This window comes from Allobosea sp. AAP35 (assembly GCF_001295925.1).
In the GTDB taxonomy this organism is placed as follows: Bacteria; Pseudomonadota; Alphaproteobacteria; order Rhizobiales; family Beijerinckiaceae; genus Allobosea.
This window is the reverse complement of the sequence record NZ_LJHQ01000037.1, coordinates 114374-171090: the sequence shown is the minus strand read 5'-3', so window position 1 is coordinate 171090 and position 56717 is coordinate 114374. Positions and strand designations below refer to the sequence as shown.

Annotated in this window: 53 protein-coding genes and 1 pseudogene (2 of these 54 running past the window's edge); 29 read left to right on the top strand and 25 right to left on the bottom strand. The window is 66.0% G+C overall.

Annotation, left to right across the window (positions count from 1 at the left end; translation table 11 throughout):
• The 4 genes and pseudogenes from pqqB to pqqE form a co-directional block, all read left to right on the top strand.
• Positions 1–243, top strand: the end of a protein-coding gene (pqqB, locus tag IP69_RS13085; protein WP_054143253.1) for a pyrroloquinoline quinone biosynthesis protein PqqB. It extends 642 nt beyond the left edge of the window; 243 of the gene's 885 nt are visible here — the last part of the coding sequence; its start codon lies off the left edge, out of view; its stop codon occupies positions 241–243.
• Complete coding sequence (pqqC, locus tag IP69_RS13080) at positions 240–968, top strand: pyrroloquinoline-quinone synthase PqqC (protein WP_054143252.1); 729 nt, start codon at positions 240–242, stop codon at positions 966–968. Before pqqB ends, pqqC begins: the two co-directional genes overlap by 4 nt.
• On the top strand, positions 965–1240 hold the full coding sequence (gene pqqD, locus IP69_RS21880; protein ID WP_054143251.1) for a pyrroloquinoline quinone biosynthesis peptide chaperone PqqD: 276 nt from the start codon (positions 965–967) through the stop codon (positions 1238–1240). Before pqqC ends, pqqD begins: the two co-directional genes overlap by 4 nt.
• Positions 1237–2262: pseudogene (pqqE, locus tag IP69_RS13070) on the top strand (pyrroloquinoline quinone biosynthesis protein PqqE); the annotation flags it as partial. The gene pqqD and the pseudogene pqqE, both read left to right, overlap by 4 nt.
• A 197-nt stretch (positions 2263–2459) precedes the next feature.
• On the opposite strand, the gene IP69_RS13065 reads toward pqqE, so the two are convergent.
• Both IP69_RS13065 and IP69_RS13060 read right to left on the bottom strand, forming a co-directional pair.
• A complete protein-coding gene (locus IP69_RS13065; protein ID WP_054143250.1) occupies positions 2460–2756 on the bottom strand; it encodes a SemiSWEET transporter in 297 nt (98 codons plus the stop codon).
• A 9-nt stretch (positions 2757–2765) separates the two neighbouring features.
• Positions 2766–3764 (bottom strand): L,D-transpeptidase, encoded by a 999-nt coding sequence (locus IP69_RS13060; RefSeq protein WP_248306825.1) that lies wholly within the window; start codon positions 3762–3764, stop codon positions 2766–2768.
• A 162-nt stretch (positions 3765–3926) separates the two neighbouring features.
• Between IP69_RS13060 and IP69_RS13055 the strand changes: the two genes are divergently transcribed.
• Positions 3927–5099, top strand: coding sequence for a zinc-dependent alcohol dehydrogenase (locus tag IP69_RS13055; protein WP_054143248.1), 1173 nt, complete (start codon positions 3927–3929; stop codon positions 5097–5099).
• A 69-nt stretch (positions 5100–5168) separates the two neighbouring features.
• Here the strand turns inward: IP69_RS13055 and IP69_RS13050 are convergent, their stop codons facing one another.
• Positions 5169–5831, bottom strand: coding sequence for a DNA-3-methyladenine glycosylase (locus IP69_RS13050; protein WP_248306824.1), 663 nt, complete (start codon positions 5829–5831; stop codon positions 5169–5171).
• Between the two features lie 12 nt (positions 5832–5843).
• Positions 5844–6248, bottom strand: a complete 405-nt coding sequence (locus IP69_RS13045; protein ID WP_054143247.1) for an STAS/SEC14 domain-containing protein — start codon at positions 6246–6248, stop codon at positions 5844–5846.
• Between the two features lie 370 nt (positions 6249–6618).
• Here IP69_RS13045 and IP69_RS13040 point away from each other — a divergent pair, with 370 nt between their 5' ends.
• Entirely contained in the window at positions 6619–7662 is a 1044-nt protein-coding gene (locus IP69_RS13040; protein ID WP_054143246.1) for a sensor histidine kinase, read from the top strand.
• Positions 7663–7694: 32 nt separating this feature from the next.
• Here IP69_RS13040 and IP69_RS13035 read toward each other — a convergent pair whose 3' ends face one another.
• Together IP69_RS13035 and IP69_RS22385 are read right to left on the bottom strand one after the other, a co-directional pair.
• Positions 7695–9416, bottom strand: coding sequence for an FAD/NAD(P)-binding protein (locus tag IP69_RS13035; protein ID WP_054143245.1), 1722 nt, complete (start codon positions 9414–9416; stop codon positions 7695–7697).
• 127 nt (positions 9417–9543) lie between these two features.
• Positions 9544–10020, bottom strand: coding sequence for a hypothetical protein (locus tag IP69_RS22385; protein ID WP_248306823.1), 477 nt, complete (start codon positions 10018–10020; stop codon positions 9544–9546).
• Positions 10021–10114: 94 nt separating this feature from the next.
• Between IP69_RS22385 and IP69_RS13025 the strand changes: the two genes are divergently transcribed.
• The 8 genes from IP69_RS13025 (at position 10115) to IP69_RS12990 (ending at position 17560) form a co-directional block, all read left to right on the top strand.
• Positions 10115–11038: a manganese catalase family protein gene (locus tag IP69_RS13025; protein ID WP_054143243.1), complete on the top strand. Its 924-nt coding sequence runs from the start codon at positions 10115–10117 to the stop codon at positions 11036–11038.
• 82 nt (positions 11039–11120) lie between these two features.
• The gene (locus IP69_RS13020; RefSeq protein WP_054143242.1) at positions 11121–12299 is read left to right on the top strand and encodes a glycosyltransferase family 4 protein; all 1179 of its coding nucleotides are present in this window, start codon (positions 11121–11123) and stop codon (positions 12297–12299) included.
• A complete protein-coding gene (locus IP69_RS13015; protein WP_082359280.1) occupies positions 12296–13261 on the top strand; it encodes a glycosyltransferase family 2 protein in 966 nt (321 codons plus the stop codon). The genes IP69_RS13020 and IP69_RS13015 overlap by 4 nt, the downstream gene beginning before the upstream one ends.
• Before the next feature lie 50 nt (positions 13262–13311).
• Positions 13312–14310: a glycosyltransferase gene (locus tag IP69_RS13010; RefSeq protein ID WP_248306822.1), complete on the top strand. Its 999-nt coding sequence runs from the start codon at positions 13312–13314 to the stop codon at positions 14308–14310.
• Complete coding sequence (locus tag IP69_RS13005; protein ID WP_054143240.1) at positions 14307–15437, top strand: acyl-CoA dehydrogenase family protein; 1131 nt, start codon at positions 14307–14309, stop codon at positions 15435–15437. The genes IP69_RS13010 and IP69_RS13005 overlap by 4 nt, the downstream gene beginning before the upstream one ends.
• The gene (locus IP69_RS13000; protein ID WP_197279844.1) at positions 15431–16135 is read left to right on the top strand and encodes a PIG-L family deacetylase; all 705 of its coding nucleotides are present in this window, start codon (positions 15431–15433) and stop codon (positions 16133–16135) included. The genes IP69_RS13005 and IP69_RS13000 overlap by 7 nt, the downstream gene beginning before the upstream one ends.
• Positions 16128–16712, top strand: coding sequence for an SAM-dependent methyltransferase (locus IP69_RS12995; RefSeq protein WP_054143239.1), 585 nt, complete (start codon positions 16128–16130; stop codon positions 16710–16712). The genes IP69_RS13000 and IP69_RS12995 overlap by 8 nt, the downstream gene beginning before the upstream one ends.
• On the top strand, positions 16709–17560 hold the full coding sequence (locus IP69_RS12990) for a glycosyltransferase (protein ID WP_197279843.1): 852 nt from the start codon (positions 16709–16711) through the stop codon (positions 17558–17560). The genes IP69_RS12995 and IP69_RS12990 overlap by 4 nt, the downstream gene beginning before the upstream one ends.
• 15 nt (positions 17561–17575) lie before the next feature.
• Here IP69_RS12990 and IP69_RS12985 read toward each other — a convergent pair whose 3' ends face one another.
• The 4 genes from IP69_RS12985 to IP69_RS12970 form a co-directional block, all read right to left on the bottom strand.
• Positions 17576–19039: a PAS domain S-box protein gene (locus IP69_RS12985; protein ID WP_197279842.1), complete on the bottom strand. Its 1464-nt coding sequence runs from the start codon at positions 19037–19039 to the stop codon at positions 17576–17578.
• A gap of 119 nt (positions 19040–19158) precedes the next feature.
• Complete coding sequence (locus tag IP69_RS12980; RefSeq protein ID WP_054143237.1) at positions 19159–19914, bottom strand: Crp/Fnr family transcriptional regulator; 756 nt, start codon at positions 19912–19914, stop codon at positions 19159–19161.
• A 157-nt stretch (positions 19915–20071) separates the two neighbouring features.
• On the bottom strand, positions 20072–22114 hold the full coding sequence (locus IP69_RS12975; RefSeq protein WP_054143236.1) for an ATP-binding protein: 2043 nt from the start codon (positions 22112–22114) through the stop codon (positions 20072–20074).
• Positions 22098–23603, bottom strand: coding sequence for an ATPase domain-containing protein (locus tag IP69_RS12970; RefSeq protein ID WP_054143235.1), 1506 nt, complete (start codon positions 23601–23603; stop codon positions 22098–22100). Before IP69_RS12970 ends, IP69_RS12975 begins: the two co-directional genes overlap by 17 nt.
• Between IP69_RS12970 and IP69_RS22145 the strand changes: the two genes are divergently transcribed.
• Positions 23514–23726 (top strand): hypothetical protein, encoded by a 213-nt coding sequence (locus IP69_RS22145; protein ID WP_197279859.1) that lies wholly within the window; start codon positions 23514–23516, stop codon positions 23724–23726. The two genes, IP69_RS12970 and IP69_RS22145, sit on opposite strands and share 90 nt — an antisense overlap.
• Positions 23727–23798: 72 nt before the next feature.
• Here the strand turns inward: IP69_RS22145 and IP69_RS12965 are convergent, their stop codons facing one another.
• Positions 23799–24611: an exodeoxyribonuclease III gene (locus IP69_RS12965; RefSeq protein WP_054143300.1), complete on the bottom strand. Its 813-nt coding sequence runs from the start codon at positions 24609–24611 to the stop codon at positions 23799–23801.
• A gap of 137 nt (positions 24612–24748) precedes the next feature.
• Between IP69_RS12965 and IP69_RS12960 the strand changes: the two genes are divergently transcribed.
• Positions 24749–25108: a hypothetical protein gene (locus IP69_RS12960; RefSeq protein ID WP_054143234.1), complete on the top strand. Its 360-nt coding sequence runs from the start codon at positions 24749–24751 to the stop codon at positions 25106–25108.
• A 39-nt stretch (positions 25109–25147) separates the two neighbouring features.
• Here IP69_RS12960 and IP69_RS22565 read toward each other — a convergent pair whose 3' ends face one another.
• Positions 25148–25393 (bottom strand): DksA/TraR family C4-type zinc finger protein, encoded by a 246-nt coding sequence (locus tag IP69_RS22565; protein ID WP_082359278.1) that lies wholly within the window; start codon positions 25391–25393, stop codon positions 25148–25150.
• Positions 25394–25561: 168 nt separating this feature from the next.
• On the opposite strand from IP69_RS22565, the gene IP69_RS21435 reads away from it, so the two are divergent.
• Complete coding sequence (locus IP69_RS21435) at positions 25562–25792, top strand: hypothetical protein (protein WP_082359277.1); 231 nt, start codon at positions 25562–25564, stop codon at positions 25790–25792.
• A 55-nt stretch (positions 25793–25847) separates the two neighbouring features.
• Here the strand turns inward: IP69_RS21435 and IP69_RS12950 are convergent, their stop codons facing one another.
• The 3 genes from IP69_RS12950 to IP69_RS22380 all read right to left on the bottom strand — a co-directional run bounded on the left by IP69_RS12950 (position 25848) and on the right by IP69_RS22380 (position 28025).
• On the bottom strand, positions 25848–26549 hold the full coding sequence (locus IP69_RS12950; RefSeq protein WP_054143232.1) for a dienelactone hydrolase family protein: 702 nt from the start codon (positions 26547–26549) through the stop codon (positions 25848–25850).
• Between the two features lie 102 nt (positions 26550–26651).
• Positions 26652–26834: a hypothetical protein gene (locus IP69_RS12945; protein WP_054143231.1), complete on the bottom strand. Its 183-nt coding sequence runs from the start codon at positions 26832–26834 to the stop codon at positions 26652–26654.
• 93 nt (positions 26835–26927) lie between these two features.
• A complete protein-coding gene (locus IP69_RS22380; RefSeq protein WP_248306821.1) occupies positions 26928–28025 on the bottom strand; it encodes a hypothetical protein in 1098 nt (365 codons plus the stop codon).
• Here IP69_RS22380 and IP69_RS12935 point away from each other — a divergent pair.
• Positions 27997–28857 (top strand): Ku protein, encoded by an 861-nt coding sequence (locus IP69_RS12935; protein WP_054143230.1) that lies wholly within the window; start codon positions 27997–27999, stop codon positions 28855–28857. The genes IP69_RS22380 and IP69_RS12935 overlap by 29 nt on opposite strands.
• Here the strand turns inward: IP69_RS12935 and IP69_RS12930 are convergent, their stop codons facing one another.
• From IP69_RS12930 to IP69_RS21430, 3 genes are all read right to left on the bottom strand, one after another.
• A complete protein-coding gene (locus IP69_RS12930) occupies positions 28858–29646 on the bottom strand; it encodes a Ku protein (RefSeq protein WP_054143229.1) in 789 nt (262 codons plus the stop codon).
• A gap of 65 nt (positions 29647–29711) precedes the next feature.
• On the bottom strand, positions 29712–32432 hold the full coding sequence (gene ligD / locus IP69_RS12925; protein WP_054143228.1) for a DNA ligase D: 2721 nt from the start codon (positions 32430–32432) through the stop codon (positions 29712–29714).
• Positions 32433–32514: 82 nt separating this feature from the next.
• Positions 32515–33300 (bottom strand): DUF4142 domain-containing protein, encoded by a 786-nt coding sequence (locus IP69_RS21430; RefSeq protein WP_082359274.1) that lies wholly within the window; start codon positions 33298–33300, stop codon positions 32515–32517.
• 20 nt (positions 33301–33320) lie between these two features.
• On the opposite strand from IP69_RS21430, the gene IP69_RS12915 reads away from it, so the two are divergent.
• From IP69_RS12915 to glgB, 3 genes are read left to right on the top strand one after another with little or no spacing between them, the layout of a single operon-like run.
• A complete protein-coding gene (locus IP69_RS12915; RefSeq protein ID WP_248306820.1) occupies positions 33321–36551 on the top strand; it encodes a maltotransferase domain-containing protein in 3231 nt (1076 codons plus the stop codon).
• Positions 36548–39823, top strand: a complete 3276-nt coding sequence (treS, locus tag IP69_RS12910) for a maltose alpha-D-glucosyltransferase (protein ID WP_054143226.1) — start codon at positions 36548–36550, stop codon at positions 39821–39823. The genes IP69_RS12915 and treS overlap by 4 nt, the downstream gene beginning before the upstream one ends.
• On the top strand, positions 39823–42015 hold the full coding sequence (glgB, locus tag IP69_RS12905; RefSeq protein ID WP_054143225.1) for a 1,4-alpha-glucan branching protein GlgB: 2193 nt from the start codon (positions 39823–39825) through the stop codon (positions 42013–42015). Before treS ends, glgB begins: the two co-directional genes overlap by 1 nt.
• A gap of 55 nt (positions 42016–42070) precedes the next feature.
• On the opposite strand, the gene treZ is transcribed toward glgB, so the two are convergent.
• Positions 42071–43873 (bottom strand): malto-oligosyltrehalose trehalohydrolase, encoded by a 1803-nt coding sequence (treZ, locus tag IP69_RS12900; RefSeq protein ID WP_054143224.1) that lies wholly within the window; start codon positions 43871–43873, stop codon positions 42071–42073.
• Positions 43874–44062: 189 nt separating this feature from the next.
• Between treZ and IP69_RS12895 the strand changes: the two genes are divergently transcribed.
• Positions 44063–44308 carry a hypothetical protein gene (locus tag IP69_RS12895; RefSeq protein WP_156323437.1) on the top strand — a complete coding sequence of 82 codons (246 nt, stop codon included), beginning with the start codon at positions 44063–44065 and terminating at the stop codon, positions 44306–44308.
• A gap of 13 nt (positions 44309–44321) precedes the next feature.
• On the opposite strand, the gene IP69_RS12890 is transcribed toward IP69_RS12895, so the two are convergent.
• From IP69_RS12890 to IP69_RS12880, 3 genes are all read right to left on the bottom strand, one after another.
• Positions 44322–44633 (bottom strand): hypothetical protein, encoded by a 312-nt coding sequence (locus IP69_RS12890; protein ID WP_054143222.1) that lies wholly within the window; start codon positions 44631–44633, stop codon positions 44322–44324.
• A 112-nt stretch (positions 44634–44745) separates the two neighbouring features.
• A complete protein-coding gene (gene ggt, locus IP69_RS12885; RefSeq protein ID WP_054143221.1) occupies positions 44746–46353 on the bottom strand; it encodes a gamma-glutamyltransferase in 1608 nt (535 codons plus the stop codon).
• A 25-nt stretch (positions 46354–46378) separates the two neighbouring features.
• Positions 46379–47608 carry an amidohydrolase family protein gene (locus IP69_RS12880; protein ID WP_054143220.1) on the bottom strand — a complete coding sequence of 410 codons (1230 nt, stop codon included), beginning with the start codon at positions 47606–47608 and terminating at the stop codon, positions 46379–46381.
• A gap of 186 nt (positions 47609–47794) precedes the next feature.
• Here IP69_RS12880 and IP69_RS12875 point away from each other — a divergent pair, with 186 nt between their 5' ends.
• From IP69_RS12875 to IP69_RS12845, 7 genes are all read left to right on the top strand, one after another.
• Entirely contained in the window at positions 47795–48661 is an 867-nt protein-coding gene (locus IP69_RS12875) for an ABC transporter permease (protein ID WP_054143219.1), read from the top strand.
• The gene (locus IP69_RS12870; RefSeq protein ID WP_054143218.1) at positions 48661–49761 is read left to right on the top strand and encodes an ABC transporter ATP-binding protein; all 1101 of its coding nucleotides are present in this window, start codon (positions 48661–48663) and stop codon (positions 49759–49761) included. Before IP69_RS12875 ends, IP69_RS12870 begins: the two co-directional genes overlap by 1 nt.
• A 56-nt stretch (positions 49762–49817) precedes the next feature.
• Entirely contained in the window at positions 49818–50861 is a 1044-nt protein-coding gene (locus IP69_RS12865; RefSeq protein ID WP_054143217.1) for an extracellular solute-binding protein, read from the top strand.
• Between the two features lies 1 nt (position 50862).
• A complete protein-coding gene (locus IP69_RS12860) occupies positions 50863–51717 on the top strand; it encodes an ABC transporter permease (protein ID WP_054143216.1) in 855 nt (284 codons plus the stop codon).
• An 11-nt stretch (positions 51718–51728) separates the two neighbouring features.
• Entirely contained in the window at positions 51729–52448 is a 720-nt protein-coding gene (locus IP69_RS12855) for a GntR family transcriptional regulator (RefSeq protein ID WP_082359273.1), read from the top strand.
• Positions 52449–52504: 56 nt separating this feature from the next.
• Positions 52505–53716 carry a Xaa-Pro peptidase family protein gene (locus IP69_RS12850; protein WP_054143297.1) on the top strand — a complete coding sequence of 404 codons (1212 nt, stop codon included), beginning with the start codon at positions 52505–52507 and terminating at the stop codon, positions 53714–53716.
• 93 nt (positions 53717–53809) lie between these two features.
• Positions 53810–54745, top strand: coding sequence for a dihydrodipicolinate synthase family protein (locus tag IP69_RS12845; protein ID WP_054143215.1), 936 nt, complete (start codon positions 53810–53812; stop codon positions 54743–54745).
• A 45-nt stretch (positions 54746–54790) separates the two neighbouring features.
• Here IP69_RS12845 and IP69_RS12840 read toward each other — a convergent pair whose 3' ends face one another.
• The 3 genes in view from IP69_RS12840 to IP69_RS12830 are tightly spaced (at most 13 nt apart) and all read right to left on the bottom strand, a layout consistent with a single transcriptional unit that may run on beyond the window.
• Positions 54791–55699 carry a DUF6282 family protein gene (locus tag IP69_RS12840; RefSeq protein ID WP_054143214.1) on the bottom strand — a complete coding sequence of 303 codons (909 nt, stop codon included), beginning with the start codon at positions 55697–55699 and terminating at the stop codon, positions 54791–54793.
• A 13-nt stretch (positions 55700–55712) separates the two neighbouring features.
• Entirely contained in the window at positions 55713–56450 is a 738-nt protein-coding gene (locus tag IP69_RS12835; protein ID WP_054143213.1) for an amino acid ABC transporter ATP-binding protein, read from the bottom strand.
• Positions 56428–56717, bottom strand: the end of a protein-coding gene (locus tag IP69_RS12830) for an amino acid ABC transporter permease (RefSeq protein WP_082359272.1). It continues 397 nt past the right edge of the window; 290 of the gene's 687 nt are visible here — the last part of the coding sequence; the start codon falls outside the window, past its right edge — the gene reads right to left on this strand; the stop codon is at positions 56428–56430. The genes IP69_RS12835 and IP69_RS12830 overlap by 23 nt, the downstream gene beginning before the upstream one ends.

The window sequence follows — 56717 nt, the reverse complement described above, 5'->3', positions numbered from 1 at the left end:
TTTGATGACGACGAAATGCGGCGCAGCGGCCTGGGCGAAAAGACCGGCCGGCGGATGGGTCACATGCCGATGACCGGCCCGGGCGGCTCGCTTGACTGGCTTGCCAGCCTGCCCGCCTCCCGCAAGATCTACACCCATATCAACAACAGCAACCCCGTGCTGATCGAGGGCTCGCGCGAGCGCGCTCTGGTCCAGAGTGCCGGGGTCGAAATTGCCCATGACGGGCTGGAGATCGCGCTGTGACCCTGCTGTCGCCGGAAGCCCTGCTGGATGCGCTGCGCGAGGTCGGAGCCCGGCGCTATCACGACAAGCACCCATTTCATCTGCGGCTTCATGCCGGCCGCTGCAGCAGGACCGAGGTCCAGGCCTGGGCCTTGAATCGCTATGCCTATCAGGCCGCGATCCCGCGCAAGGACGCCAGCCTGATCGCGCGGCTTGACGATCCGGCGCTGCGGCGCGACTGGCGCCAGCGCCTCGTCGATCATGACGGGGGCGCCGATGGCGAGGGCGGAATCGAGCGCTGGCTGCGGCTCTGCGAGAGCCTGGGCTTCGCCCGGGCGGATGTGATCGCCTTCAAGGGCGTTCTGCCGGCGACGCGCTTTGCGGTCGGTGCCTATATCGGCTTCGTCCGAGAGCGCCCTTTGCTGGAGGCGGTGGCGTCGTCCCTGACCGAATTGTTTTCGCCACAGGTGATCAAGACGCGCGTCGCCGGGATGCTGGCGCATTACGATTTCGTCAGCGCCGAGAGCCTGAGCTATTTCACGCAGCGGCCGCAACAGGCCTCGCGCGATGTCGAAAGCGCCCTGGCCTATGTCACCGCCCACGCCGTGACGCCGGCCGACCAGCAGGCGGTGATCGCGGCACTCGAATTCAAATGCGACGTGCTCTGGGCGATGCTGGATGCGCTCGATCATGCCTATGGCGAAGGCGGCCAGACGCCGCCGGGCGCCTTCCGGGCGGCGTTATGATCACGGCGGACTCTCGCCCGAAACTCGCCAGGGGGGTTCGCCTGCAAATCGACCGGGTCCGGGGCGGGTTCAATCTGCTTGCTCCCGAACATGTGCTGCGCGTCAACGCGTCATCGGCGGCCATTCTCGAACTCTGCGACGGGCAGCGCAGCCTTGCCGATATCGTCGATGTCCTCGCGTCCCGCTACGCGGTCGATCGCGGCCGCATCGAGCGGGAGGCCAGCGCCCTGATCGACGATCTCGTGACGCGCCGCCTGGTGGAACGACCGTGACCGCGCCAGCCCCCTTCGCATTGCTGGCCGAGCTCACCCATCGCTGCCCGCTTGCCTGTCCCTATTGCTCGAACCCGCTCGAACTCGACCGCAAGGCCGACGAACTGGCGACGGCCGACTGGATTCGCGTCTTCGAACAGGCGGCGGCGCTGGGCATCCTGCAGCTGCACCTCTCCGGCGGCGAACCGGCGGCGCGACATGATCTCGTCGAACTCGTCGCAGCCGCAGCGCAGCTTGGCCTTTACACCAACCTCATCACCTCGGGCATCGGCCTCGACAAGGCGCGTCTGTCGGAACTGGCACAAGCGGGCCTCGACCATGTCCAGCTCTCCGTCCAGGATGTCGGGGCCGCAAACGCCGATCGCATTGCGGGCTTGCGCGGCTCGCACCAGCGCAAGCGCGATTTTGCCGCCTGGGTCATCGACGCCGGTCTGCCGCTCACGGTCAATGCCGTGCTGCACCGGGGCAATATCGCCAGCATGAGCGCCCTGGTCGATGAGGTGATCGCCATGGGTGCGGGGCGGGTCGAGCTTGCCCATGCGCAGTATTATGGCTGGGCTGCCCGCAACCGCGAGGCGCTGATGCCCGACCTCGCCGACGCACTGGCCGCGCGCGAACAACTCCCCGCCCTGCGCGAGCGCACCGCACGCGACATCACCATCGACTATGTCCCGCCCGATCACTTTGCCCGCTACCCGAAGCCCTGCATGAATGGCTGGGGCCGGCAATCGCTCAACGTCACGCCGCGCGGGCTGGTGCTGCCCTGCCATGCCGCGCAATCGATCCCGGGCCTGTCCTTCTGGTCCGTTCGCGAACACGCCCTCGATGAGATCTGGCACGGCTCGCCCGCCTTCGCCGCCTTTCGGGGCACCGACTGGATGGTGGAGCCCTGCCGGAGCTGCGACCGGCGCGAGATCGATTTCGGCGGCTGCCGCTGCCAGGCGATGGCGCTGACCGGCGATGCCCGCAACACCGACCCCGTCTGCGTGCTCTCACCCTTCCACGACAGGGTCGAGCAGCTGACCACGGCTCCACGGCACGACAGCTATGTCATGCGGGGACGGCCGCCCCGCACGCCGGACCGCACTTTATCCCCGCCAGAACGCGATGACGCCGATGATGTCGAGGCACAGCGCCCCGCGCCAGCCCGATAAGGCGGGATCGCCGCGTTTTTGCGCTGAGACGCTTGGGCGAGCCCAGCACGCGATCGTGCGGCCGATCAGTCCTGCGGTGTCAGCGCATCCGCTACGGCATCCTTCTTCGTTGCCGGGAGCAGCGTCATCACCAGTATGAAGGCAGCCAGGACGAAGCAGATCGCATTGGTCAGGATCAGCGGCCATTGCCCCTGCCCGATGCCATAGACGGTCCAGAGCAGGAAGCCGGTTGTCGTCAAGGCATACATCGGTGGTGACAGGGCTGTAGTGTCGCGCGTGCGGATGATCTTATAGGCCTGCGGCACGAAGCTCGTGACCGAGCAGGCTGCCGCGAGGTATCCGATCAGCGGGATGACGTCCATGGTCTCGTTTCAATCGACGAAGCGAACCGGCACGCCGACGGTCACCAGATCGGCCAGTTCCTGCGCATCCCAATTGGTCAGACGGACGCAACCATGCGAATTGGTCTTGCTGACCTTCGCCGGCTCGGGAGTGCCGTGAATGCCGAAGGTCGGCTTCGACAGCGCGATCCAGACCGTGCCGACAGGCCCGTTAGGACCGGGAGGCAGAACCAGCACTTTGGTATTTCGACCCTGCTGGAAGTTCTTCTCGGGATTGTAGGTGTAGTTCGGATTGCGCACGACGCGCTCGATGGTGAATTCGCCCGAGGGCGAAGGCGTGTCGTCGCTGCCGATCGTAGCGGGATAACTTGCGAGCACCTGACCCGCCGCTCCGAAGACCAGCACCATACCCGTGCTCTTCACGGCATCGATCCGCGCCGCAACGCCCTTTTCGGGCGTGCGCAACCCCGAGGCGACAAGGATAGGGGTCCCGGCAGTCCCAAAGCCCTCACCGGGATTGAGCGCGACGAGCAGCGCCTCGCTCATGTGAAAGCGCTCTCCCAGCATCTCCGGCGGGCTGGTATAGGACAGCCGCTTCATCTGCGCCTGCTCCGCGTAATCGCGCGGGACTTCGGCGACATAGTCATAGGCGACATCCTGCTCGGTCAGCGCATAGGTCGCGATGACGTCGACGGAGGTCTCGCCGCCGAGGCCGAGCCAGGCCAATTCGTCGAGTTCGTCGCCCGCCGGCAGCCGCTGCTGGCGCCGGAACTGAGCCACCGCCTTGCGGAAGTTCTCGCCGTCGAGACCATCGATGACACCGGGCGAGACACTGCGCCGGCTCAAGAGGACCTGCGCCTTGACGATGAAGGGATCGGGACCCTCGGCCTGTTGCCGGTTCCGGTCGGCAAAGGTCACGGCATTGATCTCGGCAGCCGTGATCGCCAGCGCCGGCAGAGCCGATCCCGCCCAGATCGCGGCGATCAGCGACAGCAGCAGGCTGGCCTTTGGTGACATCGCGATGTTCATGAATGCTCCGGCAGCCTGACGTGGTGCCCACTATACGGCCAGCCATGACAGATGTTCCCCAAGGACAGACGGTGACGGGCCAGTGCAAAAGCCCCATCCGACCGGAACGTCTGCAAGCCGGCCACGTTCACGGCTGGGGGGGCCCGTGAAGGACCCAAACATATGAAAGCTCTCTGCTGGCACGGCAAAGGCGATATCCGCTGCGACACCGTCCCCGATCCGACCATCCAGGACGCGGGCGACGTCGTCATCAAGGTGACCTCCTGCGCGATCTGCGGTTCGGACCTGCATCTCTTTGACGGCTACATGCCGACCATGGAAAGCGGCGATATCCTTGGCCACGAGACCATGGGCGAAGTCGTCGAGGTCGGCTCCGGCGTCACCAAGCTGAAGGTCGGCGATCGCGTTGTGGTGCCGTTCAACATTGCCTGCGGCGAATGCTTCTTCTGCAAGAAGTCGATGTTCTCGCTTTGCGACCGCTCCAACCCCAATGCCGAAATGGCCCGCAAGGCCATGGGCCATTCGCCATCCGGGCTGTTCGGCTATTCCCATATGCTGGGTGGCTATGCCGGCGGCCAGGCCGAGTTTTTGCGCGTGCCTTTCGCCGATGTCGGACCGATCAAGATCCCCGACGGCATTCCCGACGAGCAGGTCCTGTTTCTGTCGGACATCTTCCCAACCGGCTACATGGCAGCCGAGAACGCCGAGATCGAGCCTGGCGACACCGTCGCTGTCTGGGGCTGCGGCCCGGTCGGCCAGTTCGCGATGCAATCCGCCTGGATGCTCGGGGCCGGCCGCGTCATTGCGATCGACAATGTTCCCGAGCGGCTGCAGATGGCGGCGACCTATGGCAAGGCCGAACTCATCAACTTCGACGAGGTCGATGTCTATGACCGGTTGATGGAGATGACCAAGGGCCGCGGTCCCGATCGCTGCATCGACGCGGTCGGCGCCGAAGCCCATGCGGGTGGGTCGGTCGATGCCGTGGTCGACAAGGTCAAGGCGGCGATGTTCCTCGGCACCGACAGGCCCCATGTCCTGCGTGAGGCGATCATGTCCTGCCGCAAGGGCGGCACCCTTTCGGTGCCGGGCGTCTATGTCGGCTTTCTCGACAAGCTGCCCTTCGGCGCGCTGATGAACAAGGGCATCACCATCCGCACCGGGCAGACACACACCCACCGCTATCTCGCCCCGCTGCTCGAGAAGATCCTTGATGGCGAGATCGATCCGACCTTCGTCATCACGCATCGCGCGACGCTCGAAGAGGGGCCGGGGCTCTACGAGAAGTTCCGCGACAAGACCGATGGCTGCATCAAGGTTGTGATGACCCCGTAACCGGGTTTTTGCCCACCGCCGATCGCCACCATGTCCGCCGCCGGCCTCCAAGCCGGCGGCGTTCGGCATTCAGGGAGCAAGATCACCCGGTGGCAGTTTCACGAAGCGGCCGAACGGCCGGCTCAGACAGGGCGAGCCGGCGAGCCCGAAGCGCCATGGCACATCGACCGCGCGCGAGATGCCGATACGGGGGCCGGCCAGCACATCCTGTCTCTCGGTGGCGGCCAGCAATGCGAAAGGTGGCTGGCTCAAATCATGGCCGTCCCAGGCACCGTCGAGGCCGAGCGCGGCGCACAGCCGCCCCGGCCCCGCGCAGAGCTTCGTGTCGGGGCCGTCGCCGCGTCGCTGCCGCATCGCGATAATCCCGGTGACCGGATGCAGCGCGCGTACCAGAACCCCAGCGCCTGGGCTGACGCCGCACACGATGTTGAAGCACCAGTGCAGCCCGTAAGATCGGTAGAGATAGGCATGGCCCGGCGGGCCGAACATGCTGCGGTTGCGCGCGGTCGGCCCCCGGGCACTGTGGGACGCCGGGTCCTGGTCGTCATAAGCTTCGGTTTCGACGATGACGCCGCCGACACCTTTGAAAATCAGGCTGCATCCGATCAATTCGCGGGCGACGAGATCGGCCGGCCGCGCGAAGAAGCGACGGTCCAGGCGGTCCGCCGGCTCGGCAGCGGTCAAGACAGGCAAAGTGAAACCGTTGGAACCGGACATCTCGATCAGGAGCACGCCTTGTCCCGATTACGGCGACACCGGGTGAGGGGCCGAAATCCAGATGCGGGCCTGCGCCTCCTCCTCAAGCGAAAAGGTCTTTTCCTCCACCGGCGTCAGCGGGCTGAACAGATTGATCATCGCCTTCGCCCAGAACGGCGCCCCCACAACGCCGTAACGGCGGACATGGCGCAGCGACCGCATCTGCGCCTTCATCGCCTCCGCGTCGAAGATGGCGCCAAGCTCCGCCCCTTCGAAATGGCGCATGATGATCAGCATATCGATCGTCTCGACCGTATCGAACGCGGTCTGGACCCGGGCGGCCATCCATTCGATGTCGGCTTCCGTGATCTTGGCGACGATCTCGAAGATCAGCAGGTCGGGCCGATCACCAGGCTGCTGCTGGATCGAATGGTTCGGTGCGATATCCGTCATGATGCGCGTCTCCCTTGTCTCCCTGGCCCAAAGACGGCCGGAAGGAAAAACCCGGTGAGGTGCAAAAGGTTCGGCGCGCATGCGGTGCACGTGCCGACTTGGCAGCGGCTGCGACATGGTTCATCACAGACCGCAGCCTGTCGCCGCGGTCGCGTGAAGGAAGGCGCGGCAAGGCGTGTGGCGACCCGCGCGCCGCCGTCGGCCCTCTTCCCGGAGGACCAACCTGGCGGATGCGTTTGATCTGGCGGACTTTTGGCCGCATTCCTTTCTGGAACCAAACTGAAGCGAGCCGACTTTTGCAGATGGCGACGACGAGACGCCCGAGCTTCACATTCACAATGGCGGGCCGGTCAAGGCCGCGGAGCCCGAGATGATCGAGTGGTTGCAGTTCCTGTACGCGATCTGCACGTCCGATGCTGCTCCCGCCAACTGGCGCGAGATCACGATCCTTGCGAATCTCGGGGTCGCGATCGCCTATTTCTGGATTCCCATCGTCATGGCGGTGGTGTTCGCTCGCTGGCGCAACGAGCTGCCGTTCCGCTGGCTCTGGGCCGGCTTCGTCGTGTTCATCGTCGCCTGCGGATTGAGCCACCTCGTTCATGCCGCGCATGCGGTGACCTCAAGGTCGCCCCATAACTGGTTTGCGCTTTCGATCATGGTGGGAACGGCAGTGGTGTCGCTGATCACCGCCGCGGCCTTCACCTTCCTCCTGCCCAGGATCCTGCAGCACGCCTCGCCGGCCGACACCAAGCGGCGCCTCGAAGAGGCGGTGGAAACCGCGACCGCGGATCTGCAGCGGGCGTTGTCCTATGAGCGCGTCCTGCTGCGCGAGGTCCACCACCGGGTGAAGAACAACCTGCAGGTGACCGCCAGTCTGGTCAGCCTGCATATCCGCCGGGCCTCACCCGGTTCAGTCGCGGAGTTGCGGTCGCTGCGGGATCGTGTCGAGGCGATGGCGGCCGTGCATGCGCAGCTGCAGGATGTCGGCTCCTCGGCCTTGCGCGCCCGCCCGTTCATCGAACTGCTCATCCGCTCGCTGACGCATTCGCTCGGCCGGGACGGAATCGAGATGAAGGTCACAGGCGACGATTTCGACGTTCCGCTGGACCATGCCACATCATTTGCCCTGATCCTCCACGAGGTTCTGGCCAATGCCCTCCGCCACGGCTTTCCCAACGACCGCCCCGGGCTGATCGCCATCCATCTGGATGCAAGTGATGGCGACCGGGCGATCACCGTGTCCGACAACGGCACAGGCTTCGCCAGCGATCGGCGCAGCGGCATCGGCGACACCCTGATCCGGACATTGGCGATCCAGCTCGGTGCGCAGACGCAATGGCGCTCCGATGCCGGGACAGGCACGGTCTTCACGCTGCGCTTTGCCGAGCAGGACCTCGTCGACCGGCTCGCCTGACCGGTGGCTATACGACGATCGTCCGGGAGCGGCTATCGGCTGCCCGGCGAGGACGCGGCGTCTGAACCTGACCGCGGCGCGAGCATCACGGCGCTGTCGGCGAGGATGATGGGCTGCGTCGACGCGATGATCTCGATGAGATCGTCGAGCTGGCTCGAATCCTCGGGTTTTGGCCCTTCGAGATCGCCAATGATCGCTTCGGCGGCCGCTCGCCCCATTTCGGCTGCGCTGGTCAGCCCCTGGATGAACGGCTTCCGATCCAGCAGGAACGGCAGGCTCAGGCACCAGACCTCGCGCAGCGGATTGATACCCCGGGTCAGCCTATAATCGACGTCCACGCGAACCGCATCGCCCTCGCGCTCCTCATCGAGATCGCGATTGGCCATCAGCACCATGCGCAGCGTCGGGAACGGGAACTTGTCTTCGTCGGCGGGCGCAAGGCCGCGTGCATCGACGATGCGATCGAAAACGAGGTCGCTCTCCCCGCCGCCGATGCGGGAAAGCCCGGTGTGCTCGTCGGTCTCGACGGTGTAGCCCTCCGGCAGCTTGACCACCGTCAGCACGCCCGCGTCATGCAGGGCGATCAGCCGCTTGATCGAGAGCGGCGGCACGGCCGCGTAATTATCCGCAAAAACCCGCTTCAGACCTGCATTGAAGCGGTCGCGCTCGTCGGGCGTGAGTGCATCGAGGCACAGCGCGAAAGGCTCGTGGCTGCGCAGGATCGCATAGCGCCAGGCCACGACATGGCCCCCGCACTGATTCCGTTCGGCCTCCGCGAGATTGTGCCGCGCCCATGCAAACGGTGCATGTCGATCACGCTCGCCGAAATAGGCCGTCGCGAAGCTGTCGGCCGTCAGGCCGTCGAGGCCGATACGGGTCGCATAGTCAGGGTCGGCCTGCGCAAGCAGTCTGGCAAAACGCGCAAACACCGTTTCCAAAACGGTCCCAGGGCGGGCAGCCTGCACCAGTTCCGCCACATCGTCCTCAGTGAAGCCAGCCGCGGCCTCGGCGGGAAGCGGACAGAAGAAATCTGCCTCGGGCAGCCTGCCGCCGCGCGACATCATCGTCAGCGTGAAGGGGGGAATATCCGCATCGCGGATGTAGCGATCCTCGACGAAGCGGCCGCGTGCGGTCGCGACCGACACCGCGATATCGATTGCCGACAAGGACGAACCGAAGATGCCGATGGCATGCGCGCTATCGAGCCCGCCCGTGGCATGGAGGGACGCGGCAGCGCCGCTCGCCGGCACGACATGCCCTGTCGCCAGGATGACCTTGTCGGCCTGCATGCTGCGCGGCCCGCTGCCTGCCGCGCTATAGCGGATATCGATGCCGGCGCCCGTCGGAACCACATCGACGACACGATGCCGCGTCAGGATTCGGACAGCGTGCCCAGCCTCCTCGGCTGAGGCGACCAACGCCTCAAGACGGTCCTGATAATAGGCGCCGAGCGCGATGCGCGGATAGAATTCGCGCTCGCCCAAAGCATCGGGATCGACGCCGATCCGGGCCAGCGCAGCGGCATCGCATTGCCGCAGGTAGTCGAGCAATGTCACGCCGACCGGCGGGATCTCGACGCTGGCGATATTGGCCAGCATCTCGATGGTGTTCTGGCGCGGATCGTACGGCGTCCCGACACCGGCGATGTCGCCTGCCTCGAACAGCGTGACGGTGAGCGGACGGCGGCATGCCAGAAGCGCCTGGAGCGCGTAGATCGCACTGGGCCCGGTACCGACGATGGCGATGCTTGTCATGGAGTGCCGACTCCTGGCGGCGCAGACCCAACCAAGATGAGCGCGCCGGGTTCCCAAGAGTCTTGTTTTCTTGTGGCCGCGCTCGCGCAGCGGCCGCACCGGGCCGGCAGCCTGTTCGGAAAAAGACCTATCCGCCCAGATCGTAATAGAAGTCGCAGATCAGGCTGGCGGTCGCCATCGCCTCGATATCGGTCATATTCGCGGCGGTTTCGAGCGCGACGACGGCAATGTCGTCCTGGTCGATCGCGAGCCGGTCGAGTATCCGCGCGAACTTGATCTTGAGCTCGGCATCCCCCGCGAATTCATCGATCGAGACATTGAGGATACTGACATTCGCATGGGCAAGCCGCGTTTGCAGGCTATCGGGTGATGTGGCCATCACCCTCATGGCCGCAAAGAAATGCTCGCGCGCATCGGCGTGGTTGTCGTCCATGATCTGACCTTTTCGCTGTGACGCGAGTTCGCCGGCCTTGGACGTGAGGCTGGGGCGCGGACTTACCGGCGGGCTTTGATCGATGTCAACCAAGGCCGCTCCTGGAGCGCCCCCGGGCGGCGTCGGCTCTTTCCATAAGTTTGCACAAAATCGCGGCGGCAATGCAGCCAAAGCCAGAACCGTCTCTTTTCGACGGTTCGCCCCCCTACCCGGAACGCTCCCCGAACCGACCCGTTGAGCTTCACAGGATCACAGGAGAGCCACCATGTTCATGCGAGTCGATAAACTGCAGGCCGAACTGCCCGCTCCGAAGAAGAAAGACCCCAACGCTGCCGCAGCCCTGCAGGAACTTCTGGGCGGCAAGTATGGCGAGATGTCCACGCTCGGCAACTACATGTTCCAGAGCTTCAACTTCCGCAGCAAGGACAAGCTGAAGCCATTCTATCATCTGGTGGCCAGCATCACGGCCGAAGAGCTGGGCCATGTCGAGCTCGTCAGCAATGGCGTCGCCATGCTCAACAACGGCCCCGACAATGATGGTGACGAGACCGATGGCGGCGACATCTCGGATGCGCCCCATGAGCTGATGAAGGACATCCGGCTCGCCGCGAGCTTCTATTCGAATGGCGGCGGCTCGACGCCCGTCAACAGCAATGGCGCGCCGTGGAACAATGACTTCATCACCACGACCGGCAATGTCGTCACCGACCTGCTGCACAATTTCCATCTCGAATGCGGCGCGCGTCTTCACAAGCTGCGCGTCTACGAGACGCTGACCGACCCGACTGGCCGCGAGGTCTGCGGCTATCTTCTGGTGCGCGGCTCGGTCCACGCCCATGCCTATGCGCTGGCGCTAAAGCAGATCACCGGCGTCGAGATCGAGAAGATGCTGCCGACGCCCAACATCAATCTGAGCAAGATCCCGGAATGCCAGAAGTATCTGGATGAGGGCTCGCATCGTCGCCTCTATACCTTCAGCCCCAATGACTACAAGTCGATGTCGGGGATCTGGGGCGGCGGCGAGATGGCTTTGCCGGGCGATCCGCAGGGTGAGCTCGAAGTCGTCGACGGCATGCCCGAGGGCGGCAAGATCCATCAGCTCACCGGTGTTCCGTCGGCCTTCACGCCCGACTACGCCCCGGAAGAAATGTTCGAGATCGCCGAGAAACTCTACAAAAAGTCCCGCTGAGCGGGTCAGGCAGCCGGCCTTGAGCCGGCTGCCGCCGCCGGCCGGCGGCAGCCCATCACATCCATCGGCACAGGATCGCGCTTTGCGTATCGGGATCATCGCCCATCTGAAATACCCCATCCGCGAACCCTTCGCCGGCGGGCTGGAGATGTATACGCATTTCCTGGCGCGATCGCTGCGGACTCGCGGCCACGAGGTCACCGTCTTCGCCTCGACACGCTCTGACGCGAGCCTTGGAACCGAGGCGATCTGCGACGAGACCGCGCTCGATGCCTGCGGCACCGACGAGGCCGATGACGAGGCCTTCTTCCGGGAGCATCATGCCTATCTCTCGCTGATGAACGATCTGCGTCATCGGCGCTTCGACATCGTCCACGACAACTCGCTGCATTATCTGCCGGTCACCATGGCCGATGCCCTGCCGATGCCCATGGTGTCGACGCTGCACACGCCACCCTTTGCCTGGCTGGAAAGCGGCGTTCGGCTAAGCCGGCAAAATAACGTCACCTATGTCCCGATCTCGCGCTCGGTCGAACGGGCCTGGAGCGCGATCACGCCCGTCAGCGCCATCATCTCGAACGGGATCGATCTGCAGCGCTTTGCGTTCCAGCCGCAGCCGGACGCGTCGCGCTACTGGATCTGGTATGGCCGCGTCGTACCCGAAAAAGGGCTGCATTTCGCGATCGACGCGGCCAAGCTGGCTGGCGTTCCGTTGAAATTTGCCGGCCCTTTGTGCGACCGCGCCTATTATGATCGCGAGATTGCGCCACGGCTGCATGACGGGGTCTCCTATCTCGGCCATCTCGATCACGACCATCTGGCCCGGGAAATCGGCGGGGCGAGCGCCTATCTTTGCACGCCCTGCTGGGAGGAGCCGTTCGGCCTTGTCGTGGCCGAGGCGCTGGCCTGCGGTGTGCCAGTGGCGGCCTTCGCGCGCGGTGCGATTCCCGAGATCATCGACGCGCAGAGCGGCGTGCTGGCGCGGCCCGACGATCCCGCCGACCTCGCGGCGGCGGGGCTTGCGGCGCAGACCTTGTCACGTATCGCCTGCCGCCGGCGCGCCGAGCAACGCTGCGATGCGGAGATGATGATCGATGGCTACGAGGAGCTCTATCGCCGGCTCGCCAGCCATCCCCGCGCCACCGCCATCACACAGTTCAAGAGCACCGCGCGCCGGCTCACCCCGCTGATCCAGCCGTCCCCGATCCAGGTCCCGGCTGCGCCTTCGCCGCCGCTCTCGTCCGAGATCACGGCCCGATGAAATTCTGTGTCTGCATCCCGGCCAAGGACGAGGAGGCGCGCCTTCCCGTCCTGCTCGATGCACTGGCCCGGCAAACGATCGCCGACCGGATTGCGGTCGTGATCTGCTTGAACAACACGACCGACCGGTCGCGCCAGCGGATCGAGGCGATGAATACGATCCATTCGACGCGGCTCGACCTGATCGTCGATGAATGCATTTTCCCACCCGGCCAGGCCCATGCCGGCACGGCACGACGCAGGGCGATGGATATGGGCGCGGCACTGCTGCGCCCCGACGGCATTCTCATCACCACCGATGCCGATGCGCGCCCCCCGGTGGACTGGATCGCGACCACGCTGGCGGCATTCCAGCAGGGCGCCGACATCGTGGGCGGCAGGCTCGCGCTGGATGAGGCCGAGGAGCTGAGCGGCCCGCTCGCGGCCGCCCGGGCGCTGTGCGATCGCTACTGGGAGCACGTGCGCGCGATCGAGGATGCCATCGATCCCCTGGCCTGGGACCCCGCACCGCGCCATGGCGACCATACCGGGGGAAGCTTGGCCATGACGAGACGCCTCTACGAGGCTTGCGGCGGCGTGCCCCTGCTTCCCACCGGCGAGGACCGGGCGCTGGTGGCGGCCGCCGTCATGGCCGGGGGCCGGCTTCGGCACGCGCCGGAGGTCTGGACGCGGGTTTCGGCCAGGCGCGACGGGCGCGCGGCGGGCGGCATGGCCACCGCGATGTCGGCGCTGGAAGCTCGCGGCGCACCGATGCTGCCGGCTTTCGCCCATTGGCGGCAGCGCGCGCAGTGGCGGCGGCACCACCGCTTGCAGTTCGGCGACACCGATGTCTGGCGTGCGGAAGCGCAGCTTGCTCCCATGCCCTGCGACATGGATCTCTCGACCCTGGATCTGTCGCAGATGGATTCCTCGCAATTAGTCGCGTCCCCGCCCGCGCCGGGGACCGTGGGTGCGGGACGATGACGATTGGCTATTATGTTCATCATCAGGGCGATGGTCATCGGCGGCGTGCCGTGGCCATCGCTCAGCACTTCCCGGATGAGTTCGTCCTGCTCGGCACGGGCCTGGCCGGCCGCACCGGCGGTCTGGCCTGCATCGACCTGCCCGATGATCGCCTCGAACCCGAAAAGCGTGGCGACGAGGCGACGCGGCCTGTGTCCCTGCACTACGTTCCCACAGGGCATGACGGCATCCGCCAGCGCGTGGCCAAAATCGCGGACTGGATCGCTACTGCCCGGCCGTCGCTGCTGGTCGTCGATGTCTCGGTCGAGATCGCGATGCTGGCGCGGCTTGCATCGACACCGACCGTCTATGTCAGGTTGAGCGGCGAACGCTCCGATCCGCCCCATCTCGAAGCCTTCCGAGGGGCGCGGGCGATCCTGGCCCCGTTCCACCGCGATCTCGACGAGCCGAACGTCGCCCCCTGGGTGGGCGAGAAGACACGCTATATGCCGGGGCTGACCGGCCAGCGTCCAGCCGACGTCCACTCCAATGTCGTGCTGGTCGTCTTTGGCAAGGGCGGCGAGCCTGGCAACGCGGACGCCATCGCCGAGGCCGCCCGCGCGACGCCACAGATGCGCTGGCGGGTCATCGGGCCCTTCACGCCGCCGACCGGTGAAGTCCCCGCCAACCTGACCCTCCTGGGATGGGTCGAAAATGCGCAGGACGAGATCGCCCGCGCCGCCATCATTCTGGGTGCAGCCGGCGACGGGCTCGTCACGGCGGCCCTCGCCGCCGACAGGCCGCTGATCTGCCTGGCCGAGCCGAGACCTTACGGCGAGCAGATGTCCAAGGCCCGTCGCCTCGACGCGCTGGGTGCAGCGGTCGCGATCGAGGCCTGGCCGGAGCCGTCCGCCTGGCCGGACCTGCTGAGACGCGCGCGATCGCTGCGCCCCGAAGCCCGCCAGCGCCTGCATGATCCAGACGGCATCGCCAGCGCGGCGGCCTTCCTGCGCGACTGCGCGACCGCCGCGGAACACCCCGTGCCCCAGACGATCGGACCCTCCTCATGAGCCATCACGCAAGGCGCTCCATCCCGGCCGACCAGACGCTGCGCCAGCGCGTGGCCGCCATCTCGGACAAGCTCATCGCATCGGGCATGCGCTATGATGCGGCCCCGCTGTTTCCGCGTGAAAGCGTGGACACCATCGTCGCGGCCGGGCTTCACAAGACCTTCGCACCGGGTGCAAGCGGTGGCCAACCCTTCGACGATGCGCTGTCGGAGAATGCAGCCCTGCTCGACGTGCTGCGCGGCATCGGCCGCGCAGATCTCAGCCTGGGTCGTCTGTTCGAAGGGCATGTCAACGCGCTGAAGCTCTTCGCCTGGTATGGGGGCCCGGACCAGCGGGCCTGGCTCGGCCAGCGTCTCGACGAGGGCCAGCTCTTCGGCGTCTGGGCAACGGAGCCGCCGCCCGGCGTTACGCTCGTCGCAGGCGACGGCGGGACCCATCTGCAAGGGAACAAGTCTTTTGCCAGCGGCGCCGGCGGCCTCGGCCATGCCGTGGTCACCGCGCGGATGGCGGACGGTCGCACGCAGCTCGCGGTCGCCCCGGCCGACGACCCCGCCCGGGCCGACCTCACCGGCTGGCGGGTACGCGGCATGCGCGCGACCGTCAGCGGCAGCTACGACCTGTCGGGCCTCCCCTGCACCGCCATGAATCTGCTGGGGCAGCCTGACGACTATGGCACCGAACCGCGCTTCACGGCCGGTGCCTGGCGCTTCACCGCAGTTCATCTCGGCGGCATCGAGGCGCTCCTGGCGGAAACCCGTCGGGGTCTGTCGGAAGCCGCGCGATCGGACCCGCTCCAGCGGCTCAAATTCGGGCAGGCCGTGGTCGCCGCCCGCACCGCCTATCTCTGGGTGCGTGAAGCGGCCCAGCGCGCCGCGATCGACAGCCCCGACGCCCCTGCCTTCGCCCAGATGACGCGCGGCGTCGTCGAGCGCGCCGGCCTCGACGTCATGGAACTGGCCGCGCGCATGATCGGCACGCGCAGCGCCTTCGACGGCCAGCGCATCGACAAGATCATCCGCGATCTCAGCCTGTATCTGCGCCAGGCCGGGCCCGACTTTGCCCGCGACCAGGCCGCGCTCGCCTGGCTCGACCGCGACGTCTGGGGCGACGGAGACGAGCTGTGGTAGCCCGAACGTCAACGCTCGGCCTCGATCTCGCGCGCAGCCCCTGGGCGTGGGCGCGCTGGCTCGTGCTCGCGCCGCATGCCGATGACGAGACGCTGGGTGTCGGAGCCCTGATCGCTCGCGCGGCGCGAATGCGGCGCCTGGGCGCGGTGGTCTACCTGACCGATGGCGCGGGCTCGCATTCCCATGCCGACAGCCATTCGCGCCAGGCTCTGACCGCATTGCGTCGACGCGAGGCGGCCCTGTCGCTGCGGCGCCTGGCCGGGCAGGACGCGCCCCAGCCCGCTTTCCTGGACTGGCCGGATGCTCACCCTCATCCGGTCGGATCGGCTGATTTTGAAGCCTCGCGACGACGGCTTGCCGGCCTGTGCCGTCGGCATCGCATCGACGCCATCGCGGTCACCGCTGGGCATGAACCCCATTGCGATCATGCCGCCGCCTTCGAACTGGCCCAGGCGGTCTCGACCTCGCCGGGCCTCGGCCTTGTGACCCTGTTTGAGTACGTCGTCTGGGCGGACGCGCCGCCGCCGGCACGAAGCGTCGTTGCGACGGCGCCTATTCCGACAGGCCTGCGACACCGGGCTCTGATGGCCCATCGCAGCCAGCTCGGCCCCGCCTTCGGCGACGGCTTCACGCTGCCCGCCTGGCAGACGAAGATGGCGGCCCGTGATCGCCTTTACGTCCGGAGGCGCCATGTCTGACGTCAAGTCGCTTCCCGCGAGCTATTTCGAAGGCATATTCAGCCGAGACTCCGATCCCTGGAGCCTGGCATCGAGTCGCTACGAAGCCGCCAAGCACACCGCGACCATCGCCGCGCTCGGCGGGCGTCGCTATCGGCACGGACTGGAGATCGGCTGCGCGGGCGGCGTCCTGACGCGCAAGCTGGCATTCTGGTGCGAGACGTTTCTGGCCACCGACATCAGCCCATCGGCACTGGCCCAGGCGCGGCAGCGCTGCGGTGATCTCGGTAACGTCGGCTTCGAGGAACGCAATTTTCCGCGCTGGACCGATGATCAACGCCGGTTCGACCTGATCGTGGTGTCGGAGGTGGCCTATTACTGGGACGCCGCCGACCTTGCCGCTGCCGCCGCGAGGATCCGCGAGTTCCTGCAGTCGGGAGGCGACATCGTCCTCGTCCATTGGACGGGCGCAACCGACTATCCCCAGAGTGGGGATGCCGCCACCGAAGCCTTGCGCTCAGCGCTGGCCAACGTGACCACGGTGGTCTCCGCGACGACAACGCCGCACTACCGGCTCGACCTCTGGCGCCGGTCATGAGCGTAGCGGTCCTGACGATCGTCAAGGATCGGGGCGAGCATCTGCGACAGGTTCTTGCGGGTCTCGCGCGCAGCGACCGCGCTCCCGACGAAGTCGTCATCGTCGATATGGGACTGCATCCGCTCGACATCCCGACCACAGGGTTGCCCATCACCGTGCTGCGGCTGCCCGATTCCGGCCTGCCCCTCGCCAAGGCGCGCAACCGCGCGGCCCGTCACGCCCAAGCCGACAATCTGATTTTCCTGGACGTCGATTGCATCCCGGCAAACGATCTCATCGGGCGGCTGGGCATGGCACTCGACGGGATCAACGCGTTGATCTGCGCGGATGTCCGCTACCTCCCGGCCAATCCCGCCAACAGCAGCTGGTCAGAAGCCGCTTTGCATGAGGCAGGCCACGCCCATCCCGCGCGCATCTTTCCGGATGAGGGCCTGCGGGCCGAGCCCAATCCGGGACTGTTCTGGTCCCTGGCTTTTGGAGTTCGCAAAATGGCCTTCGACACCCTGGGCGGTTTCGACGAACGCTTCACCGGCTATGGCGGCGAGGATACCGATTTCGGCTTTCGCGCCCGGGCGGCGGGATTGCCGCTCCTGTTCCTCGGTGGGGGCGCCGGTGCCTTTCACCAGCACCATGGCGTCTACGATCCCCCGCTTCAGCATGTTGCCGACATCGTCCGCAATGCCGGCCTGTTTCGCGAAATCTGGGGAGTCTGGCCGATGGGCGACTGGCTGGCGCGGTTCAATGCGCTTGGCCTGATCGACTCTCGGGAGGACGGGATCGCGTTGCTCAGGTTGCCGACGCATGAGGAATGCGAGGCCGCGCGAAAACCCGGCGAGGCGCGATTTTGACCGCACTTCGAGGGGCTATGCCTCGCGCAGGGCAAAATGCTTGTCGGGCATGGTCAAGGTCCAGGTCACGCCGGTCGGCGCATAGGCGAGCGTGACCACGCCATCGACGCTCGCGGCGGCCATCTTGTCCAGCACGGTGCTGCCGAAACCGGCCCGCGACGGCGCCACCACGGGAGGGCCGCCCTCTTCAGCCCAGGAGATCGACAGCGCGCCATCGTCCCTGATCTCCCAGGTCACGACGACCAGGCCCGCAGGCACCGATAGCGCGCCGTATTTCAGAGCATTCGTGGCAAGTTCATGGACAGCCAGCCCGAGGCCATGGACGGCATCCGCCGACAGGGTGACGTCAGGCCCGCTCATGCTCATGCGCGCGGCGCCGAGGTCGAAAATCTCGATCTGTGTCGACAGCAGCTGGCGCAGGTCGCCGCCCGCCCAGTCCTGACGCACCAGGATATCCTGCGTGGCCGCGATCCCCTGCAGCCGCTGCGTGAAGCGGGCCTTGAACTCGTCGAGCGTATCGACCGAGCGGATGGTCTGACCCGCGATCGCCTGGATCACGGCCAGCAGGTTCTTCGACCGGTGCGACAGTTCCGCCAGCAGGAAGCGCTGGTGGTCCTGTGCCAGGCGGCGCTGGGTGATGTCACGGTAGACGGAGACGACATGCTGGGGAACACCCTTTGCATCGAGGATCAGCGAGGCGGTGCGGCCGATCCAGACCGAAGACCCATCGCCGCGCCGGAACTGGATCTCAAAAGCGGCATGCGCAACCTCGCCCGATAGAAGGCGCGCAAGCTCTTCGCGCTCGCGACCCCGTTCAGACTGTACCAGAAAGTCCTCGGCATGACGGCCGATCAGACCCGCCTCGGCGACGTGGAGCAAGTCGCAAAGGCGCTGGTTCACGGTCAGCCAGGCACCTTCGAGATCGGTGAACGCCATGCCGACAGCGATATTCTCGAAGAGGCTGCGAAATCGGGCTTCGCTCTGGCGCAACGCCAGTTCCGCCGCCTTGCGATCCGAGATATCGGCCATGATGCTGACCAGGCGGACAGGCCGGCCGGCGGCGTCCCGCTCCAGCACGCGTCCCCGCCCGGACAGCCAGGCGACACGGCCGCACGGCCGCAGGATCCTGTATTCGGCTGGAAAGGAATCGCTCGTGAACGCGTGTTGCCTCAACCCGACGGCGAAATCGCGGTCGTCGGGGTGGACGGCCGCCAGCCACTCGTCGTCGGGGCCGCCCACCTGCCCGCGCCCTCCGGGAAGATCGACGCCGAACAGGGCCATGCCCTCATCGGTCCAGATCCTGTGTCCCAGGCGAAGATCGGTCTCCCAGCTGCCCATGTTGCCGGCCTGAAGCGCCGCCTTGTAGGAAGCCTCGCTCTCGACCAGCGCGCGATAGGCGAGCGAGCGCATGGCGCTCTGTTCCGGATCGATGGCACCGGCTTGAGCCGATACGTCTTCACTCGATTGCGCGAATGGCATGGTCTTCCTCAAGGCCAGCGCGGTCCGGTTGCCCGCCCCGACCATCCGCACGCGGGCCGCTCGCGTCAAGACCTTCAAAATGATGCTGTTTGTGACGCCTTGTCGACGACGATGGCGCGTTACCGACCGATCTCGTCGCGACTACCCAGAAAGGGTGCATCGAACGGCCGTGGCGGCGACCGCTGATCGCGCGGCTTGATCAATTCCGACAGCGACGCGTTCGTCGGCGGCCCACGCCGTGCTGCCATCGCAAAGGACCGCAGCCCGTCCCGATCGAGAACGTCGATGCGCCCGCGTCGGGACTGGATGAGCCTTTGTCCCTCGAGCACATGCAGCGCGACCGTCACGCCGGAGCGCCGCACGCCCAGGGCCTCCGCGATGCCGTCATGCGTCACTGGCAGGATATCGTCTTCCAACGCCCGCCGACACAGCATGATCCATCGCGCGACCCTTTGCTCGAGCGACAAGGCGAGCGCCCCGGCCGCTTCCGACAGATAACGTCCCATGGCAAACATCGCATAGGTCGTCAGACGCTCCCTGAGAGCCGGCTCCTCGGCCATCAACTGGCGCAGGACGTCCGAAGTGACACGGCCGCAGGTGCCGCCACGCAGAACCGAGGCTATGACGACGGGAAATTGAGGGACAAACAGAGCGGGAAGCCCTATCGCGTCGCCGCGACGGGCAAAGCCGATCTGGAACCGTGCTTCGTCACGCGACAGGATCAGCGTGATGACGGCATCGAGCGGAAAATAGACGGCATCGTCGTCATGAAGGCGGTCTCCGGGCGACAGACGCACGCGTGACGCGATCGGCAACAGGCGATCGATGACAAGCTCATCGACGGCGCGGCCATACCCCGCTTCGACATCGGTCATGATAGCCTCCCTCGGGAAGCCCAACCACAATCGCGCTTAAATGTTGCAAGCTCACCTGCGTTAGCGCGCGCCGGCATCGACATCCGATTGCCGAGAGATGTCCGCGGGCACCGCTCGATGCGGCCACGCCGCGCCGACCGCAGCGCATCGACGCCAGCTAGCCCTCGACGAGCTTGGCGATGGCAGCAGCGAGGTGATGCTGGTGATAGGGTTTTGCCAGACGCGGGAGATCGAGTTCGCTGCCCGGCGGCAGCTCGGCATAGCCGGTTGCCAGCAGGATCGGGAGATCGGGGCGGATCCGGCGTGCGGCGACGGCCAGCTCGCCGCCATTCATCCGCGGCATCGAGAAATCGGTGATCATGATGTCGATGGGACGGTCGCTGGCGATGATCTCCAGAGCCGCCGCCCCGGAATTGGCCTCGATGACCGTATGGCCCAGATCCTCGAGCAGATCGACCGTGCTCATCGCGATCAGCACATCGTCATCGACCACCAGAACAGTTTTCGCGGCGGCGTTGGGTTCGGCAATCATCGGCACGGCCTCTTGCACGGGAACGCTCGCTTCGGAAACCGGAAGCAGCAGCTCCGCCCGTGTCCCCCGGCCGGGCTCGCTCGACAGGCGCAGCGCGCCTTTCAGCTGGATCGCCAGACCGTGAATCATCGATAGCCCAAGACCGGTGCCTTTTCCCAGCTCCTTCGTCGAGAAGAACGGTTCGGTCGCCTTGGCGAGCGTGGCTGCATCCATGCCCTGCCCGGTATCGCTCACCATCAGCCTCGCATAGTCGCCATCCGCCAGCTGCAGGTCCTGGCTGACGCGGATCTGATCCGTGGTCACCATGATCACCCCGCCCTCGGGCATCGCGTCGCGGGCATTGACGACAAGGTTGAGCAAGGCGAGCTCGACCTGATTGGCATCGATCAGTGCCGGCCTCACCTGCGCGTCCAGCCCGTAGCGGATCTCGACCCCGGAGCCGACGGATTTGGCGAGCAGGTCCTCGACGCCTGCAACGAGGTCGCTGACGCTCCGGGGAACGAGCTGCAGATCCTGCCGGCGCGCGAAGGCGAGCAGACGCTGCGTCAGGGAAGCGCCCCGGCTCGCGCCCTGGATCGCGCCATCGATCAGCCGCAGCGTGCGGGGATCGGCGGGCACATGCTTGCGCAGCAAATCGAGGTTGCCGATCACCGCCATCAGCAGATTGTTGAAGTCATGCGCCACGCCGCCCGTCAGCTGGCCGATCATCTCCATCTTCTGGGCCTGGCGAAGCTGGTGCTCGGTCCGCTCGCGCTGCGCGATCTCGGCGAGCACCCGGGCATGAGCGGTTTCCAGCTCGGCGGTACGTTCGGCGACGCGCTGTTCCAATAGGTCGCGCGACGTCTCGAGCTGCAGCTCGGCCTGCTTGCGCACCGTGACATCCTTCGAGACGCCGACCAGACGCCCGGCCCCCGTATCGCTGCGCATGCGCCGCGCATGCAGCTCGATCCAGTGCGGCAGGCCATCCTCCCAAGACACGCGGCAGACGACCGTGTCGTCGCCGCCCTGCCGGCTTGCCGCCCCGGCAATCCCCTCGACCTTGGACCGGTCGTCGGGATGGATGGCCGCCAGCAGATCAACATAGGCGAACGGCTCGGCCGCCCCGCGCCCGAAGGCGGCCTTGAAGGTCGCCGAAGCCACCAGCTCATATGTGTCCAGATCCAGTTCCCACGCGCCGAGCCGGCCGGCCGCCAGCGCGGTCTGCAGCTTTTCCTCGCCCTCATGCAGCTCGAGGATGCGGGCGCGGGCTTCATACTGGCGATGCCGGTTCTTCAGCGCCGTTTTCGCCTGGCTGATGAAGGTCATGGGGTGGAAGGGGCGCTCGACGAAGCTAACATTGCCTAGCGCCTGGGTCAGACGCGCTGCCGCGGGATTGCGCTCCGGTCCGCCGCCGGTTTGCGTCAGCACGATGAAGGGCAGATCCGACCAGCTCGGCTGCGCGGCAAGCTTTGCCTCCAGTGGGCCGAGATCGGCACCGCGCAGCGTTTCTTCCGTGACGACGACAAAACAGGTCTCGTCATCGACCAGAACGGCCAGTTGCGCTGCGCTTTCGGCGATGACGGCGTCGGTCCCCACGTCGCGCAGTAGCGCGGCCGCCACCGACGCATCGCGCCCGCGCGGGGTACATACCACCACCGGCAATGATCGCTCGTCAGGAATGGCCGCCATTCGCACCTGCGACCGACAGCTCGACGTCAACAAGCGTAGGAACGCCCCTCAGAACACCCTGAAACCCGGTTAGCGGCTCGCCAATGGCCAGTCCAGACGGTCCGATCGTGAATTCGCGGATCGTCTCCTCATGCCGGCCGGTTCGCTTCTTGATCACCGAAATGGCCCGCCGCACTTTGCCTGCGGCCTCGAAATAGCGCAGCAGGATCACCGTGTCGGCAAGATAGGTGACATCGACCGGCGACTTCATGTCGCCGACCAGCCCATGCTGAGCGACCGTCAGATAGGAGCTGCACCCCTGCCGGTTCAGATATTGCAGCAATTCGTGAATATGCAGGATCAGCGAAGTCTCCTGCGGCATCGACGATTGGTAACCGTTCAGACTGTCGATCGCGACGGCTTTGACCTGGTCGCGCTCGACGATGTCCTTGACGCGGGTGGCGAACTCGCCGGGCGACAACTCGGCCGCATCGACCTGTTCGATGACGAGCATCCCGGCATCGTCCCAAGCCTGGAGGTCGATGCCGATCTTTTTCATTCGGTCGAACAGGAGCCCCAGCTCCTCGTCGAACACGAAGAAGGCTGCCTTCTCCCCGCGCGCCATGGCGGACACGAGGAACTGCAGTGCGATCAGGCTCTTGCCCGTGCCGGCAGGCCCGATCAGCAATGTGCTCGAGCCCTGTGCGACGCCGCCGCCGAGCAGGGCATCGAGCTCTGGGATGTCGCTGGTCTGCTGGACCCGTTCGAACGGGATGCGATGCTCGCCCGAGACGAGGCGCGGGAAGACGACGACGCCGCCGGTCGTGATGGTGAAGTCGTGATAGCCGCCACGATAACGCTGCCCGCGATATTTGCTCACCCGCAGGCGCCGCCGCTCGGCGCCATAATCCGGCGCCAGCTGTTCGAGCTGGATCACCCCATGCACGACGCTGTGCACGGTCTTGTCGAGGCTTTCGGTGGTGAGGTCGTCGAGAAGCAGGACGGTGGCGCTGTGGCGCGCGAAGTAATGCTTCAACGCCAGGATCTGGCGGCGATAGCGCAGCGAACTCTGGGCCAGGAGCCGGATTTCAGACAGGCTGTCGACCACGACGCGCTGCGGCCGGGCCTTCTCGAAAATCCCGATAATGGCGGCGACCGTCTCACCGAGCTCGAGATCGGACGAATAGAGCAGCGTCTGCTGCTGCTCGGAATCGAGCAGGCTCTCGGGCGGCACCACCTCGAAGATCGTGATATGCTCACCGATCTCCCAGCCATGCGAACGCGCGCCCGTCCGAAGCTCGCGTTGGGTTTCCGATAATGTGATGTAGAGCCCCCGCTCGCCCCGCTCCGCGCCTGCAAGCAGAAATTTGAGGCCGACCGTGGTCTTGCCGGTGCCGGGACTGCCTTCGAGCAGAAAGACATGGTCTCGCGTCAATCCGCCTCCGAGGACATCATCGAGGCCTGGAACCCCGATGGCAGCCTTGTCCTCAACCTCTTCGCTGCGTTTCATATGCCGCCGCCGATTTCTGCTCTGGCCGACGAGATCACGTCGGTTTGGATGATTCCGCGGAACGAACCCGTCCTCGCAATGTCAATTCATTTGGGTGCAATCTGGTTCCCGCATGCTTTGTGACCGCGTCGGCACCAGCGCCGAGCGCAACGGCAAAGCTTTCCCGCAAACATCGCAGCGGCCTCACAGCAACGCTCAAGCCTTGGCGCGCCGCCGCGCGCGACCGGCCGCCGACGCCGGGCCCAGCCGGATCCAGGCGGGCGCATGGTCGCTGGCATTGTCATGTCCGCGGATTTCTCGATCGACGCCGGCATCCGCAAGACAACCTGCGAGCTCCGGACTCAGCAGGAGATGGTCGAGCCGCAAGCCCGCGTCGCGGGGCCAGCGCTGGCGCATGTAGTGCCAGAAGGTGAACACGGTTCGGCTGCCATGCCTTGCCCGCAGCGCATCGGTCCAACCCTGGGCGACCAGTTCGGCAAAGGCGAGCCGGCTCTGGGGATGCAGCAGGGCGTCGTTGGTCCATGAGGTGGTGCGGTAGATGTCGAGATCGGTGGGCGCGACATTGTAGTCCCCGGCCAGCACGACCGGAACTTTCGCCGCCAGCAGCGTCGCCGCATGGGCCTGCAGCCGCTTGAACCAGGCGATCTTGTAGTCAAATTTGGGGCCCGGCTGCGGATTGCCGTTGGGCAGGTAGAGCGACGCGACGAGAATGCCCTGGACGGCGGCCTCGACATAGCGGGCCTGGTCATCGGAGACGTCGCCGGGCAACCGGGTTCGCGTCAGCACGGGCACGCTACCGCGGGCGAGGATCGCCACGCCGTTCCAGGTTTTCTGCGCTTGCCACACGGCCCCATAGCCGGCATCCGCCAGGGCTTTTTCGGGAAAAGCATTGTCGGCCGCCTTCAGCTCCTGCAAGCAGACGATGTCGGGCTTTCGGGCTGCAAGCCAGGCAAGCAGGTTCGGCAGGCGCTTGTTGACGTTGTTGATATTGAAGGTGGCAATCGTCAGGTCGGGCGCGGCCATGGGGCTCGAAGGTCTGGTCAGGGCTGCCTGTCTCGTTCATTCGGTCAACGCCGCCCGGCGCCGAATGATCCGCCGGCAGTCGGACCAGGAGCGGACGGCGGGGATCATCACGAGGACGGCAGATGTCCGCCAGGCGACCCGCCAGGGAGAAACCCGTGCCCCCCGTGATGACGCCCGATGGACGCTATCTCCTGATCGCGGGCCGGCTGTGGCGCGCGACCAACCCCGCCCTGCCGGCCAAGCAGCGTCAGAGCCTCGTCGATGACCTGATGAATGCGCGGCGGGCCGTGAAGGACGCCAAGCGCGGCGAAGGGGATCTGGCAGAGGCGCGACGGGCCGTCGATGCCGCCAAGCAAGGGCTGGGGGAACGCGGCCCCGTCTGGTGGACAGACGGGGCGCCGGACTGCAACCGCAAGATGGCGAAGAACACGCCCTATGCGGGCTGGGCGGCTAGCCTGAAGGCCCCGCGACGCTCCGATTGACGCGAGCGCCGAGCCTGCCGCGATAGGCGCAATCAGAACTCATCGGGTCGATCGAACCGATGAGCCGCCAGTGCGATGGCTGTCATGAAAACCCTGGCAGACGATGCAGGTCCGCGCGCCCGGCATGGCTTCGCGCCGCGCCAGCGGAATTTCGTGGCCACAATCCTGACAGTGGATTTCGCTTGGCCCGGCCGGCAGGCGCGAACGCGCCAGACGCACGGCATCGCTGATGCTGTCGTCGATCTGATCCTGAACGGCGCCGTCAGGCGCCCAGCCGCTGGCCATGCACAATCACCTTTCTGCCGCTTCCGAGATGGCGACGCTCACCACCATGTCAATCCGCTGCGGGTCTTGGTTGCCCCGGCCCCCTTCTGCGTCCGACGCCGTTGCGCGGAACAGGTGGCGGCGCACGGCGTTCAGCCCTCACCCGTTCCCGGGCGAAAAAGGTGCATCATGACCAACGGCGCGACCCAAACCGAAATCTCCGAGCCGGGCTTCGTCGGCATGTCGCATTATGCCGATGCGCTGGAAGAGCGCGCTGACGATACGGGCACAAACGGCAGCCGCACCAGCCAATCCGACCTGCAGACAATGCTTGTCGATGAAATCCGGGCCCGCCCCTTGCGCGCCATCGGCTGGGCCGCCGCCGCCGGTTTGGTGATCGGCTTCATGGCGTCGCGCTGAGCGCTGCGGATTGGCGCGTCGACGCGCCAACCGGGCCAGCCGGCGAAACCCGATCTCATCCTCGCAGATGGCGCTCGAGAAATGCGGCGCTGCGCATGGCGGCGTCGATCTGAACGGCCTGGCTGAAGCCATGCCCTTCCCCGGCATAGATCTTCTTCTCGACGGTGACGCCCCGGGCCTGAAGCGTCGCTTCGATCGCGTCGGCATTTCTGACCGGCACCACACGATCGGCATCGCCATGCAAGATCAGCGTGGGCGCCTGCGGCCGACCCTCATCGAGATCCTGCGGACGAAATCCAAAGCAGCTGACGACCGCCTGAACCCGTGGGTCCCTCGCGCCGATCGACAAAGCAAGCGCCCCGCCCAGCGATACGCCGACGATGCCGAAACGAGCCGGATCGATCCGTGGATCGGCGAGCGCGGCATCGATCACGCCGCCCAGCCCATCGCGCCATAACGGGTATTTCGCTGCGATTTCGCCATAGGAGGCGCGGCGCTGATCGGTAAGCTCGAAGTAATGCGGGAAGAGGACTGTGTATCCTTGCGACGCGAGGGCTGTCGACACGAGTTGATATTGCGCGCGGCGCGTCAGGCCGTCAGCGCCATGCAGCAGCAGGACAGCGGGGCGACGCCCCGGACCGATGCCATCGCTACGGTCGGTGGTGATGCGTGCGCTCGTCGCAGGCGCGCTGTTGGCACCCAGCGGTGAGGCGGTGAGCGCTCCAGCGAGGCCTTGAAGGACTATTCGGCGATCCACGGCGGGCTCCGGTTTGGGCAGCGCGCCGGATGGCTCCGGCGAAAGCGAAGGCGGCCAGCGTCTGTGGCCGTCTCGTTGGTGTGAATCGACGGAACAGTCGAGTTAGCGCCCCCGACGGCCCGTCAGGGCCGATATCAGGCCCCAGATACCGATGACGCGGCTCGCACCGCCCATGCGCGTCGCGGCCAGCGCCAGCACGGCAGAAACGGCGCGCGGATAGCGACCGCTTGCCGCGAGTTTCGTCAGATAGGCGCCCAGCGCCTGTCCCAGTACGAGCTTCAGCATGATGTCCTCTTTGACGGTGGGTCTTGGCGATGCGGAGGGGGTACTGCGCTGCAGCCTGGCTTGTTCGCCAAGCAGCAGGGGCAAAAACCCGTCTCAGCGTGATTTCGGTTCGTCGGCTAAGTTCAGATCTTCCAGACGGACATCGCCGTCCTGGCTGTGGAATCGCAGCGATCGCTCGCCCGCCTGCTGCTGCGAGACGCCCGAGATTTTGTGGTGCCCGGTGTCGTAGATCTTGCGCGTCCCGCCTTCGTCGATGACGAGCCGGCTGCTCTCCGGAAAATAAGCGTAGCGCATCTGGTTTTGTCCCCCGCTCGACGAGGGCTTGCCGAACTCTGCCGGCCAGGAGCTTGCCTGCGCGGAGGGAGAGGACGATGCCGAATGCGCCCCATCATCGGACGAAGACGCCCTCGCAGCCTCATCACTGCCCTCGGGTTCCTCCGCGAGCGCGGCCGCAAGATCGGACATCACGGCATCGAACTTGGCTTTCAGCCCTTGGTTGAACATGTCGCCGATCATGCTCATGCCACCTTGGGACCATTGCGCCATGCCACCGAATGCCGCGTGCGAGAACTGCGCCATGGTCCCGCCGCCCCGCTTCAAAGCGGTATGGGCGGCGGCAACGGCCTCGCGGTCGACGCCATGGCGCTTCGCGATCGACGCGATCACATCGTCCTGGGAGGTCATGCTGGTCTCGCTTTCGGCAACGGGATGGGGCTTGGCATCGGGACGGGCGGCGGGTTGCCGCGTCATCGCGGCAACCGGAATAGCGGTGGCATCCACGCTCGCCTTGGCGCAGGAGCCGGGGACCAGATCGAGCGTGATCTGGAACAGGGGCCCCTTGGCATTCCGGACCGTAAGCTGGAACCGGGTCTGGCCCGACAGGGGCTCGCGATCGCGCAGCATGTCGGGGAAAGCCTGCAAGGCCGCGCCCAGGGCCGTCTCGACATCGGGCAGGTCGAGCCCCTCATCGCCCGGGTCGGCGGATCCGTCGATGTCGAAGAAGAAGATTGTCATGCGACAGCAATGCGGCGGAGGGCGACTGGTTCCACGCCTGCGACAGGGGGCAACCCGACCCAAGCGCCACCGCGAGTTCAGGGAACCATCGCCACCGCTGGCTCGTTCCACGCCAGCGCCAGCGCTTTGGCGCGGCTGGAGGACGTCGATGGCCCCGCGTGCTGTCTGGAAGGGCACTCTCAAGATCGCCGAGGTCACCTGCCCGGTGTCGCTCTACACGGCCGCCTCGACATCCGAGCGGATCTCGTTTCACACCATCAATCGCAAGACCGGCAACCGCGTCGAGCGCCAGTTCATCGACGAGGTCTCGGGCAAGCCCGTGGAGAGCGAGGACCAGGTCAAGGGCTACGACAAGGGCGATGGCGACTATGTCATCCTAGAGCCCGAGGAGATCGCCGCCGCGATCCCCGAAAGCGACAAGACGCTGACCGTCGAGACCTTCCTGCCCTGCGACGAGATCGACGACATCTTCTTCGACAAACCCTATTACGTCTCGCCGAGCTCGCCCGTCGCCGCCGAGGCCTTCGCGCTGATCCGCAACGGCATGAAGGAGCGCCAATCCGCGGCGCTCGCCCGGACGGTGATCTTCCGCCGGATGCGTTCGATCCTGATCCGGCCGCATGGCGAGGGGCTGATCGCGACGACACTGAACTTCGACTACGAGGTTCGCTCGGCGCAGGACGCCTTCAGCGATATTCCCGAAATCAAGATCGACGACGAGATGCTCCAGCTGGCCGAGCACATCATCAAGACGAAGGCCGGCGATTTCGATCCCAAGCAGTTCGACGATCGCTATGAAAGCGCGCTTGCCGAACTCGTCCAGGCGAAGATCGAAGGCCGCAAGCTCAAGCCGCAGAAGCGCCCGGAGTCCGCCAAGGTCGTCAGCCTGATGGATGCTCTGCGCGAAAGCGCCAGGCCTGGAGCGCCCGACAAGGCACAGAAGGCCGATGCCAAGACGCGCAAGGCGCCTGCGGCGAAGGAACCAGCCGCGCGCAAAAAAGCGAGCTGATCAGCTCCGGCGCGGCTCGAGGCTCTTCTTCAGCGCATCCATGATGCTGACCACATTGCCTTCCGAGGGCTGAGGCTTCGCGGCCTTGGCCGGCTTGCGGCCCTTCTGCTTCGCCTTGATGATGGCGAGCAGTTCAGCCTGGACCGGGTCCTGCGCCAGATCCGGCGACCAGTCCTTGGTGCGCGTCGTGATCAGCTTGTCCATTAGAGGCAGCAGATCCTCGTCGGGATCGGACGCCTTGATGCCAGCGAAATAGTCCTTCTCCGGCCGGACCTCGTCGCCATAGCGCAAAGTCCACAGCACGATGCCGTTGTCGCGGGCGTCCAGCAGCACCGCCCGCTCGCGGCGATACAGCACGACGCGCGAGATCCCCACGGTCTTCGTCCGCTTCATCGCCTCGCGGATAACGGAGAAGGCCTCCTCGCCGACCTTGGAATCGGGCACGAGATAATGCGGCGCATCATACCAGACCCAGCCGACCGAGGAGCGCGGCGCGAAGGTCTGGATGTCGATGGTCCGCGTGCTTTCGAGCGAAACCGAATCCAGCTCGTCATCCTCCAGGACGACATAGTCGTCGTCGCCTTTGGGGTAACCCTTGACCTCGTCCTCGTCGGCCACCGGCTTGCCCGTCACCGCGTCGATATAGCGGCTTTGAATGCGGTTTCCGGTCTTGCGGTTGAGCGTGTGGAAGCGGACCTTCTCGCTTTCCGAGCGCGCCGGCATCATCGCGACCGGGCAGGTCACGAGCGACAGCTTCAGATAACCCTTCCAGAACGTCCGCGGCGCCATTCACAAATCCTCCAACCGCCGCTCAAACGCGGCATCGCCGCCCTTCGTTCCCAGACCGTCGGGGCTCAGGCCGCCTCGGCGCGCGACCCGAGCTTTCGGATCGCGTCCTTGATCGAGCCTGCCGCGTCGTCATAGCCGTCCCAGGCATCCGTCTTTTTCAGCAGCCCCGGCACAGTCCTGACCGTGTAGCGGCTCGGATCGAGGCCGGTCTTCACCTGCGACCAAGTCAGCGGCATCGAGGCATGGGCACCGGGCCGGGCCCGGGGGGACAAGTGCGCGACCGCCGTCGCCATCCGGTCGTTGCGCAGATAGTCGAGGAAGATCCGGCCGTTTCTCAAACGCTTGGCCATGTTGACGACATAGCGGGACGGCTCCTCCCGCGCGATCTCGGCACAGACGCTGCGCGCGAATTCCTTGGCCTGCGGCCAGTCGACGGCCGCGCGCTTGCCCGCAGCCAGCGGCACCACGATATGCAGGCCCTTGCCGCCGGTCGTCTTGCAGAAGCTGGTCAGCCCCAGCGCCTCCAGCCGCTCGCGCACCAGCTTGGCCGCAGCAATCACCTCGCCAAAGCCCAGGCCCGGGCCGGGATCGAGGTCGAAGACCAGCCGCCCGGGCACTTCCGGATCGCCGGGCAGACAGTTCCAGGGATGCAGCTCGATCCCCCCGACCTGGGCGGCCGCCACCAGCGCCTCGATCCGGTCGATCTGGAGATAGGGCTTCTTGTCGCCGAAGATGCGCACCAGCTCGAACAGGTTCGACGTGCCCATGCCGGCATGGCGCTGAAAGAAGGTCTCGCCGCCGATCCCGTCGGGCGCGCGCACCAGCGAGCAGGGCCGACCCTTGAGATGCGGCAGCATCCAGTTGCCGACCGCTTCGAAATATTCAGCGAGGTCCTGTTTGGAGACCGGTCGGCCATCCTCTGCATCCGGCCACAGGGCCTTGTCGGGATGGCTGAGGCTGACGCCCATCACCTCGGCGCGGCCGCCGCGCGCGCCCGACCGGGCGGGCTTCGGCTCCGGCGTCTCGACCTCGGCGGGGTCAGCGGGCCGCTCGGCCACGACCTCCTCCGCCGGCTTGTCCTCGCGCAGGCCCTTGAACGAGGCCTGTCTGACCATGCCGTCACCGGTCCAGCCGGCAAACGCGATCTCGGCGACGAGCTCCGGCTTCAACCAGGTCACGCCGGGCTCGCGCTTGGGCGCGTTGGCTCCCGTGAATGGCGAGGATGACGCGGCGGCCGCCTTGAGCCTCGGCATGATGGCCGCGACCTTGGCGGCGCTGTAGCCAGTGCCGACGCGGCCAACATAGACGAATTGCGAGCCGCGATTGACGCCGACCAGCAGCGAGCGGAACTGGCCACCGGTGGTCGACCAGCCGCCGATCACGACCTCATGGCCGGCGCGGCACTTGGCCTTGGTCCAGCTGTCGCTGCGGCCCGAGACGTAAAGCGCGTCGGTCGCCTTCGAGACGATCCCTTCCAGCGAGAGCCTGCAGGCCGATTTCAGCACCGCGTCCCCGCCGGTCTCGAAATGCGCGACATAGCGCAGGATGACGCCGTCGGCCTTCTCGTCGAGATAGGTCTTCAGCCGCTCCTTGCGCTGGAGCAGCGGCAGTTCGCGCAGGTCAACCGCCTCGTCGAACAGCATGTCGAAGGCGAAGAAGACGAGCTTGTCCGTCTTCTCTTCCGAAAGGGCGGCCTGCAGCGCCGCAAAATCGGGCGCACCGTCGCCGTCGAGCGCGACGATCTCTCCGTCGATGATGGCATCGGGCAGGCCCTTGGCGGCCTTCGCGATCCCTGCGAATTTCGCGGTCCAGTCCAGGCCCTTGCGCGTCTTCAGCGTGACCTTGCCGGCTTCGATCCGCATCTGCATGCGGTAGCCGTCGAATTTGATCTCATGCACCCAGTTCTCGCCGCTGGCGGGACGCTCGACGATCCGGCAGAGTTGCGGCGCGATGAAGCCGGGCAGTGGCGCGGGTATGGCCTTGTTGGAGGTCTTCTCAGGGGCAGTCTTCTTCGGGCCGGCCTTCTTTCTTGGTGCAGCCTTGCTGCTGGCAGCCACTTCGTCGTCGCCCGCGCTCCTGCGGCGGCGGGATACGGGCGCAACTGTGCCATGCCGCTCCTCGCCGGCCAGCCCCTTGCGGCTGTCCCACTCGGCATCGGGCGTCAGCACGGTCTCCTTCAGCATGAAGGGCGCGGGCGACCGACCCTTGCCGGCGGCGATGCTCGCCATGTTGCGGCCTGACGCGACGGATTTGTCCTGGCGCAGGACCGCATCGCCCTGGCTCTCGACAGCATGGGCGTCGCGATGCTTGATCAGGAGCCAATTGGTCCGCTTGCCGCCATCGCGATCATGCCGCATGCGCACCAGCACGAAGCTGCCCTTGATGCGATCACCGTCGAGTGCGAATTTGAGTTCGCCCTTCTCGAGCTGCCGCGCGGCGCTGAGCTTGCCTTCAGGGCTCCAATGGCCGCGATCCCAGAGCTGGACGGTGCCGCCGCCATACTGGCCCTTCGGGATGGTGCCTTCGAAATCGCCATAGGGCAGCGGGTGGTCCTCGACCTCGACAGCGAGCCGCTTGTCAGCGGGATCGAGCGATGGCCCCCTTGTCACGGCCCAGGACCGGAACACGCCGTCCAGTTCGAGTCTGAGATCATAGTGCAGGCGCGTTGCGTCATGCTTCTGGATGACAAAACGCAGCTGATCCGATGGCGCCACCTCTGCCGCGCCATCGGGCTCGCGCGTCTTCTCGAAATCGCGCTTCTGCCGGTATGCCTTCAGCTTTTCCAAGGCTCGCTCCCACCATCCGCGCCGCAGGAGCGAAAAACCGGGCTGGACGACGTCTGTTCCACAGGCGCCGTGAAGGGCTCCATCACGCAGCCAGATCCTTCTGGATCATGGCAAGAACGCTCAGGTGCTCGTTGATGTGGCCGCTTGCCATCAAGGCGATGGCACGCGAGGTCGGATCCCGCCCATCCTTGAGATAGGTCTCCTGGATCCGCAGCAGGGCCTGATGTCCCTCGATCTGCGCGGCGATATAAGACCGGTCGAACTCAGGGCCGGTCTTGACGTCGTGGGTCTTGTCGATCGCGGCCTTGCCCTTCGCCGATATCGAGGCTTGCGCGTTCTCTGCCAGTCCTGCATGCGCCTTCAGGATGGTGGCCAATGTCTGCTGCTCGGCGGATTCGGCCTGCGCGAACCGCTTGACCGCCGCGGCCGTGCCCTTCGAGATCGCGACGCGGCTGGTTTCGAGGGAGGCCGAGCCGGCCTCCAGCGTCTGCACGGCGTGAGCCTGCTCCGGGCCCGCCAGAGCGGCCTGGGCCGCGCCTTGCTGGGTTGCGCCTGGCTGGGCGGTGCCTGGCTGAGCAGTGCCTTGCTGAGCAGTGCCTTGCGCCAGCGCCGGCCCCGTCATCGCGACGAGCGCTACTGCGCCGAAAGTTTGTCGTCTGTTCATTGTAGGCCTCCCTATGTCGCGCCTTTGGCGTGATGCCGGCGTCAGGGCGTGAACCAACGGGCCGATCTCCTGTTCCACCGCTCGAACGGCGCCAGGAGCCAAAATCGCGGCGGCCTCCACTGCCGGCAACCGGGCCGAGCCGTTCGACGATCGTCGCCAATCATGGAACCCTCCCATCCCTGCGCCGTTGATCTTGGAGGTCATTGGCAGGGACGGTAAACTCAGTGGCTGGCACCACCCAGAAAAGCTCGCATCGAGATCAACGCGCTTCAGATATCGGCGCCGCCGCACTGTCCGCACCCCGGATTTATTATCTGCATGCGAGATCGGGCGGGGCCGACAACCTCTGGGATCCCCATATCGAGCGCGCCAAGGCTCTGGGTTTCACCCATCTTCTCCTGGCCTGGCCGTTCTCGTCATCCTCGGATTTGTTTTTGACTTGGGATGTCGCGCGCATCGGCACCCAAGAAGCGGCTTCGTCGCTGCGCAGCCTGGTCGAGGCCTGCCGAAAGGCCGGCCTCATCCTCTGGATCGACCTAGCGATCACCCGCACCGACGCCGAGGGCATGCTGGCTGCTGAGTTGCCCTTCTGCTGGGTGGCGCCGCGGCGTGTCGGCATCGATCCGCGCCAGGACCTTCGCCACAATGTCGTCGAGGCGAATTTTGCCGATGAACCTGCAAGAAGGCGTCTGATCGACTTCTGGCGCGACCAGCTTCGCGGCTGGTGCGCGCTGGGCATCGACGGGGTGCGCTGCCACGAAGTGCAGGCCGTCCCAGCCGACATCTGGCAGGACATCCTCGCGGCGGGTCGCGACGCTTCGCCGGGTTTCAAGGCTCTGGCCTGGATGCAGGACGCGTCCCCGGGGGACCGCATCACCATGGCGGCTGTTTTCGACTACATCAGCGCAAGCCCGGTTCACGCCGGTCTGCGTCGCTTGGCCGAGGACCATGCAACCCTCGACAACACGGCGGCCCTCATCGCCTGTCCGGAGGACCCGTTCGCGGCCCGTCCACCCGCGAATGCACCGCCCAACCCCATCCCGACAAAGCAATCCGCGATCATGACGGCCGCGCTGCTGGCGAATGGCTGGCTGCTGCCGCAAGGATGTGAATTCGGGCTGGAGATCCCTTTCCTGCATGCAAGAGACGAAGATGATCTGGCCGCAGCGCAGTCAGGCGGCGATCTCGGCGAGGCAATCATTGCCGCAAATGTAGCCGCAGCGACACTGGAGGGCGCCGGCGGCACCCTGCGCGTGCTCGAAGACGGCGCTGATCTCGCGATCATCCTCAGGACGCACGGCAAGACGGGTCGCCTCGTCCTGCTCAACCGCGATCCGATCAACAGCGCACCAGTCGATGTCGCGCGCCTGGCAGGTGCGTTCGGCAAAGTGCCGGCGGACCAGTCCGTTGATCGGCTGCCCCCGGCCTGGGGCGCGGTGGTCGCTCTGGAAGAGGGCGCGCCAATCCGCAGCGCCACGCCCGCGGCACCTGATGATCGTGCGGACCTGGCCTCGCAGCGTATCGCCATCGAGGCGGTCAGCCCCAGCGTTGATGGCGGCCGTTTCGCAGCCAAGCGCAGCGTCGGCGATCTTGTCGTCGTCACGGCCGACATTTTCAGCGACGGCCATGAGGTGCTCGCGGCCGATGTGCTGTGGCGCGCCGAGGACGAGACGGGCTGGTCGCGCGCGCCGATGGCGCCCGTCGTCAACGATCGCTGGCAGGGCGAGTTTCCGCTGCTACGGACCGGCCGCTATCTCTTTGCCGTCGAGGCATGGTGGAGCGAATACGGCACCTTTCGGCGCGATCTCGGCAAGAAGTTCGACGCCGGCCTCGACATTGCTCTCGAGAACACCGAGGGGCGCCTGATCCTCGAAAAATTCGCGGCCGTGGCAGCGCCCGAAGACAAGGCGGTCATCGACGCCCACCTGGCCCGCATGGGCGCGTCCCAGGCCGAGAACGCGGCCATCCTCCTGTCGGACGCGCTTGCGATCGCGATGACGCGCGCCGATCCGCGCCCGCATGCGACCGGCGCGGACATGCACTTCCCGATCGAGGCCGATCGCGAGGGGGCCGCGTTTTCAAGCTGGTACGAGCTGTTTCCGCGCTCGATCACCGATGATCCCGCGCGGCACGGCACGTTCCGGGATGTCATCGGGCGGCTGCCGGCGGTCCAGGCGATGGGCTTCGACGTGCTCTATTTCCCGCCGATCCACCCGATCGGCAAGACCAACCGCAAGGGCCGCAACAACACGCTGACCCCCGGCCCGGACGATCCCGGCAGCCCCTATGCGATAGGGTCGGCGGATGGCGGCCATGAAGCCATCCATCCCGAACTCGGCAGCCGCGAGGATTTTCGCGCTTTGGTGCGCGAAGCTGCTGCGCATGGGCTCGAAATCGCGCTCGACTTCGCGATCCAGTGCGCGCCCGACCATCCCTGGCTGAAAGATCATCCGGGCTGGTTCCAGTGGCGTCCCGACGGATCGATGCGCTATGCCGAAAACCCACCGAAAAAATACCAGGACATCGTCAACGTCGATTTCTATGCCGGCGATGCGATCCCGGGGCTATGGCTGGCCTTGCGCGACGTCGTCCAGGGCTGGGTCGACGAGGGTGTCCGGATCTTCCGCGTCGATAACCCCCACACCAAACCTTTCCCGTTCTGGGAGTGGCTGATCGCCGATATCCGGTCGCGCGATCCCGGTGTCCTGTTCCTGGCCGAGGCCTTCACGCGGCCCAAGGTGATGTACCGGCTCGGCAAGGTCGGCTTCTCGCAATCCTACACCTACTTCACCTGGCGCAACACGAAGGCGGAGCTGACCGCTTATCTGAGCGAGCTGAACCAGGCGCCGGCGCGCGATGTCTTCCGCCCGCATTTCTTCGTCAACACCCCCGACATCAACCCCGTCTTCCTGCAGAATTCGGGTCGCCCGGGCTTCCTGATCCGCGCAGCGCTGGCGGCGACCTTATCGGGGCTCTGGGGCGTCTATTCCGGCTTCGAATTGTGCGAATCCGATCCGGTACCCGGCAAGGAAGAGTATCTCGACAGCGAGAAATACGAGATCAAGCCGCGCGACTGGCAGGCGCCCGGCAACATCATCGCCGAGATCACCAGGCTCAACCAGATCCGCCGCAGCCATCGCGCGCTGCAGAGCCATCTCGGCCTGACCTTCTACAACGCCTTCGACGACAACATCCTCTATTTCGGCAAGCGTGCACCCGGTGGCGGCGATATCATCCTCGTCGCCGTCAATCTCGACCCCTTCCAGGCACATGGCGCCGGGATCGAGCTGCCGCTCTGGGAATTCGGCCTGCCCGACGACGCCTCGGTGGCTGTCGAGGATCTCATGACCGGCGAGCGCTTCGCCTGGCACGGCAAGTCACAAACGATCCATCTCGACCCCAACGCGCTTCCTTTCTCGATTTGGCGCATCAGCGCCCCTGCAGGTTCTCAATGATTGCGACCGACGGCCTCGTCACCCCCGAAACCGACGCGCGCGACCCGCAATGGTATCGGGATGCGATCATCTATCAGCTGCATGTGAAATCGTTCTTCGACGCCAATGGCGACGGCATCGGCGATTTTCCAGGCCTGATCGCCAAGCTCGACTACATCGTCTCGCTGGGCGTCAACGTCATCTGGCTCCTGCCGTTTTACCCGTCGCCGCGGCTCGACGACGGCTACGACATCTCCGAATACAAGGGCGTCCACCCCGATTACGGCACGGCCGGCGACGTCAAGCGCTTCATCAAGGCCGCCCATGATCGCGGCATCCGCATCATCACCGAACTGGTGATCAACCACACCTCGGACCAGCACCCCTGGTTCCAGAAGGCGCGCCTCGCCAAGCCTGGCTCGCCCCAGCGCAATTTCTACGTCTGGTCCGACAACGACCAGCTCTACTCCGGCACGCGGATCATCTTCCTCGACACCGAACGCTCGAACTGGACCTGGGATGCCACTGCGGGCGCCTATTTCTGGCACCGGTTCTATTCGCATCAGCCGGATCTGAACTTCGACAATCCGGCAGTGATCAAGGCGATCCTCGGCGTGATGCGCTTTTGGCTGGAGCTCGGCGTCGATGGCCTGCGGCTCGATGCGGTGCCCTATCTGATCGAGCGCGACGGCACCTCCAACGAAAACCTGCCCGAGACCCATGCGGTGCTGAAGCGCATCCGGGCGGAGCTCGATGCCTCCTTCCCCGATCGCATGCTGCTGGCGGAAGCGAATATGTGGCCCGAGGACACGCAGGCCTATTTCGGCGAGGGCGACGAGTGCCACATGGCGTTCCACTTCCCGCTGATGCCGCGCATGTACATGGCGATCGCGCAGGAAGACCGCTTCCCGATCACCGACATCATGCGCCAGACCCCCGACATTCCCGAGGGCTGCCAATGGGCGATCTTCCTGCGCAACCATGACGAGCTGACGCTCGAAATGGTGACCGACAAGGAGCGCGACTATCTCTGGAACTTCTACGCCACCGACAAGCGCGCCCGCATCAATCTCGGCATCCGCCGCCGGCTGGCACCGCTGCTGGAGCGCGACCGCCGCCGCATCGAGCTGATGAACAGCCTGCTGTTGTCGATGCCCGGCACGCCGGTGATCTATTACGGCGACGAGCTCGGCATGGGCGACAACATCTTCCTCGGCGACCGCGACGGCGTGCGCACGCCGATGCAGTGGTCCCCCGATCGCAATGGCGGCTTCTCCAAGGCCGATCCGGCAAGCCTCGTGCTGCCGCCAGTCATGGACCCGCTCTATGGTTTTGACGCCGTCAACGTCGAGGCTCAGACGCGCGACCCCCATTCGCTGCTGAACTGGACGCGGCGCATCCTGGCGGCGCGCAAGGAGCACAAGGCCTTCGGGCGGGGCGGGCTGCGCTTCCTCTACCCGAAGAACCGCAAGGCATTCGCCTATCTGCGCGAATATGAGGGTGAGACCATTCTCTGCGTCGCCAACCTGTCGCGCTCGGCCCAGGCCTTCGAGCTGGACCTGTCGGAGTTTGCCGGCCGCCACCCAGTGGAGATGCTCGGCAACTCCGTCTTCCCCGCCATCGGCCAGCTGACCTATCTGATGACGCTGCCGCCTTACGGCTTCTACTGGTTCGTTCTCGCCGAGGACGCCCGTGCCCCCTCCTGGCTGGCGCAGACCCCCGAGCCGATGCCCGACTACACGACCTTCGTGCTCAAGGGCAGCGCGGACGAGATGATCACGCCGCAATCGCGCCGCGAGTTCGAGACCGCCATCCTGCCGTCCTATCTCGCCAAGCGCCGCTGGTTTGCCGCCAAGGATCAAAAGCTCGAAAGCGCCCGCATTGCCTATACCGCGCGCATCGGCAGCGGCCGCGAGGCGGCGCTGATGGCGGTGGAGGCAACCCATGCCGGCGGCACGGAGCGCTATCTCCTGCCGCTGGGCATCGGCTGGGACGATGAGGTGGTCGCGGCATTGCCTCAGCAACTGGCCCTCGCTCGGGTCAGGCGCGGTCGCCGCATGGGCTTCCTGACCGATGCCTTTGCACTGCCGGGCTTCATCCACGAATTGCTGGCCCTGCTGAAGGCCGGCGCCACGATCAAGAGCGCTGTCGGCGAGGTGTCCTTCCGGCCGACGGAGGCCTTCGAGGCGATCGAGGTGAAGCCGGAGGATCCGGTCCGCTGGCTCTCGGCAGAGCAGTCCAACTCTTCGGTCATCGTCGACCACAAGGTGATGCTCAAGCTGTTCCGGCGCCTGGCGCCGGGCCAGCACCCCGAAGCGGAAATGTCGCGCATGCTGACGCAGCGCGGCTTCCGCAACGCGCCGGCACTGCTCGGCGAGATCGTCCATGTCCCCGCCGAAGGCGAGCAGGAGGTCATGGCGGTGATCCAGGCCTTCATCCCCGGCGAAGGCGACGCCTGGGAATGGACCGCCTCCTATCTCGGCCGCGTCGTCGACGAGATGTCGCGCGAGGACGTCGATCTGCAAAACCAGCTGGCCACCTACGCGACATTCGCACGGACGCTCGGCCAGCGCCTGGGCGAGATGCATGTCGTGCTGGCGCAGGACAGCGACGACGAGGCGTTTGCGCCCCTGCCCGCAGGCGACGAGCAGGTGGAACGCTGGCGCCACCGCATTCGCGGCCGCATCGAAACCGCCTGCGCGCATCTGGAACGTGCGCTCGACAAGTTGCCGGACGGCGAGCGAGCCTTCGCCGACGGCATCCTGGCACGGCGCGACGCCTGGCTCGATCTGGCGGAACGCCTCTGCCAGGGCGGCAAGGGCACCCGACTTCACCGTGTCCATGGTGATTTCCACCTCGGCCAGGTGCTGGTCGCCAGCGGCGACGTCATGATCATCGACTTCGAGGGCGAACCTGCCCAACCCCTGGCGGAACGCCGGGGCAAGGATAGCGGCTGGCGCGACGTCGCCGGCATCCTGCGCTCGCTCGACTACGCGCTCGCAGCCGGGCGGCGCACCGTCGCCTCCGCCTCTCAGGACGGCCGCTACGACGCCCTGACGGAAGCCTTCGGACAGATCATGCCGGCGGCGCTGCTCGAGGGTTATCGCGAGGCGAGCGGCACGGACGCGACGAGCGACAGCGCCGCGGACGAGGGCCTGTTGGACCTCTTCATGCTCGAAAAGGCGGCCTACGAGATCAGCTACGAGGCGGCGAACCGTCCCGAATGGTTGGCTGTGCCGCTGGCCGGCCTGACCGCGCTGCTGGACCGATTGCTGGAAAAGGACGCCATGTGATGGAGGTTTCCGTTGATCGGGTTGCGCCGCTGCCGGGGGACGCCATCGCGGCGCTGGCAGCCGGACATCTGACTGAGCCCTTCTCGGTGCTCGGCCCCCAGCAGGGGGACCATGGCCGCTATCTCCGTGTCTTCATGCCCGGCGCAATCGGTGTCGCGGTCCATCAGGATGGACGCGAAGCCGCCAGCCTGCGTCCCGCCGAACCGGCGGGGCTGTTCGTCGGCGACCTGGGAGATGGCCCCTACCAATTGGCGATCGGCTGGCCCGGCGGTGAGCAGATCACCGAAGATCCGTATTGTTTCGGACCGCTCCTCGGCGAACTCGACCTGCACCTGATCACAGAGGGTCGCCATCTCGAACTTTCGACCGCGCTCGGCGCCAATCCCTGCACGGTCGAGGATGTACGCGGCGTACGCTTCGCCGTCTGGGCGCCCAATGCGAGACGGGTTTCGGTCGTTGGCACCTTCAACAGCTGGGACGGACGGCGCCATGCCATGCACCGGCGCGGCGAGAGCGGCGTCTGGGAGATCTTCGTCCCGCGGCTGGCCAGCGGCGAACTCTATAAATACGAGATCGTCGATCGAGACGGTCATCTCCTGCCCCAGAAGGCCGACCCCGTCGCGCGCGCGGCCCAATTGCCGCCGGGCACCGCCTCGATCGTTCCGCACCAAGCCTCGCATGTCTGGGCCGACGAAGCCTGGATGGCGGAGCGGGCGGAGCGGCAATCCACGACGGCCCCGATCTCGGTCTACGAACTTCATCCCGGCTCCTGGGTGCGCGGACCCGGCGGCGAGATGCTCGACTGGCGCGGGCTGGCCGAACGTCTTGTGCCCTACGCGAACGCCATGGGCTTCACCCATGTCGAATTGATGCCGGTGGCCGAACATCCCTTCACCGGCTCCTGGGGTTACCAGCCGCTTGGCCTGTTCGCGGCGACCCGCCGGTTCGGCGAGCCCGAGGATTTCGCGCTCTTCGTCGATGCCTGCCATCAGGCCGGGATCGGCGTCATCGTCGACTGGGTACCAGCGCATTTCCCCTCAGACGCCCATGGTCTGGCCCGGTTCGACGGCACCGCGCTCTACGAACATGAGGATCCGCGCGAGGGCTTCCACAAGGACTGGAACACGCTGATCTACAATTTCGGCCGCCGGGAGGTCTCCAATTTCCTGATCGCCAGCGCGCTTCACTGGCTCGACCATTTTCATGTCGATGGTCTGCGGGTCGATGCGGTGGCCTCGATGCTCTATCGCGACTACAGCCGCGAGCCCGGCGAATGGACCCCCAATATCGAGGGCGGGCGCGAAAACCTCGAGGCCGTCGCCTTCCTGCGCGAACTCAACACGCTGGTGGCCCAGCGCCACCCCGGTGCCATCATGATCGCGGAGGAATCGACCGCCTGGCCGGGCGTGACCCGCAGCGTCGCCGAGGGCGGGCTCGGCTTTGCGTTCAAATGGAACATGGGCTGGATGCACGACACGCTGCACTACCAGCAGCGCGACCCGCTCCATCGCCGCTACCACCACGACGAGATGACCTTCGGGCTGGTCTATGCCTTTTCCGAACAGTTCATGTTGCCTTTGTCCCATGATGAGGTCGTGCACGGGAAAGGGTCGCTGCTGGAGAAGATGCCCGGCGACCACTGGCAGAAATTTGCGGGCTTGCGCGCCTATCTCGCCTTCATGTGGATGCACCCGGGCAAGAAGCTGCTGTTCATGGGCGGCGAGATCGCCCAGCGCCGCGAATGGAACCATGATGGCGAGATCGATTGGGATCTCCTTCAGGAACCGCTGCACCGCGGCATCCAGGCATTGGTTGGCGATCTGAACCGGATCTACAGCGCCTGGCCGGCGCTGCATGTCGGTGACGGTGTCGCAGACGGGTTCCGCTGGATCGTCTCGGACGACCGGGACCACAGCGTCTTTGCCTTTTTGCGCATCGCGCCCGGCGAGAAACCGGTGCTGATCGTTGCCAATATGACGCCCGTTCCCCGCTGGAACTACCATGTCGGCGTTCCCCATGGCGGGACATGGCGCGAAATCTTCAACAGCGACGCCGGCGTCTATGGCGGATCGGATGTCGGCAATGGCGGCCAGGCCCAGGCGAGGCCTGAGCCTTGTGGCGACGAGCCGTCCTGCATCGAGATCGTGCTGCCGCCCCTGTCCGTTCTGGTGTTTGTCCCGGGCGAGAGCTGATCGACGCGCGCGCCGCGTTCCGCTGGTCGCGGCGCGCTGCGTTGCCTGCGCTGAATCAGCGGCGGGCCACCATCATCGCCCCCGTCCAGGACGGCAGTCGGATTTCGTCGCCGATCTCGACGCCGGGGCTCGACCAGAGCGACACCTCGCCGGCGCCGATCGGCAATCGCGTTTCGCCATCCCCGAAATGCGCCACGAACCGCATCGAGCCGGCCTCGAAATTCCAACCGATATCGAGCGTGTCGGGCGTTGGGCGCTGCCGGCGAGCGCCAAGATACCGGCTCTTGGTCAGGGGCAGGACCGCGATCTGCCGCAGTCTCAGCAGATCGCGCGTCTCCCTTAGGATCTCGGCATGGGGCGGCCTGACCGCCTCGGACCAGTCCAGGCGCGATTGCTCCAATGTCTGCGGCGAGGTCGGGTCGGGAACCGGCTTGTCGACCGAACCGCCGAAGGCCCCGAATCCGGCAAATTCGCGCTGCCGGCCCTCGCGTACCGCGTGAGACAACTCGTCATCGGCGAAATCGACGAAGTACTGGAAGGGGGCGGACGCCTCCCACTCCTCGCCCATGAACAGCATCGGAATCTGCGGCGCGAGCAGGAAGCCCGCCCTCGCCAGCGCCAGCTTCGCCGGCGGAGCCAGGGCTCCGATACGCTCTCCGAAAGCCCGGTTGCCGATCTGGTCGTGGTTCTGGAGAAAGGCGATGAACGCGGACGGCGGCAGATGTCCCGATGGTTCGCCGCGTGCCACGCCGTCATGCGCCGAAATCTCGCCCTGATAGGCAAAGCCCTCCGCCAGACAGCGGCCGAGATGCCCGATCGGGTCGTCATAATCGGCGTAATAGCCATCCGTCTCATCCGTCAGGAGGCGGTGCCAGGCGTGATGGATGTCGTCGTTCCACTGCGCCGTGTGCAGGCGCGGCGCACCCGTCTCGTCCCGCTCCAGCCAACGGGCCTGATTGGCGTTGTTTTCGAGGATGAGATGCACCGGCCGGCCGGCCAGGCCTGCCCTGATCCGCTCCGCGAGTTCGGCGATGACATGCTTGCGGCTGTCGTCTGCAATCGCATGGACCGCATCGAAGCGCAGCCCATCGAAATGATACTCCTCCAGCCAGTAGAGCGCATTGTGAACGAAGAAATCACGCACGACGGACGAGGTTTCGCCGTCGAAATTGATGCCTGCACCCCATAGCGTCTCATGACGTTCGGTAAAAAAGGTCGCTGCGTAATTGGCGAGGTAGTTTCCCGCCGGACCAAAGTGATTATAAACGACGTCCAGGAACACCATGATCTCGTGGCGATGAGCCTCGTCGATCAGCCGCTTCAAGTCTTCCGGCGTGCCATAGGCATGATCGGGGGCAAAATGCAGCACCCCGTCATAACCCCAACTCCGGTCGCCGGGAAAATCCGCGAGGGGTAACAGTTCGAGCGCGGTCACGCCGAGTTCGCGAAGATGCCCGAGCTTGGCCGCCAGGGCGGCGAAGGTGCCCTCCGGCGTCGCCGTGCCGACATGCGCCTCGTAGACGACGGTCTCTTCCCAGGGACGTCCGTTCCATTCGGCGTCGCTCCAGGCGAAGGCGCAAGGGTCGACGACCATGCTGGGCCCGTCGACATCCTCCGGCTGAAACCGCGAGGCCGGGTCGGGAATCAGCGTCTCACCGTCGATGCGATATCGATAGAGCGCCCCGGCCGCGATGCCTGGGCAGACCAAGTGATGCCAACCATCGGCCTCGTGGATCATGGCCTGCTCGGCCCCGTCGAGGCAGACCGTGACGCTGGTTGCCGAAGGCGCCCAAAGAGAAAATCGGACACCCTTCTCGAGGCATTCGGCGCCGAAAGGCATGGCATGGACGCGGTGCATTGTTCAAATCCTGTCCGGCTGATCGGGCACGGGAACCCTGAATGTGGAACGCAAGCTGCCGATTGCTGTTCCTCAATGGGCGCAACGGACTGAAATTGACGCAGCGATCCAGACCGTTTGGCCGTTAACTGAGGGAACAGGTGCGCGCTAGCTTTGTTGCAAATTGCTCGTGCACAGAGGACGACGATGATGCCGAAATTCACGATCACCACCGACGCTGGCGACGGCCCCGACGCGTTTGATCAGCCGCTGGACTTTCCAAGCGCCAAGGCCGCCACCGCGGATGCCAAGGTCGCTTTGACGGAAATGGCGCGGGAGAGGCTTCCCGAGAACGAGGAAGCCAACCTCGCGGTCGCCATCCGGGATGAAGCCGGCACGGAGATCTATCGTGCCGGGCTGCATTTCGAGGCGCAAGCGGTGAATGGACCCAAATAGGGTCAGCCCGCCTTTACCGGTCCTGCACGACGTTCTCGGCATCGAACTCGGCAAAAGACTTGCGGATCACGCCTGCGAGCGTTTCGTCCGCCACATCGACGGAAACCTGGATAAGCCCGTTCAACGCGGCATCCTGCCGGCCCTGCGTGCTCGGCTCGGCGGTTGCGCGGTCGGACCCCGCAGCATGCTCGCCGGCGGTGTTGGCGGCGCCGACCGGGGCGACCACAATGTCAGCGCGCTCGATGCCATGCTCCTGAACAAGCCGCTCGACGGCCATTTCGGCGTCGCGCCGCGTATCGAATTGTCCGGTCAAGCTGGCGCTCATGGCTGATGCTCCTCATCGCTCGTGGCAAAAAGCATCAACAATTGCCGCGCGCGATGGTTCGATCCGTCCCACTGAAATCAAAACGCCTTCGGCGAGCCGGCCCGAACGTCGCTCAGACTGCGATCGCCATCCCGTCCCGCTGCGGATCGGCGCCGCCCGCCCAAGCGTCGCCCTCGACCATGACGCCATGCGGCGCACCGAAGGCGAAGGATTGGTACGAGCGCGCGACGGCATAGCCCATCACCTGGAGTTCGTCCGTCACGCTCCGCTGCACCCGGTTGGAGACGTCGATCGTATCGCTCAGGCAGACGATGCGCGGCGCCGCGACGGCGTCCGCCATGCTCATTTTGAAATCGATGACGTTGCTCAGCGCCTGCGCGATGGCCGGAACGATGAAGGTGCCGCCGGGCGCGCCGATCGCGATCACCGGCCGATCGCCCTCGAAAACGATGGTCGGCGCCATGGCGCTGCCTCGCGCCTTGCCCGGCGCGATCGAGGCCGCCCGGCCGGGGCGCGGGTCGAAACCACTCATCGTGCCGTTATACATGAAGCCCAGCCCCGGCGTGATCGCGCCCGATGGCTGGCCGAGCGTATGCGTGATGGTGACCGCATTGCCCTCCTCGTCCATGACGCAGCAGACCGTGGTGTCGGGCGGATCCTTCGGCCGTTCGGAGCGCGGCACGCTGGCTTTCTCGCCCGCACGGATGCGGGCGGCGCGGTCGGCGGCGTAGGCAGGCGACAGCAGCATGTCGAGCGGCACAGCGACGAAATCGGGATCGCCCATATGGGCGTCCTTGTCGATCGTCATCCACTTCATCGCCTCGGCGAGGATGCGGATATGCTCGGGCCCATTGTGCTCGAGCGCCGAAAGATCGAACCCCTCCAGGATCTGCAGCAATTCGATCAGCGAGGCGCCACCCGCTGCCGGCGGATTGCCGGCGATCCGGAAGCCGCGATACTCGCCCCAGATCGGCGCCTTTTCGCGCACCTTGTAGGCGGCAAGGTCCTCCATGGTGATGAGCCCGCCGGCAGCCGCCATGTCGGCGGCGATCTCCCGGGCGATCTCCCCGGTATAGAAGATGTCCGGCCCGGCTTCCGCGATGCGCTCCAGCGTACGAGCGAGATCGGGATTGGCGACGCTGTCGCCGGGCTTCTTCAGGCTGCCATCGGCATGGAAATAAATCGCCCGGCCGGTTTCGCTCAAGCGCAGCTTGTCTTGCGTGTTGACCTGCCCCGTCGCGCGCTGGTCGATCGCCCAGTAATAATGCACGTAGGGGCGCACCATGAACCCCTCGCGCGCCTGGCGGATCGCAGGCGCCACCACATCCGGCAACGCCATCGTGCCGAAACGCGCCAAGGCTTCGCAATAGCCCGCGACATTGCCCGGCGTGCCCGCCGCGAGATGCCCCAGTTCGTTGGCATGGTCGCTCATCAGGAAGACGAAGCCGTCGCGCGTCTGCCCGACGAAGCGGTCAGCCCACATATCGGGCGTCGCCGAAAGCGGCGCCCGCGCGAGAAACTCGAGAACGGTATGGACTCCACGCCCGGGCATGCAGATCTGCATCGCCCCGAAGCCCCCGATTCCGCACATCTGCGGATCGACCACGCCCTGGCTGAAGGCGCAGGCGATGGCCGCATCGACCGCATTGCCGCCCCGCCGCAGGATGTCGGCCCCGACTTCCGCGGCTTCAGGCTGGGCGGCAACGATCATTCCACGCATGGCAGCGCTCTCCGGTTGGGCCGCTTCAGTTCAACTCGTTCTTGAAGAACTTGCCGCCACGCATGATCGCCCGCAGCGCCCGGCCATCGTTCTGGAACAGCTGCGGATCGCTCAGAGGGTCGCCATCGACCACGAGCAGATCGGCATAGGCCCCCGGTACCAGGGCGCCGATCTCGCCTTCCATCCGGCAGAGCTTTGCCGCCGTGCTCGTCGCCGAGGCGAGCACTTCGGATAGCGGCAGCACGCGCGCGCGCAACTCGAACTCCAGCGTCTGGTATTTCTGGAGCTGGCCGAGCAGATCCGAGCCATAGCCCATCGGCAGGCCGGCCTCGCGCATGATCGCAAGCGATTCCAGCCCGCCCTTGCGCACCGTTTCGATCTTGGCAGCCGATTCCGGCTGCAGACCGAAGCTCGCGCCTTCCAGCGCCAGCCCCTCATAGGCTGCAAGCGTCGGCACCGCGAAGGCGCCGGCCGCCGCCGCCTTTGTCGCCGTCTCCGACTGGATCAGATTGCAATGTTCGAGCGAATGCACGCCGCAATCCACCGCCCGCGCGATCGCCTTGTCGGTGTAAAGATGGGCGGCGACATAGGTGCCGGCATTCTCGGCCTCCTCGACGGCGGCGCGAATCTCGTCCCTCGAGAAGCCGAGCGCGTGGATCGGATCATTGGGCGAGGCGACGCCGCCATTGGCCATGATTTTGACGAAGGTCGCCCCGGCGCGGAGCTCCTCTCGCGCCGCGAGCCGCACCGCATCGACGCCGTCGCAGATCTGGCCGATCTGGCCCAACCGCCCGGTATAGAGCGGGCGCGTCTCGGAGCGGGCGCGCGGATCGGAATGGCCGCCGGTCTGGCTCAGCGCCTTGCCGCAGATGATCAGGCGCGGCCCGTCGATCAGCCCCTCCTCGACCGCCATGACGAGCCCGAGATCGGCGCCGCCGAGGTCGCGCACCGTGGTGAAGCCGCGCATCAGCATGGCATTCATCACGCGGCCCGCCCGCAGCGCGACCAGCGACGACGGCGTCATCGCATTGGCCACACCGTTCACCACGGACGAGACGACATGGACATGCATGTCGATCAGCCCGGGCATCAGCGTGCGGCCGCGCAGATCGACCCGTGTCGCACTGGGCGATTGGATCGGCCGGTCGGAAACCTCGCGGACGCGATCGCCTTCGATCAGCACGTCGATCCCGTCAAGCAGAGCACCTTGGACGGGATCGAGGAAACGTCCCCCGGCGAACAACATCAGGCTCATCAAACGCTCTCCGACCATCGAAAGGGGGACACCAGGCAGGGGCACCGCAGCGCCTGTTTCAAGCCGTCCGAAGCGGAGCGTTCCACAGATCAGCGGCCTCGGCAATTGCATATTGGCGATTTTATCCAATTGACAGGCGGGTCGTTTCTCCCGTTCTCTAGGCGGGCTTTCGAGGGGGGTAACCGATTGGCGGCCACACAGCAGACAGTCGCAGTCGCGCCCGGAACGGCCGTCCCCGGCAATCCCGGGACCGTCGCCGCCTTGACCGTGGTGACACGGCTGCTGGTGGTGACCGGCATCGCGCTGATGCTGATCCCGCTGCTGATGACGGCCTATATGAGCCTGTTCGCCGACGGCGTGGTGACCTTTCCGCCCAGCGGCTACACGCTCTCCTGGTATGGTCGCCTCGCCGAGTTCCCGAAATTCGGCCAGTCGCTCAGCACCAGCCTGCGGGTGGCGGTCATGGCGACGCTATGCAGCCTGCTGATCGGCGTGCCTGCCAGCATCGCGCTGGTGCGCTACAGCTTTCCCGGCCGCAGCGCCCTCAACGTCCTGTTGCTGTCGCCGCTGACCGTGCCCGGCGTCGTCATCGGGCTCGGCCTCTATGTGCTGATGGTCGATATCGAGATCCGCACCGAGTTCCCGTTGATCGGCTCGGACTGGGTGCTGATCCTCGCCCATCTGCTGATCACGACGCCCTGGGTGGTGCGGCTCTGCGTCGCCAATCTCGTCCAGCTCGACCGCTCGATCGAGGAGGCCGCAGCCAATCTCGGCGCCTCGCCCGGCCGCGTGCTCTGGAGCGTGACCTTGCCGATGATGCGCCAGGGCATTGTCGCTGCGGCGCTCTTCGCCTTCATCGTCTCCTTCGAGAACATCGAGATGACGCTGTTCCTGATCAGTCCGGGCATGATCACATTCCCGATCTCGGTGCTGCAATATCTCGAATACCGCTTCGATCCCCTCGTCGCCTCGGTCGTCGTCGTCCAGACGGCCGTCATCGCGGCGCTGCTGCTGGCGATCGACCGCTATGTCAAATTGAGCAAGGTCGTCTGATGAGTGCCGCCTCCCATCTTCGCATCGAGGGCCTGACCAAGATCTACGGCTCCGCGGCCGCCGTCGAGGACGTCAACCTCGAGGTTGCGCAGGGCGAGATGCTGGTGTTGCTCGGCCCTTCCGGCTGCGGCAAGACCACGACGCTTCGGCTCGTCGCCGGCTTCGTGGCCGCCACGCGCGGGCGCATCCTGGTCGAGGGCAAGGATTATGTCTCGCTGCCGCCCTATCAGCGCGAAATGGGCATGGTCTTCCAGAGCTATGCTTTGTTCCCGCATCTGACGGTGGCACAGAACGTCACCTTCGGGCTGCGCATGCGCAAATTGTCCAAGCCCGAGATCGACCGCCGCCTCGAAGAGACGCTGGAGATGGTCAAGCTGACCACCATGGCGGACCGCTACCCGCGGCAGCTCTCGGGCGGCCAGCAGCAGCGCGTCGCGCTCGCCCGCGCGCTGGCGATCCGCCCCAAGGTGCTGCTCCTCGACGAGCCGCTCTCCAACCTCGACGCCAACCTGCGCCAGTCGGTCGCGCGCGAGATCCGACAGCTCCAGCGTGCCGCCGGCCTCACCGCGCTGATGGTGACGCACGACCAGGACGAGGCCATGACCATGGCCGACCGTCTGGTGCTGATGAACGAGGGCCGGGTCCAGCAGGTCGGAACCCAGGAGGAGCTCTACGAGCAGCCGCTGAATCCGTTCGTCGCGCGCTTCATCGGCCACAGCAACCTGATCAAGGGCGAACTGGTCGATGCCGACACCTTCCGCCTGCCTGGCGGAGGGGTGATGAAGCTCGCCCGCAGCTACACGCAGCGCGGACCGCACACATTGGCGCTGCGCCCGGAGCGGGTGCGCTTACAAGTCGATGGCGACGTCTCGCCGCCCCGCGCGACGGCCCGGGTCGAGGACGCGACCTATGTCGGCGGCCATGTCGATTATCTGTTGTCGTTCGAGGAGGGCAGCAGCCTTGCCCTGCATGAACCCACCGGCGCGACCGGCGGGACGAGGCGCGTCATGGGCGAGACCATCGCCATCACCTGGGACGCGCTCAACGAACGCCTGTTCGACGCGAAGGGAACCACCATCGCAGCGATGGAAGCCGCCTGACCGATGACCGCCTGACGCATCTGCCGACCAACAACCAGAAAACAGGGGAACACACGATGACGGATAGCTTCACACCCAATCGACGCCACCTTCTGACACTGGCCGCCGGCGCCGCCGCGACGCCGATCTTCGCGCCCGCCGTCCTGCGCGCGCAGGAGCCCGGACGTTGCGTGCTCAGCACTTGGGGCGGCGATTACGCCAGGCTCCTGACGCAGAACATCGAGGAGCCGCTGCTCAAGCCCAAGGGCATCGAAGTCGTCCAGGACGCCGGCACCGAGCCGACCCGCGTCGCCAAGGCGATCGCGCAGCGCCGCCTGCCGCGCGGCAGTGTCGATGTGATCTGCCTTCAGGCGCCCGCCGCCTACGACCTCGAGGATTCCGGCATGCTGGAGCCCCTTGATGAGGGCAAGGTGCCGAACCTCAAATACGTCCAGCCGGCCTTCGCGACCCCCTATTCGATCCCGCATATCTACAGCCCGCAGGTGATCGCCTACAGCCCCGAGCGCGTGAAGACGCCGCCCAAGACCTTCGACGAAATGGCGGCCTATGGCGGCAAGGTCGGCATCCTCGACAACAGCTACATTTGGGTCGCCATGGCCGCCGCCCTCAAGCAGCAGGGCGATCCGGGCAAGATCACCGAGGTCAAGGGCACGCTCGAGAAGCTGATCAAGGCCGGCGCCAAGGCCTACACCTCGACGGAGGCCTTCGCTCCGGCGATCAAGTCCGGCGAGATCGATGTCGGCCTGGTCTGGCATGCCCGCGTCCTGTTCTGGACCAAGGGCGGCGTCGAGATGAAGTCGTCCTTCCCGACCGAGGGCTGCCTGACTTACGTGTCCAGCATGTGCGTGCTGAAGAATGCGCCCAACAAGGCGGCCGCCTTCGCCTATATCAACGCCGCGCTCGACCCCCGCGCCCAGCGCGGCTTCGCCGACAGCATGGGCTATCACCCGACCGTCACAAATGCGGCGCTGGAAGGCGAGGTCGCCACGCGGCTGGCGCTGCCCGAGGGAGCAAAGCTGATGCCCGCCCCCTACCCCCAGCTGAGCGCCACCCGTGACGACATGAACGACTGGTGGCGTCGTCTGCTGGACCGGCGCTGACATGAAAAACCGCCGGCCCGAGGGGCTCACCGCTTCGCTGCTCATCGGGCCGGCGACCATGGTCGTCATGCTGTCGCTGGTGCTGCCGCTGGCGCTGCTCGCCCGCTACAGCCTGAACCAGTACGACCGCCGCACCTTCATGATCGAGGCCTTCACGCCGGAGAACTATCTCCGCTTCGTGACCGACCCGTTCTACACCGGCGTGCTCTGGACGACCTTCAGCATCGCCATCGTCACGACGCTGCTGTGCCTGCTCCTCGGCTTCCCGATCGCCTACAAGCTCGCCCGCTCGCAGAGCCGCTGGAAATCGCTTGGCGTGCTGCTGATCATCCTGCCGCTCTTCATCGGTTCCACGGTGCGCGCGCTCGGCTGGATGGGTGTGCTCGGCCGCGGCGGCATCGTCGATGCGGCCTATGGCGCGCTCGGCGGCAGCGGCATCTCGCTGCTCTACACCTCGTTTGCGGTCGGGATCGGCATCCTCTCGATCAATCTGCCGTATATGATCCTGACCCTGCAGAGCGTGATCGAGGGAATCGATGCGCGGCTGGAGGAGGCCGCCGACAGCCTCGGCGCCGATCCGACGCGGCGCTTCTGGCATGTGGTGCTGCCGCTCGCTCTGCCGGGCATCGGCACGGGCGGCATCCTGTGCTTCATCCTGGCGATGAATGCCTATGCCACCCCCTTCCTGCTCGGCGGCGCGCGCTTCCAGATGATGGCGCCGATGCTCTATCGGGAGTTCGCCGTGAACAACAACTGGCCGTTCGCCGCGGCGATCGCCTTCATCTTGATGCTGACGACGCTCACCTTGACCGCGGTGTCGGGGCTGCTTGTTCAACGCCGCTACAGCGCCCAGTGAGCCGACCCGGCATGATCGCGACCCTGCCCACGCGTTCGAGAGCGCCGCTGCTGCGCCAGACCGTCACGGGGGCGGCCGTGATGGAACTCCGCCGCCGGATTCTGTCCGGCGCGGTCGCGGCCGGCGAGGCGCTGCGGCAGGACGCGCTGGCCAGGGAATTCGGCATCAGCCGCATTCCCATCCGCGAAGCCTTCCACCAGCTTGCCGCCGAAGGGCTGGTCACGCTCCATCCGCATCGCGGCGCTGTCGTCACCGCGCTGTCGGCACTCGATATCGCCGAACTCTTCGATCTGCGCGCCATGCTGGAGCCCGACCTGATCCGGCGCGCCGTGCCGCGGCTGACTGCAAGCGATTTTGCCCAAGCCGAAACCTTGCTGACCGATTACGCGGCCGCGATCGGCCGGGGCGATCTCGAAGCCTATGGCGAGCTCAACCGCGAATACCACCTCTCGCTTTACCGCGCGTCGGGCCGCAACCAGACGCTCGAACTGGTCCGCGTCCTGCTCGCCAACACCGACCGCTACACCCGCGTCCAGCTCGCCATGTCGGACGGCGCGACCACCCGGGCCAAGCGCGAACATGCCACCCTGCTTGCGCTCTGCCGCGCCGGCGACGCCGAGGGCGCGGCCCGGCTGACGCTCGACCATGTTCTCGCCGTCCGCCACGACCTGCTGCAGCTCTTGCCGCCCGGCGAGGGGTTCCTGGTCGAGCCGCAGGCGCCGGCCGCCTGAGACACAACCGCTTTCAAGGCTCCAACTTCAAAGACTGACTGACGAGGACAATGACCATGACGATCGGTGTGGGTGGATCGAGCTTCGAGGCGGAACTCGCCAAATTGAAGCCGATGACGGACGGCATCGAGCCGATCGCGGTCACGGAATTCAAGGAACGCGTCGCCAAGGCGCAAAAGTTGCTGCGCGAGCAGGGGCTGCAGGCGCTCTATCTCGATACCTCGACCAGCCTGGCCTATTTCACCGGCATGCAGCTCAACCTGACCGAGCGCCTGCATGGAGCGATCATCCCCGTCGAGGGCGAGATCGCCTATCTCAGCCCGACCTTCGAGGAGCCCAAGACGCGCGAATACATGAAGTTCGGCGACGATGTACGCTGCTGGGAAGAGCATGAGGACCCGACCGAACTCGTCGTCGAGACCATCCGCAGCATGGGCTACGAGAGCGGCCAGGTCGCGCTCGATCCGCACACGCCGTTCTACATCGTCGACGGTTTGCGCAAGGCCGGCAACCGCTTCACCTTCACCCATGGCAATTCTATCACGGCCGCCTGCCGGCAGGTGAAGTCGGCCGCCGAGATCGCCCTGATCCAGCGCGCCATGGACATCACCATGGAGGTCCACCGCGCCGCTGCCCGCGCGCTGCAGGTCGGCGTCACCACGGCGCAGACCAAGGACTTCCTCGACCGCGCCCATCGCAAGCTCGGGATGAACTGGACCAGCGGCGCCGCCCAGTTCGGCGAGGCCACGGCCTATCCCCATGGCGTGCCTTATGAGCAAACCCTGGCGGACGGCGACATGGTGCTGATCGACATGGGCACCAAGGTCGGCGGCTATCGCTCCGACATCACCCGCACCTATGTCTTCGGCGAGCCGACCGACCGCCAGCGCGAGATCTGGAACCTCGAGAAGAAGGCGCAGCTCGCCGGCTTCGCGGCGGCCCAGCTCGGCGCGCCCTGCGAAAACGTCGATTTCGGCGCGCGTGGCGTCATCGAGGCGGCCGGCTTCGGCCCCGGCTACAAGGTGCCGGGCCTGCCCCACCGCACCGGCCATGGTCTGGGCCTCGACGTCCATGAGGAATCCTTCATGGTGAAGGGCAACAAGACGCCGCTTCAGGTCGGCATGTGCTTCTCGATCGAGCCGATGATGTGCATCTATGGCGAGTTCGGCGTGCGCCTCGAGGACATCGCCTACATGGCGGAAGACGGCGCCCACTGGTTCACCCAGCCCGCCCACACCGTCGACGACCCCTTCGCCTACGAGGCCTGATCGCGATCCCTTAAGCCGGCCCGCGCAGTGCGCGCTGGGCCGGCCGGGAGCCCCACTCGCTTGACCACCTAAAAAATCCAGAGGAAGCGCCCCATGGCTTCGAATGTCTTCGCCGGCACGATCCCGGCTCTCATGACCCCCTGCAAGGCGGACCGCTCCCCCGACTTCGACGCCCTCGTGGCCAAGGGCCGGGAACTGGTCGCGGCCGGCATGTCGGCTGTCGTCTATTGCGGCTCGATGGGCGACTGGCCGCTCCTGACCGACGAGCAGCGCATGGAGGGCGTCGCGCAGCTGGCCAAGGCCGGTGTCCCGGTCATCGTCGGCACCGGCGCGCAGAACACGCAGCGCGCTGCGGCTCTCGCCGCCCACGCCAGGAAGGTCGGCGCCAAGGGGTTGATGGTCATCCCCCGCGTGCTGTCGCGCGGCCCCTCGCCTTCCGCCCAGAAGGCGCATTTCGCCGCGATCCTGGAGGCGGCCGACGGCCTGCCGGCCGTGATCTACAACAGCCCCTATTACGGCTTCGAGACCCGTGCCGAGCTGTTCTTCCAGCTCCGCGAAGACTTCCCGAACCTGGTCGGGTTCAAGGAGTTCGGCGGCGCGAAGAGCCTGATCTATGCAGCCGAGAACATCACCGGGCAGTCGGACGACATCACCCTGATGGTCGGCGTTGACACGCAGGTCTTCCACGGCTTCGTCAATTGCGGTGCCAGCGGCGCGATCACCGGCATCGGCAACGTCCTGCCCAAACCCGTGCTGCATCTGGTCGCGCTTTGCGAGAAGGCCGCCCGGGGTGATGTCGCGGCGCGCGCCAAGGCGCTCGAACTCGACGGCGCGCTCGCAGTCCTGTCGAGCTTCGACGAGGGACCCGACCTCGTTCTGTTCTACAAATACCTGATGGTGCTCGAAGGCAGCCCGGAATACGAGCTGCACTTCAACGCCTCCGACAGCCTCAGCGACGGCCAGAAGCATTACGCCCGCACCCAGCTGGCGTTGTTCAAGACCTGGTACGAGGCCTGGACCGCAGCCTGACTCCGGTCGCACAGCGCCAGGCCGGGTTCGATCCGGCGCTCGGCATCAGGGGTGAAAACTGCCGATCCTGAACAGATCGGCAGGGTTCCTGCTGCTCATGAGCCGCAACTCGGCCTCGCTGAACCCGTCCGTTTCGAGCAGCACCAGGAACTCCCGGAAGGCCTCGACCGGGGGCGGCAGCAGATAGATGCCGGCATCGCCCGAGACGATCGCCTTGTCGCCCGCCGCGCGGATCTTCGGCGTCAAATCCTGCACCGTCTTGGAGGGTGCGCGGTGCTTCTCCTGGTCAACATGGGTGAGCCCGACCTGCGTCGCATGGGTCAGGACGAAGAACGAGAACTCGCAATAGGCGCCAAGCGAAACCAGCGTCTCGATGGTCTGCGTGTCGTAGCCGCCGGCATGGGTGCGCACGCGTGCAGCCCCGCGCTTCTTCGCCTCTTCCGCCAGCGCCACCGCCTCCCAGCCATCGACATGACCGCAATCGAAGACGATGTCGCGCTCGGCGCAGAGGTCGATGATCGCGGGCACCGGGTCGGGCACCTTGCCGCTCTCATGCACGCCGAAGGCGGCTTCGAGATAGAGCCCCGTGCGCCCCTCGCGCCGCGCCACCGCCTTGGTGTGATGGGTCGGCAGCGACAGGAAGCGCGCGCCCATGCCCGGCCCATAGCCGTAGTCGACGGCATTGCGCGCCGCCTCATAGGTCACGCCGCCGGCGGTGGGCTGCATGATCAGCCCCCCAAAAATCTCGATGCCGAGATCGCCGAGCTCGGCCGCCGCCAGCGCGGCATAGCCAGACGAATTCATGAAATTGTCCATCAGCCCGATGGCGCGCATGCCGGCCGCCGCGGCCTGCCGAACCGACTCGAAGATGTTGGCGCTGCGCCCGTTGAGATGCGGGCAGGTGTGGACATGGCAATCCACGGCGCCCTTGAGGTAATGCATGCCGTAGCTCATCGGGGCTCTTCCTTCAGTGCCGCAGGATGCGGCGGACGAAATCGGCGCAGCGCTCGGTCTGCGGCGCGTCGAATATCTGCTGGGGCGGTCCGACCTCGACGACCTTGCCATCGGCCATGAACACGACCTTGCTCGAGATCTCGCGGACGAAGCCCATCTCGTGGCTGACGATCAGCATGGTCATGCCCTCGGCGGCCAGCACGCGGATGGTGTCGAGCACCTCGGCGACGAGTTCGGGATCGAGCGCCGACGTCACCTCGTCGAGCAGCAGGATCTCGGGTTTGAGCGCCAATGCCCGCGCGATCGCGACGCGTTGCTGCTGGCCGCCCGACAACTCGTCCGGATAGGCTTCGATGCGGTGCGACAGTCCGACCTTCTCGAGCAGCGCGCGCGCCTCGCGCTCGACCTCGACGGCGTCGCGCTTCTTCACGATCGTCGGCGCGATCGTGACGTTGCGCAGGGCGGTCATGTTCTGGAACAGGTTGTACTGCTGGAACACGACCGCGAAGCGGTCGCGCACCTTTTTCAGCGCGGCCGCGCTGCCATAGTCGACCTGCGCGCCCGCGACATGGACGACGCCGGCATGCGGCTTCAGCAGGCCCGTCAGCACGCGCAACAGCGTGCTCTTCCCGGAGCCGGAGGGGCCGATGATCGAGACGATCTCGCCGCGCTCGACAGACAGCGAGACATCCTGCAGGACCGGCGCCGTGCCGTAATTGGCGCTGAGCCTATCGATGACGAGATGGGGCAAGCCGGCGCTCCAGATGCGATGCGAACAGGTTCATGGGATAGCAGAGGAGGAAATAGAGGATCAGGATCGTCCCGAAGCAGATCGCAGCCGAAAAACCCTTCTGGTTGAGGATCTTGGCGGCATAGGTCAGCTCCAGAACGCCGATCTGGGAGGCGATCGAGGTGCTCTTCACCAGCCCGACGGAATAGGTCATCGAGGGCGGGATGATGATCGCCCAGGATTGCGGCAGGATCACCCGGCGAAGCGCGGTCAGCCCGCCCATGTTCA

Bases quoted from the DNA above. Each gene is read 5' to 3' on its own strand.
- pqqD (WP_054143251.1), top strand. From the start codon at position 965: ATGATCACGGCGGACTCTCGCCCGAAACTCGCCAGGGGGGTTCGCCTG.
- IP69_RS13065 (WP_054143250.1), bottom strand. From the start codon at position 2,756: ATGGACGTCATCCCGCTGATCGGATACCTCGCGGCAGCCTGCTCGGTC.
- IP69_RS13060 (WP_248306825.1), bottom strand. From the start codon at position 3,764: ATGAACATCGCGATGTCACCAAAGGCCAGCCTGCTGCTGTCGCTGATC.
- IP69_RS13055 (WP_054143248.1), top strand. From the start codon at position 3,927: ATGAAAGCTCTCTGCTGGCACGGCAAAGGCGATATCCGCTGCGACACC.
- IP69_RS13045 (WP_054143247.1), bottom strand. From the start codon at position 6,248: ATGACGGATATCGCACCGAACCATTCGATCCAGCAGCAGCCTGGTGAT.
- IP69_RS13040 (WP_054143246.1), top strand. From the start codon at position 6,619: ATGATCGAGTGGTTGCAGTTCCTGTACGCGATCTGCACGTCCGATGCT.
- IP69_RS13035 (WP_054143245.1), bottom strand. From the start codon at position 9,416: ATGACAAGCATCGCCATCGTCGGTACCGGGCCCAGTGCGATCTACGCG.
- IP69_RS13025 (WP_054143243.1), top strand. From the start codon at position 10,115: ATGTTCATGCGAGTCGATAAACTGCAGGCCGAACTGCCCGCTCCGAAG.
- IP69_RS13015 (WP_082359280.1), top strand. From the start codon at position 12,296: ATGAAATTCTGTGTCTGCATCCCGGCCAAGGACGAGGAGGCGCGCCTT.
- IP69_RS13005 (WP_054143240.1), top strand. From the start codon at position 14,307: ATGAGCCATCACGCAAGGCGCTCCATCCCGGCCGACCAGACGCTGCGC.
- IP69_RS12995 (WP_054143239.1), top strand. From the start codon at position 16,128: ATGTCTGACGTCAAGTCGCTTCCCGCGAGCTATTTCGAAGGCATATTC.
- IP69_RS12990 (WP_197279843.1), top strand. From the start codon at position 16,709: ATGAGCGTAGCGGTCCTGACGATCGTCAAGGATCGGGGCGAGCATCTG.
- IP69_RS12985 (WP_197279842.1), bottom strand. From the start codon at position 19,039: ATGCCATTCGCGCAATCGAGTGAAGACGTATCGGCTCAAGCCGGTGCC.
- IP69_RS12980 (WP_054143237.1), bottom strand. From the start codon at position 19,914: ATGACCGATGTCGAAGCGGGGTATGGCCGCGCCGTCGATGAGCTTGTC.
- IP69_RS12975 (WP_054143236.1), bottom strand. From the start codon at position 22,114: ATGGCGGCCATTCCTGACGAGCGATCATTGCCGGTGGTGGTATGTACC.
- IP69_RS22145 (WP_197279859.1), top strand. From the start codon at position 23,514: ATGGTCTCGCGTCAATCCGCCTCCGAGGACATCATCGAGGCCTGGAAC.
- IP69_RS12970 (WP_054143235.1), bottom strand. From the start codon at position 23,603: ATGAAACGCAGCGAAGAGGTTGAGGACAAGGCTGCCATCGGGGTTCCA.
- IP69_RS12960 (WP_054143234.1), top strand. From the start codon at position 24,749: ATGTCCGCCAGGCGACCCGCCAGGGAGAAACCCGTGCCCCCCGTGATG.
- IP69_RS22565 (WP_082359278.1), bottom strand. From the start codon at position 25,393: ATGGCCAGCGGCTGGGCGCCTGACGGCGCCGTTCAGGATCAGATCGAC.
- IP69_RS21435 (WP_082359277.1), top strand. From the start codon at position 25,562: ATGACCAACGGCGCGACCCAAACCGAAATCTCCGAGCCGGGCTTCGTC.
- IP69_RS12945 (WP_054143231.1), bottom strand. From the start codon at position 26,834: ATGCTGAAGCTCGTACTGGGACAGGCGCTGGGCGCCTATCTGACGAAA.
- IP69_RS12935 (WP_054143230.1), top strand. From the start codon at position 27,997: ATGGCCCCGCGTGCTGTCTGGAAGGGCACTCTCAAGATCGCCGAGGTC.
- IP69_RS12930 (WP_054143229.1), bottom strand. From the start codon at position 29,646: ATGGCGCCGCGGACGTTCTGGAAGGGTTATCTGAAGCTGTCGCTCGTG.
- IP69_RS21430 (WP_082359274.1), bottom strand. From the start codon at position 33,300: ATGACCTCCAAGATCAACGGCGCAGGGATGGGAGGGTTCCATGATTGG.
- treS (WP_054143226.1), top strand. From the start codon at position 36,548: ATGATTGCGACCGACGGCCTCGTCACCCCCGAAACCGACGCGCGCGAC.
- glgB (WP_054143225.1), top strand. From the start codon at position 39,823: ATGGAGGTTTCCGTTGATCGGGTTGCGCCGCTGCCGGGGGACGCCATC.
- treZ (WP_054143224.1), bottom strand. From the start codon at position 43,873: ATGCACCGCGTCCATGCCATGCCTTTCGGCGCCGAATGCCTCGAGAAG.
- IP69_RS12895 (WP_156323437.1), top strand. From the start codon at position 44,063: ATGCCGAAATTCACGATCACCACCGACGCTGGCGACGGCCCCGACGCG.
- IP69_RS12890 (WP_054143222.1), bottom strand. From the start codon at position 44,633: ATGAGCGCCAGCTTGACCGGACAATTCGATACGCGGCGCGACGCCGAA.
- ggt (WP_054143221.1), bottom strand. From the start codon at position 46,353: ATGCGTGGAATGATCGTTGCCGCCCAGCCTGAAGCCGCGGAAGTCGGG.
- IP69_RS12880 (WP_054143220.1), bottom strand. From the start codon at position 47,608: ATGAGCCTGATGTTGTTCGCCGGGGGACGTTTCCTCGATCCCGTCCAA.
- IP69_RS12870 (WP_054143218.1), top strand. From the start codon at position 48,661: ATGAGTGCCGCCTCCCATCTTCGCATCGAGGGCCTGACCAAGATCTAC.
- IP69_RS12865 (WP_054143217.1), top strand. From the start codon at position 49,818: ATGACGGATAGCTTCACACCCAATCGACGCCACCTTCTGACACTGGCC.
- IP69_RS12860 (WP_054143216.1), top strand. From the start codon at position 50,863: ATGAAAAACCGCCGGCCCGAGGGGCTCACCGCTTCGCTGCTCATCGGG.
- IP69_RS12855 (WP_082359273.1), top strand. From the start codon at position 51,729: ATGATCGCGACCCTGCCCACGCGTTCGAGAGCGCCGCTGCTGCGCCAG.
- IP69_RS12850 (WP_054143297.1), top strand. From the start codon at position 52,505: ATGACGATCGGTGTGGGTGGATCGAGCTTCGAGGCGGAACTCGCCAAA.
- IP69_RS12845 (WP_054143215.1), top strand. From the start codon at position 53,810: ATGGCTTCGAATGTCTTCGCCGGCACGATCCCGGCTCTCATGACCCCC.
- IP69_RS12840 (WP_054143214.1), bottom strand. From the start codon at position 55,699: ATGAGCTACGGCATGCATTACCTCAAGGGCGCCGTGGATTGCCATGTC.